General features: G+C 46.8%; 56 protein-coding genes (2 of these 56 only partly in view). 31 read left to right on the top strand and 25 right to left on the bottom strand.

The window, feature by feature from the left end; translation table 11 throughout:
- The 4 genes from J0L70_RS16630 to J0L70_RS16615 form a co-directional block, all read right to left on the bottom strand.
- Positions 1-1,309 carry the 5' portion of a S8 family serine peptidase gene (locus tag J0L70_RS16630; protein WP_287455307.1) on the bottom strand. It extends 518 nt beyond the left edge of the window, so 1,309 of the gene's 1,827 nt are visible here — the first part of the coding sequence; its start codon is at positions 1,307-1,309; its stop codon lies beyond the left edge, outside the window.
- 84 nt (positions 1,310-1,393) lie between these two features.
- Complete coding sequence (locus J0L70_RS16625) at positions 1,394-1,867, bottom strand: molybdenum cofactor biosynthesis protein MoaE (protein WP_287455306.1); 474 nt, start codon at positions 1,865-1,867, stop codon at positions 1,394-1,396.
- A 32-nt stretch (positions 1,868-1,899) separates the two neighbouring features.
- Positions 1,900-2,751 (bottom strand): tRNA pseudouridine(55) synthase TruB, encoded by an 852-nt coding sequence (gene truB / locus J0L70_RS16620; protein ID WP_026148702.1) that lies wholly within the window; start codon positions 2,749-2,751, stop codon positions 1,900-1,902.
- A gap of 7 nt (positions 2,752-2,758) precedes the next feature.
- Positions 2,759-4,405: an alpha/beta hydrolase gene (locus J0L70_RS16615; protein WP_017288701.1), complete on the bottom strand. Its 1,647-nt coding sequence runs from the start codon at positions 4,403-4,405 to the stop codon at positions 2,759-2,761.
- A 439-nt stretch (positions 4,406-4,844) separates the two neighbouring features.
- Here J0L70_RS16615 and J0L70_RS16610 point away from each other — a divergent pair, with 439 nt between their 5' ends.
- On the top strand, positions 4,845-5,105 hold the full coding sequence (locus J0L70_RS16610; RefSeq protein ID WP_190651962.1) for a DUF2949 domain-containing protein: 261 nt from the start codon (positions 4,845-4,847) through the stop codon (positions 5,103-5,105).
- A 12-nt stretch (positions 5,106-5,117) separates the two neighbouring features.
- On the opposite strand, the gene J0L70_RS16605 is transcribed toward J0L70_RS16610, so the two are convergent.
- Positions 5,118-5,681, bottom strand: coding sequence for a DUF3611 family protein (locus J0L70_RS16605; RefSeq protein ID WP_017288703.1), 564 nt, complete (start codon positions 5,679-5,681; stop codon positions 5,118-5,120).
- A 153-nt stretch (positions 5,682-5,834) separates the two neighbouring features.
- Positions 5,835-6,536: a response regulator transcription factor gene (locus tag J0L70_RS16600; protein WP_017288704.1), complete on the bottom strand. Its 702-nt coding sequence runs from the start codon at positions 6,534-6,536 to the stop codon at positions 5,835-5,837.
- A gap of 375 nt (positions 6,537-6,911) precedes the next feature.
- Between J0L70_RS16600 and J0L70_RS16595 the strand changes: the two genes are divergently transcribed.
- The 3 genes from J0L70_RS16595 to J0L70_RS16585 are packed head-to-tail and all read left to right on the top strand — an operon-like array spanning position 6,912 to position 9,238.
- Entirely contained in the window at positions 6,912-7,532 is a 621-nt protein-coding gene (locus J0L70_RS16595; RefSeq protein WP_287455305.1) for a CPP1-like family protein, read from the top strand.
- A gap of 6 nt (positions 7,533-7,538) precedes the next feature.
- Complete coding sequence (locus J0L70_RS16590; RefSeq protein WP_017288706.1) at positions 7,539-8,159, top strand: DUF4129 domain-containing protein; 621 nt, start codon at positions 7,539-7,541, stop codon at positions 8,157-8,159.
- Entirely contained in the window at positions 8,159-9,238 is a 1,080-nt protein-coding gene (locus tag J0L70_RS16585) for a DUF4350 domain-containing protein (protein ID WP_017288707.1), read from the top strand. Before J0L70_RS16590 ends, J0L70_RS16585 begins: the two co-directional genes overlap by 1 nt.
- A 52-nt stretch (positions 9,239-9,290) precedes the next feature.
- On the opposite strand, the gene J0L70_RS16580 is transcribed toward J0L70_RS16585, so the two are convergent.
- Positions 9,291-11,045 (bottom strand): ABC transporter ATP-binding protein, encoded by a 1,755-nt coding sequence (locus tag J0L70_RS16580; RefSeq protein ID WP_017288708.1) that lies wholly within the window; start codon positions 11,043-11,045, stop codon positions 9,291-9,293.
- 194 nt (positions 11,046-11,239) lie between these two features.
- Here J0L70_RS16580 and J0L70_RS16575 point away from each other — a divergent pair, with 194 nt between their 5' ends.
- On the top strand, positions 11,240-12,310 hold the full coding sequence (locus J0L70_RS16575) for a glycosyltransferase family 47 protein (protein ID WP_287455304.1): 1,071 nt from the start codon (positions 11,240-11,242) through the stop codon (positions 12,308-12,310).
- Between the two features lie 81 nt (positions 12,311-12,391).
- Here the strand turns inward: J0L70_RS16575 and J0L70_RS16570 are convergent, their stop codons facing one another.
- Positions 12,392-13,600: a YdcF family protein gene (locus J0L70_RS16570; RefSeq protein ID WP_017288710.1), complete on the bottom strand. Its 1,209-nt coding sequence runs from the start codon at positions 13,598-13,600 to the stop codon at positions 12,392-12,394.
- Positions 13,601-14,204: 604 nt separating this feature from the next.
- On the opposite strand from J0L70_RS16570, the gene galE reads away from it, so the two are divergent.
- Complete coding sequence (galE, locus tag J0L70_RS16565) at positions 14,205-15,203, top strand: UDP-glucose 4-epimerase GalE (RefSeq protein WP_287455303.1); 999 nt, start codon at positions 14,205-14,207, stop codon at positions 15,201-15,203.
- Between the two features lie 136 nt (positions 15,204-15,339).
- On the opposite strand, the gene J0L70_RS16560 is transcribed toward galE, so the two are convergent.
- On the bottom strand, positions 15,340-15,924 hold the full coding sequence (locus tag J0L70_RS16560; RefSeq protein ID WP_353736642.1) for a sugar transferase: 585 nt from the start codon (positions 15,922-15,924) through the stop codon (positions 15,340-15,342).
- 377 nt (positions 15,925-16,301) lie between these two features.
- On the opposite strand from J0L70_RS16560, the gene J0L70_RS16555 reads away from it, so the two are divergent.
- From J0L70_RS16555 to J0L70_RS16545, 3 genes are all read left to right on the top strand, one after another.
- Positions 16,302-16,556 carry a hypothetical protein gene (locus J0L70_RS16555; protein ID WP_017288715.1) on the top strand — a complete coding sequence of 85 codons (255 nt, stop codon included), beginning with the start codon at positions 16,302-16,304 and terminating at the stop codon, positions 16,554-16,556.
- Between the two features lie 158 nt (positions 16,557-16,714).
- Positions 16,715-17,635 (top strand): HetZ-related protein 2, encoded by a 921-nt coding sequence (locus J0L70_RS16550; RefSeq protein WP_190651965.1) that lies wholly within the window; start codon positions 16,715-16,717, stop codon positions 17,633-17,635.
- Between the two features lie 120 nt (positions 17,636-17,755).
- Entirely contained in the window at positions 17,756-19,153 is a 1,398-nt protein-coding gene (locus J0L70_RS16545; RefSeq protein WP_287455301.1) for a Sll1247 family protein, read from the top strand.
- On the opposite strand, the gene J0L70_RS16540 is transcribed toward J0L70_RS16545, so the two are convergent.
- Positions 19,144-20,031, bottom strand: a complete 888-nt coding sequence (locus J0L70_RS16540; protein WP_287455300.1) for a putative bifunctional lysylphosphatidylglycerol flippase/synthetase — start codon at positions 20,029-20,031, stop codon at positions 19,144-19,146. The two genes, J0L70_RS16545 and J0L70_RS16540, sit on opposite strands and share 10 nt — an antisense overlap.
- A 169-nt stretch (positions 20,032-20,200) precedes the next feature.
- On the opposite strand from J0L70_RS16540, the gene J0L70_RS16535 reads away from it, so the two are divergent.
- The 5 genes from J0L70_RS16535 to J0L70_RS16515 all read left to right on the top strand — a co-directional run bounded on the left by J0L70_RS16535 (position 20,201) and on the right by J0L70_RS16515 (position 23,605).
- The gene (locus J0L70_RS16535; RefSeq protein WP_026148706.1) at positions 20,201-20,719 is read left to right on the top strand and encodes a DUF6658 family protein; all 519 of its coding nucleotides are present in this window, start codon (positions 20,201-20,203) and stop codon (positions 20,717-20,719) included.
- A gap of 228 nt (positions 20,720-20,947) precedes the next feature.
- Positions 20,948-21,274, top strand: coding sequence for an NfeD family protein (locus J0L70_RS16530; protein WP_287455299.1), 327 nt, complete (start codon positions 20,948-20,950; stop codon positions 21,272-21,274).
- A gap of 244 nt (positions 21,275-21,518) precedes the next feature.
- A complete protein-coding gene (locus tag J0L70_RS16525) occupies positions 21,519-21,779 on the top strand; it encodes a hypothetical protein (protein ID WP_017288720.1) in 261 nt (86 codons plus the stop codon).
- 164 nt (positions 21,780-21,943) lie between these two features.
- A complete protein-coding gene (locus J0L70_RS16520) occupies positions 21,944-22,252 on the top strand; it encodes a hypothetical protein (protein WP_017288721.1) in 309 nt (102 codons plus the stop codon).
- Positions 22,253-22,639: 387 nt separating this feature from the next.
- Positions 22,640-23,605, top strand: coding sequence for a glutathione S-transferase family protein (locus J0L70_RS16515; protein WP_287455298.1), 966 nt, complete (start codon positions 22,640-22,642; stop codon positions 23,603-23,605).
- A gap of 126 nt (positions 23,606-23,731) precedes the next feature.
- Here the strand turns inward: J0L70_RS16515 and J0L70_RS16510 are convergent, their stop codons facing one another.
- The 4 genes from J0L70_RS16510 to J0L70_RS16495 all read right to left on the bottom strand — a co-directional run bounded on the left by J0L70_RS16510 (position 23,732) and on the right by J0L70_RS16495 (position 27,388).
- Positions 23,732-24,427, bottom strand: a complete 696-nt coding sequence (locus J0L70_RS16510) for a hypothetical protein (RefSeq protein WP_017288723.1) — start codon at positions 24,425-24,427, stop codon at positions 23,732-23,734.
- 99 nt (positions 24,428-24,526) lie between these two features.
- Positions 24,527-25,315: an alpha/beta fold hydrolase gene (locus J0L70_RS16505; RefSeq protein ID WP_017288724.1), complete on the bottom strand. Its 789-nt coding sequence runs from the start codon at positions 25,313-25,315 to the stop codon at positions 24,527-24,529.
- A gap of 205 nt (positions 25,316-25,520) precedes the next feature.
- Positions 25,521-26,687 carry a sensor histidine kinase gene (locus J0L70_RS16500; protein ID WP_287455297.1) on the bottom strand — a complete coding sequence of 389 codons (1,167 nt, stop codon included), beginning with the start codon at positions 26,685-26,687 and terminating at the stop codon, positions 25,521-25,523.
- Positions 26,684-27,388, bottom strand: a complete 705-nt coding sequence (locus J0L70_RS16495) for a response regulator (RefSeq protein WP_017288727.1) — start codon at positions 27,386-27,388, stop codon at positions 26,684-26,686. The genes J0L70_RS16500 and J0L70_RS16495 overlap by 4 nt, the downstream gene beginning before the upstream one ends.
- A 184-nt stretch (positions 27,389-27,572) precedes the next feature.
- Between J0L70_RS16495 and psb30 the strand changes: the two genes are divergently transcribed.
- The gene (psb30, locus tag J0L70_RS16490) at positions 27,573-27,701 is read left to right on the top strand and encodes a photosystem II reaction center protein Ycf12/Psb30 (protein WP_017288728.1); all 129 of its coding nucleotides are present in this window, start codon (positions 27,573-27,575) and stop codon (positions 27,699-27,701) included.
- Positions 27,702-27,865: 164 nt separating this feature from the next.
- Here the strand turns inward: psb30 and J0L70_RS16485 are convergent, their stop codons facing one another.
- From J0L70_RS16485 to J0L70_RS16475, 3 genes are all read right to left on the bottom strand, one after another.
- On the bottom strand, positions 27,866-29,176 hold the full coding sequence (locus J0L70_RS16485; RefSeq protein ID WP_287455296.1) for a cytochrome P450: 1,311 nt from the start codon (positions 29,174-29,176) through the stop codon (positions 27,866-27,868).
- Positions 29,177-29,288: 112 nt separating this feature from the next.
- On the bottom strand, positions 29,289-30,170 hold the full coding sequence (locus J0L70_RS16480; protein WP_287455295.1) for a hypothetical protein: 882 nt from the start codon (positions 30,168-30,170) through the stop codon (positions 29,289-29,291).
- Between the two features lie 11 nt (positions 30,171-30,181).
- Positions 30,182-31,855, bottom strand: coding sequence for an iron uptake porin (locus J0L70_RS16475; protein ID WP_287455294.1), 1,674 nt, complete (start codon positions 31,853-31,855; stop codon positions 30,182-30,184).
- Positions 31,856-31,979: 124 nt separating this feature from the next.
- Here J0L70_RS16475 and J0L70_RS16470 point away from each other — a divergent pair, with 124 nt between their 5' ends.
- The 3 genes from J0L70_RS16470 to J0L70_RS16460 all read left to right on the top strand — a co-directional run bounded on the left by J0L70_RS16470 (position 31,980) and on the right by J0L70_RS16460 (position 37,045).
- Positions 31,980-34,826 carry a glycerol-3-phosphate acyltransferase gene (locus tag J0L70_RS16470; RefSeq protein ID WP_287455293.1) on the top strand — a complete coding sequence of 949 codons (2,847 nt, stop codon included), beginning with the start codon at positions 31,980-31,982 and terminating at the stop codon, positions 34,824-34,826.
- Positions 34,827-34,872: 46 nt separating this feature from the next.
- Positions 34,873-36,567, top strand: a complete 1,695-nt coding sequence (locus J0L70_RS16465) for a hypothetical protein (protein WP_287455292.1) — start codon at positions 34,873-34,875, stop codon at positions 36,565-36,567.
- Positions 36,568-36,667: 100 nt separating this feature from the next.
- Positions 36,668-37,045, top strand: a complete 378-nt coding sequence (locus J0L70_RS16460) for a hypothetical protein (protein ID WP_287455291.1) — start codon at positions 36,668-36,670, stop codon at positions 37,043-37,045.
- 186 nt (positions 37,046-37,231) lie between these two features.
- Here the strand turns inward: J0L70_RS16460 and J0L70_RS16455 are convergent, their stop codons facing one another.
- On the bottom strand, positions 37,232-38,065 hold the full coding sequence (locus tag J0L70_RS16455; RefSeq protein WP_017288735.1) for a class I SAM-dependent methyltransferase: 834 nt from the start codon (positions 38,063-38,065) through the stop codon (positions 37,232-37,234).
- A gap of 30 nt (positions 38,066-38,095) precedes the next feature.
- Positions 38,096-38,860 carry a beta-carotene ketolase CrtW gene (crtW, locus tag J0L70_RS16450; protein WP_017288736.1) on the bottom strand — a complete coding sequence of 255 codons (765 nt, stop codon included), beginning with the start codon at positions 38,858-38,860 and terminating at the stop codon, positions 38,096-38,098.
- Between the two features lie 277 nt (positions 38,861-39,137).
- Between crtW and J0L70_RS16445 the strand changes: the two genes are divergently transcribed.
- Positions 39,138-39,959, top strand: a complete 822-nt coding sequence (locus J0L70_RS16445) for an SDR family NAD(P)-dependent oxidoreductase (RefSeq protein ID WP_287455290.1) — start codon at positions 39,138-39,140, stop codon at positions 39,957-39,959.
- 31 nt (positions 39,960-39,990) lie between these two features.
- Here the strand turns inward: J0L70_RS16445 and J0L70_RS16440 are convergent, their stop codons facing one another.
- Together J0L70_RS16440 and hisB are read right to left on the bottom strand one after the other, a co-directional pair.
- On the bottom strand, positions 39,991-40,542 hold the full coding sequence (locus tag J0L70_RS16440) for a hypothetical protein (protein ID WP_268242341.1): 552 nt from the start codon (positions 40,540-40,542) through the stop codon (positions 39,991-39,993).
- A complete protein-coding gene (gene hisB, locus J0L70_RS16435) occupies positions 40,539-41,171 on the bottom strand; it encodes an imidazoleglycerol-phosphate dehydratase HisB (protein ID WP_017288739.1) in 633 nt (210 codons plus the stop codon). Before hisB ends, J0L70_RS16440 begins: the two co-directional genes overlap by 4 nt.
- Before the next feature lie 94 nt (positions 41,172-41,265).
- On the opposite strand from hisB, the gene J0L70_RS16430 reads away from it, so the two are divergent.
- The 8 genes from J0L70_RS16430 (at position 41,266) to J0L70_RS16395 (ending at position 48,437) form a co-directional block, all read left to right on the top strand.
- On the top strand, positions 41,266-41,970 hold the full coding sequence (locus J0L70_RS16430; RefSeq protein WP_287455289.1) for a HEAT repeat domain-containing protein: 705 nt from the start codon (positions 41,266-41,268) through the stop codon (positions 41,968-41,970).
- Positions 41,971-42,162: 192 nt separating this feature from the next.
- Complete coding sequence (locus J0L70_RS16425; protein WP_017288741.1) at positions 42,163-43,998, top strand: polysaccharide deacetylase family protein; 1,836 nt, start codon at positions 42,163-42,165, stop codon at positions 43,996-43,998.
- Positions 43,999-44,173: 175 nt separating this feature from the next.
- The gene (locus tag J0L70_RS16420; RefSeq protein ID WP_287455288.1) at positions 44,174-44,368 is read left to right on the top strand and encodes a heavy-metal-associated domain-containing protein; all 195 of its coding nucleotides are present in this window, start codon (positions 44,174-44,176) and stop codon (positions 44,366-44,368) included.
- Positions 44,369-44,388: 20 nt separating this feature from the next.
- Positions 44,389-46,650, top strand: a complete 2,262-nt coding sequence (locus tag J0L70_RS16415; protein ID WP_287455287.1) for a heavy metal translocating P-type ATPase — start codon at positions 44,389-44,391, stop codon at positions 46,648-46,650.
- Positions 46,647-46,901, top strand: a complete 255-nt coding sequence (locus J0L70_RS16410) for a hypothetical protein (protein WP_017288744.1) — start codon at positions 46,647-46,649, stop codon at positions 46,899-46,901. Before J0L70_RS16415 ends, J0L70_RS16410 begins: the two co-directional genes overlap by 4 nt.
- Entirely contained in the window at positions 46,901-47,311 is a 411-nt protein-coding gene (locus J0L70_RS16405; RefSeq protein ID WP_017288745.1) for a MerR family DNA-binding protein, read from the top strand. The genes J0L70_RS16410 and J0L70_RS16405 overlap by 1 nt, the downstream gene beginning before the upstream one ends.
- Before the next feature lie 42 nt (positions 47,312-47,353).
- Entirely contained in the window at positions 47,354-47,704 is a 351-nt protein-coding gene (locus J0L70_RS16400; RefSeq protein WP_287455286.1) for a hypothetical protein, read from the top strand.
- A gap of 82 nt (positions 47,705-47,786) precedes the next feature.
- Positions 47,787-48,437 carry an HAD family hydrolase gene (locus J0L70_RS16395; RefSeq protein WP_287455285.1) on the top strand — a complete coding sequence of 217 codons (651 nt, stop codon included), beginning with the start codon at positions 47,787-47,789 and terminating at the stop codon, positions 48,435-48,437.
- On the opposite strand, the gene J0L70_RS16390 is transcribed toward J0L70_RS16395, so the two are convergent.
- On the bottom strand, positions 48,403-48,603 hold the full coding sequence (locus J0L70_RS16390; RefSeq protein WP_190651982.1) for a hypothetical protein: 201 nt from the start codon (positions 48,601-48,603) through the stop codon (positions 48,403-48,405). The two genes, J0L70_RS16395 and J0L70_RS16390, sit on opposite strands and share 35 nt — an antisense overlap.
- A gap of 260 nt (positions 48,604-48,863) precedes the next feature.
- Here J0L70_RS16390 and ligA point away from each other — a divergent pair, with 260 nt between their 5' ends.
- Positions 48,864-50,885: an NAD-dependent DNA ligase LigA gene (gene ligA / locus J0L70_RS16385; RefSeq protein ID WP_287455284.1), complete on the top strand. Its 2,022-nt coding sequence runs from the start codon at positions 48,864-48,866 to the stop codon at positions 50,883-50,885.
- Between the two features lie 212 nt (positions 50,886-51,097).
- Here the strand turns inward: ligA and J0L70_RS16380 are convergent, their stop codons facing one another.
- Positions 51,098-51,460, bottom strand: coding sequence for a hypothetical protein (locus tag J0L70_RS16380; protein WP_287455283.1), 363 nt, complete (start codon positions 51,458-51,460; stop codon positions 51,098-51,100).
- Positions 51,461-51,671: 211 nt separating this feature from the next.
- Here J0L70_RS16380 and J0L70_RS16375 point away from each other — a divergent pair, with 211 nt between their 5' ends.
- The 3 genes from J0L70_RS16375 to J0L70_RS16365 all read left to right on the top strand — a co-directional run bounded on the left by J0L70_RS16375 (position 51,672) and on the right by J0L70_RS16365 (position 53,909).
- Entirely contained in the window at positions 51,672-52,553 is an 882-nt protein-coding gene (locus J0L70_RS16375) for a YwqG family protein (RefSeq protein ID WP_287455282.1), read from the top strand.
- Between the two features lie 472 nt (positions 52,554-53,025).
- Entirely contained in the window at positions 53,026-53,235 is a 210-nt protein-coding gene (locus J0L70_RS16370; protein WP_287455281.1) for a hypothetical protein, read from the top strand.
- A gap of 152 nt (positions 53,236-53,387) precedes the next feature.
- A complete protein-coding gene (locus tag J0L70_RS16365) occupies positions 53,388-53,909 on the top strand; it encodes a TM2 domain-containing protein (protein WP_287455280.1) in 522 nt (173 codons plus the stop codon).
- Here J0L70_RS16365 and recQ read toward each other — a convergent pair.
- Both recQ and cysK read right to left on the bottom strand, forming a co-directional pair.
- On the bottom strand, positions 53,906-56,287 hold the full coding sequence (gene recQ, locus J0L70_RS16360) for a DNA helicase RecQ (protein WP_287455279.1): 2,382 nt from the start codon (positions 56,285-56,287) through the stop codon (positions 53,906-53,908). The genes J0L70_RS16365 and recQ overlap by 4 nt on opposite strands.
- A 150-nt stretch (positions 56,288-56,437) precedes the next feature.
- On the bottom strand, positions 56,438-57,284 hold the 3' portion of the coding sequence (gene cysK, locus J0L70_RS16355; RefSeq protein ID WP_017288755.1) for a cysteine synthase A. Its footprint extends 119 nt past the window's final position; only the last 847 of its 966 coding nucleotides appear in the window; the start codon falls outside the window, past its right edge; its stop codon occupies positions 56,438-56,440.

The following is a 57,284-nucleotide window of genomic DNA, read 5'->3' as shown; positions in this document are numbered from 1 at the left end:
CACTGTAAGCAACTCCTGTGATGCCAACATTGTTTTGAGCCGCAGCAATCACTCCACTTACCGCAGTTCCATGAGCACTCGAAGGTGAAATATCGTTGTTGTTTAAGCTAAAGTTCCAGCCATTTACGTCATCAATAAAGCCATTGCGATCGTCATCAATGCCATTGTTAGGAATTTCACCTGGATTCGTCCAGATATTAGACTTGAGATCAGAATGAGTGATATCAATACCAGAATCAATCACAGCGATCGTAATTCCCTGGCCCGTATAGCCACGCGCCCAAACTTCTGGAATATTCAGCATATCTATGCTCCAAGACGTTGCTGGAACTGAAGTCATAGGAGCTTGTTTCACAGCAGTAGCAACTGCGATCGCGGCATTCACAAGCCCATAACCAAAACTTGCACTATAGCTTGGGCTTGGAGCATAACTTTGCTCAAAGGATTGAATGCGGAAATTTCCGAAGTCTAGAAGTGTGACTGTCTGAAATTGAAGCTGATTGATGCCCCAGTAGCCGGCTGCACCTGTCGTTGATTGCTGCCATAAAATATCCGTTGTTCCATCTTGGTTGTAGTCACTCAAGCCTTTGATATCCCAAGAAAAATCAGGCGCGATCGACAAGTTAGACTTTTTGCTGACGCTCATGCCCTTGATTTGCCAGATCTGAACTTGTCCCGATTGCCCATTGCGCCAAAGCAGATCGAATTGTCGATCTCCATTAAAGTCACCGCTGCCTTCCAATGTCCAACCTGCAACAGAGTCGATGTAGATACTGCGTTCTAAGGTTGTGCCATTCATCTGCCAGAACGCGTTTTCATGAGTTCGATCGTTGCGCCAAAACAGATCTAAATCGCCATCATTGTCATAGTCCTGAACATCTGTAATCTGCCATGCTAAGTCACTGATGGTCGTCGTAATTTGGCTCGATTCGAGGGACATGCCATTCAAGCGCCAGAATGCGACTTCTCCAGAACGTTGATTACGCCAAAGAATATCGCGATCGCGGTCGCCATCAAAGTCTCCGACTCGCTCAATCTGCCAGTTCAAGTCACTAACGGTGTAAAGATCGACTCGTTGTCCATTCGTTAGGAAGGAGTAGCTTTGACGATCGCGCCAGAGTAAATCAGTCTTGCCATCGCGATCGTAGTCATAGATATCAATGACTTGCGTATTGCGATCGAGAATATAAGAAGCCCGATTGACCGCGCGATTTTCAGCGATCGAGAACCAAGACAATTCATTGGAGTTCGTAGCAATCAGATCACTGGGATTGGCGATCGCACTCCAAGCAGGCTTGTCGAAAGACATAGTGACGAATTAAGGCAGGAACGACTTTCCCAGAGTTCCCGCTTCAATTCGTCAAATCTTTATAACACTGGTGATCCTAATCACCTAGCAACAGTTGACCCAGCTAGAGCGAATCTCGCCATCTTCACCGTAGTAAAACTCTTTTTTCCAAATCGGGGCGCGATGTTTCAGCGTATCGATCGCGTATTTACAAGCCTCAAATGCTTCCGTACGATGCGGGCATCCAACGGCAATTAATACACTGATTTCCCCAATCTCTAATCGTCCAACGCGGTGATGAATCACGACATGAGTGACATCCTTCCAAGTTTGTCGAATCTCAGATGCAATTTCTTTGAAAACCGCGATCGCCATCGGTTCATATGCTTGATACTCCAGATGCAGCACTGAAAATCCATCAGTATTGTTCCGAACCATACCGCTCATCAGCACGATCGCGCCATTGGCTGCGTCATCTGCTTGGCTGTAGACTTCTTCGATCGAAAGCGGCGCGATCGTAATCGTGAAACGATCGCCGGGATGCGTGGGAACGGGCTTTGGCGGAGTCGATGAAATCATAGAAGAACGCAGCAAATCAATGTTCTCTCATTCTAAGCAATCGGTTCGTATACCATCTTCGGAACTAGCACCCCATCTTCTCGAACCTCCCCAATTCCTAAAAAGCGATCGCACTTCACCCGCACAATTCCTGCCGCAAGTCCCAAGGCAATTTTTTGTCCCTGACACCAGCGCCGCGCAATGATTTCGTCTACCTCGACTTCTGGCAAATGCAAAACTGCATGTTCAGAATTCATCAAAGGCGCAGGCAAGTCTTCAAGCCTCAAACTATCTGCGAGCAAAAAACCATTACTCTCGGTTCTGAGCAACTTCGCCAAAGTCGCACCTGTGCCAAGTTCTGCGCCTAAATCGCGAGCAATCGATCGAATATAAGTCCCACTCCCACAAGCGATTTCCAGATCCAACTCCGGAAACTCGCCCGCTCTCCAATCCAGCACCTTTAGGCTGTAAATTTCTACAGTTCGAGCCGGAACCTCGATCGTTTTGCCTGCCCGAGCCAAGTCATACAATCGCTTGCCATCGATTTGAATCGCACTGTAATTTGGCGGAATCTGCTCAATCACTCCTTGAAACAAAGAGAGCTTCTCTTGCACATTCTCTAAGCTCAGATTCGCAACCGCTTCTTGCGTCAGAATTTCGCCTTCCAAATCATCGGTTGTGGTCGTTACCCCAAATCGAATCGTCGCATGATAAGCCTTATCGTGATGCAGATATTGCAGCAATCGAGTCGCCCGACCGATCGCGATCGGTAAAACGCCCGTCGCTGCCGGATCAAGCGTTCCCGCATGTCCCACTTTCTTCGTCCCCAGAATCCTCCGCACCTTCGCCACACAATCATGTGACGTAAATCCAAACGGCTTATTGAGATTCAAAAACCCATCCACAAGCAAATCACCTACCCAACTGCGAGAGCGTTAACGATTGCACCAGACTTAACCGTAACGGATCTTGGGAGATTGCACGGGCATAGGTTGCAGAAATATAGGGTCGGAAGCTCGATTGATTGTTAATGTAGGTCTGAAAAAATGCCAAACTCAGGGCATTCATGTAGCGTCGCGCGATCGCGGGATTCGCTCCAATCACTTCCGGCGGCACCGGAACCCCTTCATCATTCCCCTGTCCTAATGCTGAGAAGTGCGTTCCTTGCTCAATCACCGCCAAATATCGTTCATTCGTTTGTAACCACGTAAACGGCTGAATCTGCTCTGGCAAAGCAGGCGCGATCGTATCTGCATTGCCTCCTACCATCAAAATCGGTGTTTTAATCTGACTCACAGATGCCTGTCCGAACACACTACTGGTGATCGGATTAATCGCAACGATCGCTTTCACCCGTGGATCGCTCAAATTGTAGTTAATCGGCGGTAAAGCAGCCGCACGGCATTGCAGCAAGAGAGAAAGATTCAAGGTTCGATCAATCTCATCTGGACGACAGGATTGCTGAAGCTGTGCAAAATTGATCGGCGCACCCGCTAATGCCATCACCGTATAGCCGCCAAAAGACTGCCCCAACAGTCCAACTTGCTTGACATTCAAACGACTGTATTGAGGATCAGACTTGGCTCTACGCTCCAGTTCATCCAGTACATACTTAATATCGAGCGGGCGATCGACAAACTCACTCGGACTCGTGACCTCATTGGCGATGCCATCGACTAAAGCTTGTAGCTGTTTAGCATTACTGCCGGGATGTTCTGGAACGGCAACCGCAAATCCATGAGACGCGAGGTGTTCTGCTAAATATCGGAACGTTCCGCGATCGGAACCCAGTCCATGCGAAATCACAATCACGGGAATCGATGTTGGCAAAGCTTGACGGCGCGCGATCGGCAAATAGACATCCACCGGAAATACGCGCTCTCGCCCTAAAGCTTGCACAAATCCGCGCGTTCGATCGACTAATCTCCAAGAGTCTCGCCGAAATCCATATGCGCCTCGCGCTGTTAAATCAGGAATGTTCCCCGGTAGAGGTGTAGAATCTTGGCTCGCAAGTTGAGCGACTACATCAGTAGCTTGCTTCGTGCGTCCAATCAAATCTCCAAAATCATCCACAATCTGGAGGCTTCGCTGCAAATCAATCCGAATCCCTCGCGTCGGAAACCTCCGAAATACATTCAGCAACGTCAACCCTTCTGGATCAGCCGATGCCAAAATCAATGCCGCTCGAATCGCGAAAAATCCTGTATCGCGAGATTCCGGCTGAATCACTTCTCCCAAACGGCGTAACAAAATCTCTCCCTGCTGTGTATACAGGAATTGCGAAACCGCAACAGGACTAAGGTCTGCCTTTGCAACCAACACCTTACGCAATGTCGCCAATTGCGTTGCATCGACATATTGCGAATACACGTAAAGGTCACTATCAAGTACTCCCTGACGCGCATACGCTTCCAGCGCCGACACAGAAACCGATCGCTCTAAAATGCCATACGACAGAAAAATCCGCTCAGCACTCCGGGCTGGGGAACTCATAGCGAGAACAGAAATCAGTCCTGCGATCGCGGAGAAGAAAAATTTGGCGACTTTCGACTGTTGCATATCTTCGGACGGAATCCTAACGACCTGAACCTAGACTGGCTCATTTTGACGCACCTACAGAAAAAGCGGCAACTTCCAAAGAAATAAAAAGAATTCCTTCTATACAAAAATTAAGCCAAGCTGAAATTTTGATCATTAGCTTGAAGTCTAATTTGCAACTCCGGGCACTTTGGATAGAGTGTGACAGATGAGTTTGATTGATTTCTGCTACTAGTAGCGTGTCTCATATTTAACGAGCACCCTTACCAAGTTCAGACTTTCGATCGACATAATTTCCTCAACTTAGTCGTATAACATCTGGTACGGCAATTCTAAATTTCAGATTCTCCCCCTGAAGTCACAGTTAAAGCAGCACAAGGACGAATTTTTAGTGATAGGATGATGTCCCTGCGCTCCGACAGCCTAAAAAAACATCTACTTCAATATGACGAGGATTTCGATGGCGGTTCTACCCCCCGACACCATTCAACAAAGTTCAGAGGTTGCACTCCAACAGATCGATTGGGTAGCACCTGCTGAATCCACAGAGATTGAACTCATTGACTATCTAAAAGACGAATTGGCAGTTTCAGACGACTCGATCGACCTTGCTCTGCGTCACTGCCAACAAGAACGAGGCACGTTGCCAATGGTGCTTTGGCGCTACGGATTTGTCTCGATTGATCAGTTGAATCAGATTTTTGATTGGATGGCTCGCTAGTACTTGCTTGAGTTATTGCTTGCTCATTTTGTTGAGTAGCCACAGCGATGTCGAAATCGCAGCAAACTGAGCCAAAATCACGTTAATACTAGCTTGCACCACCAAAATATCGATCGGTTGAATAAACTTCGCTGGATCAACGTTCACGAACCCTGCAAATCCTTGATTCACAGCTTTTCCAAACAGTAATCCGACGATCGCTTCTGCCCCCAATAGCGCCAGCAACGTCCCCACCAAACTTGCCATCAGTCCGATCCGAATCGTCTGAATCGCCTCTGCCTTTTTCGGACGTGCTGCTGGATTCTCTGATCTCAGCTGCCGCCCAATCGGAACATATTTCATTAACGACCAATACATATTGAATCCCAGCACCAAGATTCCACAGACGGTCAGCACAACTCCAATCCCTGTGGTTGGATTCGTTCCTTGAGGATTGCGATTTGAAACGGCGGCAAATAACAAAATTGCGCCAGAGATCACAGTTAAAACTAACTGAAACCAAAAGCTAAACCATCCCGCGAATCGAAATGTGTTTGCAATTTCTCTCAAGGTCGGAGAAGAGTCAGATCTTGCCATAGGAATTCACACAGAAGCTAGTTCCAGCTTAAAACAAGATGCAGTCGGAAGTCGGACTTGCAATTAAAAATGATGATGAAACTCGCGATCGCGCCCAAATACAACAAAGCCGGGACGAATTTCATCCCGGCACACTCAGACTCAAATGCTGCTCTAACTGACCACCGCAGGCGATTCAAACTTATAACCTACGCCCCGCACCGTCTGAATCAAAGCAGGCTGACTCGTATCGATTTCAATCTTTTTGCGGATTTGTCCGATATGCACGTCCACCACACGTTGGTCACCGACATATTCATAATCCCAAACTTCTTGAATCAACTCAGCCCGTCGCCAAACTCGCCCGGGATGTGCTGCGAGGAAATGCAACAAATCAAACTCTAATGCCGTCAACGGCACAATTTCCTCATTCAACTTGACCTCACGCCGAACCGGATCAATCATTAATCCACCAAACGTGAGACACTGCTGTTCTGCGGTGGTCACAATTCGCTGACGTTTGAGAATTGCCCCCACTCGTCCACCTAATTCCACCAAACTGAAGGGCTTCGTAATGTAATCATCTGCACCTTGAGCAAAGCCCCGAACTTTGTCCGCCTCATCCGTGCGGCTTGTCAGCATCAAGACAAATACATTTGTCCGGCTCTGCATTTCTTGGCACAGCGAGTAGCCATTTGCATCCGGTAAATTCACATCTAAAATCACCAAATCAGGATTAAACTGCTCAAACACCTGCATCGCAGACTTTCCATCTTCAGCAGATTCCATTTGATAATTTTGCTTAGTCAAGAAACGATGAACCAAATTGCGAATCGCTGGATCATCATCAACGACGAGTATCTTGGCTGGAGCCATGACCATAACCTTGCGCTAAAAAATAAATTGAGAAGGGCAGATGACAGTACCTAGAGCAAATTGAGATCGGAGCCAACAGAAAAATCCCTGATTCTGCTTACACAGAAGAATCTTGTCATCAGCATTAGTATGCCTCAGCTTTTGAATAGAATATCCCGATTTGTCCGAGTTTCCGCAAAATCACGGTCGCCGTTCTATTCGATGTGGAAATTGCGAACACTCCAAGTCACGAAGTTCTCGCAGTGTACGGATATCGCAGGGCGTAAATTTTCTGAAGGCAAAATATCTCAAGTCTGTATTCTATCGTCTACACTCTAGTTGTAATCCCGACCATCGCTAGGTTACTTTAGTAGGTGAAGGTGGAGTAACAAGCCCATGAGCGCGCAAAGTCCCTATGAAAAGTTAGGCGTTTCCGAAGGTGCGACGTTTGAAGAGATTCAAACGGCACGAACTCGTTTGGTTGAAGAATTAGCTGGTGATCAGCGAAAAATTTCGGAAATTGAGGCAGCATATGATTCTGTGCTGATGGAACGGCTACGGTTGCGGCAAGAAGGCAAGATCAAAGTGCCTGATCGAATTCGCTTCCCTGAAAAGTTGGCGACCCCGGCTCCTGTTGAAACGCCTGCACCTGCAAATCAGTCGGCTCAATGGTTGAAAAGTTTGATCGATCAGCCGAGTGCCAGAGATATTGTCATTCCAGGAATGACAATGGCAGCGCTAGGGACGTTAGTGTATTTCTCTCCAACGAATGCTGTCCTTCAGATGGCGATGGCGCTCGCAACAGGCAGCACGTTGTATTTTCTTTACCGTAAGGAGCGAAAATTAGGTCGCTCAGTTTTATTAGGCGTAGTTGGGTTGCTGTTGGGATTTGCGATCGGGGGCGTGGCTTACACATTTTTAGCACCTTATTTGGGTACGTTGGTGCTGACGAATGAAGTTTTGATCAGTTTGGTGACTTTTCTGGTTTTATGGTTGGTCAGTAGCTTTACCAAATAAATCCAGATGGCGGCGGATCAATTTCAGAAAAGTGATATTAGTTGGCAAATTCAGCAATTTTTCCGGCAGGCGGGTGAATGGCTTGAGTTGAGGTTCGCTGGATTGCAACCGCCTGGGGTTCCCGATATGCCGAATTGGTCGTTTCCGGCTTGGTGGTGGGAAGCAGCATTTTGGCTGATCATTGTTGGCGCGGGGGGCTGGCTGTTGTGGCAAATTTATCTGTGGCTGCGTCCGCTGTTAGAAGCTAATCAATCGCAGTTCGGCAAATTTCTCGATCGCAGATCCACGCAACCCGAAAAAGAACGCTCGATCGCGGCTTGGGTCAGATCGGCTCAGGAGTTTCAACAGCAGGGAAATTACCGAGAGGCTTCGCGTGCGCTCTATATGGCAATGTTGCAGCGGTTAAGTGAGACAAAATTGATTCCAACGGATCAAAGCCGCACAGATCGAGAATATTTGCGCTTGGTTCAGCTTCTACCAGACTCTGAGTCCTATCAGATGGTGTTAGAGACGCATGAGCTGCTTTGTTTCAGTAATGCGCCGATTTCTGCCGAAATGTTTGAGCGGGTTCAGCGAGCTTATGGCAACATTGAACGCGCGACCCTCGATATGGCAAAAATGGCGTGATGAAAAAACTCGATCGACGTTGGGTATTTGGGCTGATTGCAGTCGCGGTGCTGATTGTCCTCACGTTATTTGTTGCGCCCAGAAGCAATCGCTTGATGAGCGGTTCGACGTTTAGCCGTTCGCCGGATGGCTACGGGGCTTGGTACGCTTATATGCAGCGTCAAGGCACCCCTGTGCAACGCTGGCGCAAGAGTACTTCGGAAGTCGATCGCTCGATCACTGGAACGGGCAATACGATGATTCAGATCGATCCGACGCAATCGAGAGCAAACGACGTAGAAAACTGGGTAGAACGTGGAAATACTTGGATCATTCTGGGACGAGAGTTACCCGCAACCGAGGCAGGATTTTCGACACAGCATCAGAGCGATCAGGGGACAGTAAAAATTGAAACATCTCGGCGATTGCTGAAATCTGGTGCAATGGAGATTTTAGGCGATCGATTCGGCTCGATCGTCTGGGAAGTCAAGAAAGGAAAAGGACGCGTCATTTTCGTGGTAACGCCTTTCATTGCAGCCAATGCATATCAAGATGAGCCTGGAAATTTTCCATTTTTCGCTCAGCTTGCTACTCGATACGGGCAGAAGATTTGGGTTGATGAGTATCTTCATGGCTACCAAGACAAATCCGAAGAATCAGGAGCAGACCAAGCACGGAACTGGGGCGATTATTTGATGAGAACGCCACTCGCTGTGGTGTTGCTCCAGACAGGTGTAGTGATCTTGGTATTAATTTGGGCAAAGAATCGCCGATTTGGGCAACCGCAACCGTTGGAAAGTCCTAAGACAAATGATAGTCAGGCGTATACGCAGGCGCTAGCAGGCGTGCTGTACAAAGCGAGACGAAGCGAGTTTGTGGTGGATGTTGTCGGGCGAGAGGAGCGGTTGCAGATTCAGCGATCGTTAGGCATCGGGGGAGCGTTGCTCGATCGAGAAGCGCTGATGAGCGCCTGGGTCGAACAAACGGGTCGGACTGCTTCAGAATTGGAGCCGCTTTTTGCGAATCGGCGCTTGAGTGAGACAGAGTTACGCAAATGGTTAACTCAAGTCCGCGAAATTAAACAGCATCTTCCAAGGTGATTTTCGCCACCATCAAATTGCAAACCGTAGGCGTTTTGGCTGCGAACTACACCTACTTCAAAGCCTCTTCTAACTGGTTTTGCTCCCAGAGCGATCGATAAAGCCCTGGTTGCTCAATCAAATCACCGTGAGTGCCCATCTGTACAATTCGCCCCTGATCCATGACAAAAATTCGATCTGCTAAGGCTGCCGCAGAAAGTTGGTGCGAAATAAACACAACCGTTTTCCGAACCGTGCCTTCTGACAAATTCTTCAAAATTCGAGTTGCCGTTTGATTGTCTACACTCGACAACGCATCATCTAGAATCAAAATCGGGCTATCGACTAACAAAGCTCGGGCTAATGCAGTCCGTTGCCGTTGTCCACCCGATAAGGTAATTCCTCGCTCTCCAACGATCGTGTCGTAATGCTGCGGGAAATTCAGCACCTCGCCATGAATCTGAGCAATTTTTGCAGCCAGTTCCACGTCAGATTGATCCGCCATGGGGTTGCCATAGCGAATATTATTGCGAATTGTTGTACTAAATAAGAAGCTTTCTTGAGGCACATAAGCGATCGCACCTCGCAAATCGGTTAATCGCAAATCTGTAATGTCATACCCATCCACAAATAGCTGATTCGGTGAGATATCGAGCAATCGCGGCAAAGCATTTGCCAACGTCGATTTTCCCGATCCAATGGCACCGACGATCGCAACTGTTTCACCCGGATCGATCACAAAATCAATCTGATTCAATGCAGGCTCAGTTGCACCGGGATAGCGAAATGTCAAATTCTGAGCACTCAGCTTGCCTCTAACTTGCGCTAACGGCAGCGGAATCGAGTCAGGCGTATCTTGAATTTTCGGCTCGACGGTCAGAATCGATTCAATGCGATCGATACTCACCTCACCGCGTTGATAAGCCGTAATCGTGAATCCAAGTAATGCCGTCGGAAATGCTAATCGTTCGACGAAAATCAGCAGCGCGATAAAGTCACCGACTGTAATTTCTCCCCGCGCGATCGATCCACCTCCAAACCACAGCAAAATCAATGCACTTCCGTAAGCGACACCCTGCAAAATCGGAAACAGAATATTTCGGGTCAAGGCGAGCTTGAGATTAGCATTTAGTAGCGATCGGTTCAGACCTCGAAACGCATTCCGCTCATTTTGCTCTTGCGCATAGATCTTGATCAGCGCAATGCCGCTCATATCTTCTTGAACCAGTTCACTCAAAGTTGAGAGTTCTTCTTGAACGGTTAACTGTTGCGATCGCAGTTTATTACTGAACAAACTGACCAAAATCAGCATAAATGGATAAACCGAAAGCGCGAGCAGGCTCAGCCTCGCATCGATCGCAATCATCGCAGGCAACGTCAACGCATAAGCAAACAGAGTATTCGCTAAACTCAAGACTGCAAATCCCAAGAGGCGACGAATATTATCCACATCACTCGTCGCCCGATTGATCAAATCTCCGACCGTATTCGCAGCAAAATAGGCAGGCTCTAAGGTCAGCAAGTGATTGAAAATTTTCTGTTTTAAATCAAATTCAACCTGCCGCCCTACCCCAAACAGCAAAATTCGCGAAGTCATTCTCACGACTAGCATCACAGATGCAAGTGCCAAAATTAACAGCGCATAAGAGAAAATTTGTTGGACACTAAATGTCACACTCAGCGTATCAACCGCATTGCGGATTTGCAGCGGAATATAAATGCCGATCGCATTCACCACTAACAACGCCGAAACCCCGAGAGTTGCATCTCGCCAATGCGGACGAAGATAAGTTCCCAGCTTTTGAAGTTGTCCCTGCGATCGCGCCATAACTCTGCCTACTATCGAAACTTTCCTATAGTAGCGTGCTTGAAAAAGCAAATTTCAATTAAATAAAGAGAAATACGGATGCAACTTAACCAACTTTTCACGCAAAGTTCACAAGATCACTAAGGGGATTTACGGAATCGATAAGCGACTTGTTGGACAATAGAAAGTATCAAATTTATCTGGCGCTTCTAACGATGCAAACCACGCAGAGGCTGGCAAACCAGTACTATATCTATGTCGATCCAACCCTTCCCCCGGAACCTTGGGATATCTACGACCCAAATCCTCAGAACCGCGGGTTTGTTGCCTACTTTGGTCAGGTCTTGCAAAAGGTTGAGGAAAATCTAGGAAGAAGCGGGCTGGTTTTCTATGTCACGCTGAGTGATATGCGGACGTTGCCCTCTTATGGTGACAATGTTATCGTCTTAATCATCGGCGATGAACACTATCGAATTCCTCAATACATTCACAAAGTTGGGGCAGTCTTTAAGTCCTATGGCATTACTCAGGAAATGCAATGGAAGAATTTCTTGAAGCCTTCCTATCGAGATTTCATTACGCTAATTCAGTATTTTAGCAATCTATCGTTACGGCTACCGTTACTGATTAACTACGAATTTCAAAAGCTCAGATCGCTTATCTTAAAAAACGTAAGAGTTGCGCCTATCTTTGATCTACCCGGCGGATATTACAATTCTGAAAACTTGCCTATTAAAGCAATAGAAGATCGTACCTATGATGTGTTCTTCGATGGCAGTGTTCAGAACAATATTTATTCCAAGTGGTCAACTAAAAACTGGCTCAAAACACCAAAGATTGTGGCGCGATCGCAGATGCTGGAAAATCTCGATCGCTTTCACCAAAACCATCCTCAATATCGGGTGCAATTAGCCATTCAACAGGCGTTTGGAGTCGTCAGCGAAGAATCGGCATGGAGTTACAGCGAGAACTTAATGAACGCCAAAGTGTGTTTAGTGCCCCGAGGAACCACCCTTGAGTCTTTTCGGATTTGTGAAGCCATGCGCTATGGCTGCGTGATTGTCGTTGAAGATTTACCAAACCGTGAGTTCTATCGAAATGCTCCAGTCGTGCGTGTGAAAAACTGGAAAAATCTTGAACCTGTTCTTGCAGCACTACTGAGCGATCAACGGCAAATGCGGGAAATTCACGAGCAAACTCTGGCATGGTGGGAAACGCAAATGGCAGAACCCGTCATTGGCAAACAGATTGCAGCAGCGTTGAATCAACTCCCTCATATTCCCTAATCCCGCGGGGCTGTCCGAAGAAAAAGGGTAGAGACGGACCATCTCTACCCTTTTTCAATACAAACTCAATGCAAATGCGTTCTAGAGCGTCCGAATCGGTCGAATCCATCCTCGTAAGAAGTAATAGATCGAAGCGATGTATTCATTAAGCACTTTAGAACTCAGAGACAACGCATCAATACTAGGCAGGAGATCCGAGAGTTGAAAATTGCGCTCCACCACATCTCGTCCTTGTGCCCTGCCTCGCAGTGACTCTCTGGGCGGCAACGTGTAAAAGTTCGTCGGACGCGAAATTACGCTCAGCGGAACATTATTCAGATTAAACTCGCGAGTGAACGTGAGTGTCGCCCGATTCATCTCGATCGCAGAAGCGACCAAAATCAACTGATTGCCAAAATTCACGCCACGTCGTCGTAACTCTTCGCGAGCATTTCTTGCGCTATCAATGATCGTCGGGCTATTAGAATCGCCGATAATATCCTCTGCTGGAATTCCTAATCGCTGTAAAAATCTCCGCGCATCTGCGGCTTCAGACACCTCATCCCGAGTTTCTCCCTGCTTGCGATTCCGCTCAGGTCGAGTGCCTGCACTTACCAATACCAGGGGAGCCGTTCCCCGTGCTCGTTCGTCCTGATAAAGCTGATTGGTATAGGTGAGAATATCTCCTCGCTCTGTTAGCTGAATCGGTTGCTCTGCTAACACCGTAAATGCTCCAGGCGGAATCGGAGCCGGCGGCTGAATGAGTTGATTGGTCGGAGGCGCAGGGGGCGCAGGAATCGGTTGCGTGAGCGGTCTTAACTGTAATTGAGTCGTATCCTGTGCCAAAGCCACAATCACTCGCCTTGCCCCCGCCGGAAGCGCTTCGGTCGCGATCGGACGAGTAATCGAGATCGCTTCCGCCTCTGCTCGCTGTGCTAAGAAGTACGATACCGCAGGAATACTGAGAATCAGTAACGCCGGAATCGCAATTCGGAGCAGCAGTAATCCAGTCTTGGACAACTTCCCGCCCCGAACCAACTCAGTAAAGGCAATCAGCAGCAAGACCAAGATAATCCCAAGCGGGGTAAATGGAATCGCAATTACTCGAAACAGATCACCAATCAGCCCTTCTTGAGGCGATCCGCGATAGAACGTAAATGCAGCTACCCCTAATAGTAGTAAAAGAACTAATCCACCCAGGAATGCTCTCGGAAGTGCGCGCAGCAAGACATACCAGGCAAACAGACCCACTACCACCCAGAGCAACACCTGAGTCAATAGCACAAATACATCAGTTACTAATAAAACCATCTAACAATCCCTTGCATTGTTGAAATGTTCCTCACCACCGAAAGCACTCCTTCAACGATTAAATTGAAGATAAAACTTCATCGCTTCAAGATTACCCGTAGGTATCCAATTTGCAAACGTAACTCGTTCGTAAAAAATGAATCACCTAATGATGACGATCGAACTCCATTAATTTAGACTTGCACTAAAAAATAAACGGTTTCAAGACTAGGATTGTACCGAAATTTCTTAGTTCGTAGGGCGTTTCTTGAACCGAATTGCAGATTTTTTTCAAAAACATCGTAGCGGAAACACTTTTTTGGAAAATCTACGGATTTTGAGTGTCAGAACGGATCAAAAATCAGGCAAAATTCAAGATTGATGGCTTGAATCTTCCAATCAATTTTGCAAAAGTGGCAAACAGACTAAGGGTGTACAGGAGGAAAATTCAGTGGAACTGATTTTAGCGGGTATCGTATTTGCAGTGATCTTATTCTTGTTAACGCGCGATATTTTCAAGTAACTCCCGCGTCATGAAAACTTAAATAAGTTCGCCGCTTTCTCCTGAATGTGAAAGCGCGTTCCTGAAGTGGGAATAGTCCTAGAACTTGGGTGAGGATTTATTGTGTCATCTGAAAAGCCGATCGTATTAGTGACAGGTGGAGCCGGATATATCGGTTCTCACGCGGTGCTTGCTTTGCAAAATGCGGGCTATGAAGTGGTGGTCTTTGACAATCTCGTTTACGGACACCGCGATATTGTTGAGAATGTGCTGAAGGTCGAGTTAATCGAAGGAGATACGAACGATCGCGAATTGCTCGATCGTGTGTTTGCTGCTCGTCCCTTTAGCGCGGTGATGCACTTTGCTGCTTATGCCTATGTCGGTGAATCAGTCGCCTACCCAGATAAGTACTACCGCAATAATGTGATTGGAACGTTGACTTTGTTAGAAGCAATGGTCGCGGCTGGGATTAAATCTTTTGTCTTCTCCTCGACTTGCGCGACGTATGGCGTTCCGAAAATAGTCCCCATTCCTGAAGATCATCCTCAAGATCCGATCAACCCGTATGGTGCGACGAAGCTGATGGTTGAGCGCATCTTAGCCGATTTCGATCAAGCCTACGATTTCAAATCTGTGGCGTTTCGTTACTTTAATGCTGCGGGAGCTGATCCCCAGGGGCGGCTCGGTGAAGATCACCAGCCTGAAACTCACTTAATTCCGTTAGTGTTGATGGCGGCTCTAGGGAAGCGAGATGCCATCTCAATTCTCGGAACAGATTATCCAACTCCTGACGGAACCTGTATTCGGGATTATATTCACGTCAGCGATCTGGCTGAAGCGCATGTGCTTGGGCTGAATTACTTGCTGCAAGGGGGTAATTCTCAGCGATTTAACTTGGGCAATGGCAACGGATTCTCGGTTAGAGAAGTGATCGAGATGGCGCGTAAGGTGACGGGTCGATCGATTAACGCGATCGAGTGCGATCGTCGACCGGGCGATCCGCCTGCGCTGGTTGGCAGTGCAGAAAAAGCTCGCTCACTGCTCGGTTGGAATCCGCAATATGCGGATTTAGAGCAGATTCTTAGCCACGCTTGGCAATGGCATCAGAAACGCCACGCTTAGACGAAAATTTTCGGAAGGTGGAGTTTTACAAGACTCCGCCTTCTTGCCTCATGCAAAATGACACAATCCCCAATTCATGCCAAAAGCTCTGAGTTTCTCAAAACTCAGAGCTTTTGTTTGCAATGATTCGAGTGATCTAAAACGCTCCAACCCTGGCAAAGATGACATAAATCGTTCTCACAATCAGAACAATGTCATAAAACGGTGTCCACAGCGCTTGATACCGCAGATCTAACTGAACGATTTCTTCAAAATCCTTCACCATCGATCGCCCATTCACCTGCCATTCGCCCGTAATACCAGGCTTTACATTTAAGCGCTGCCAGTGATGTTCGCTGTACTGAGCGACCTCATCGGGAGTCGGTGGACGAGTCCCAACGAGACTCATTTCGCCCCGCAATACGTTCCAAAACTGGGGCAACTCATCGAGGCTCGTTTTCCGAAGGAAACGCCCAACCCGAGTAATGCGCGGATCTTGTTGATTTTTGAAAATTAAGCCTTCTGCTTCATTCTCAACCTGGGATTTTAGATGCTCGGCTCCATCGACCATGGATCGGAACTTGTACATCCGAAACGGTTTGCCTAACAAACCATGCCGTTCTTGCCCATAGAAAATTGGCCCTGGGCTATCTAACCGAATCGCGATCGCCAAAGGGACGAATAATATCGCTACGATCAAGAGTCCGGCTACGCTACCAATAATGTCGATGGCGCGCTTCAAGAAAGAAGTAGTAGATCGATGGGGCACTTGAAAATTGGTTGATGCAATCTGAGAATCGGTGAATGACGAGGCAAGAGTAGGATTAAACATAGTTCGGGCAAATGCTTGAAACCGTGGTATCACTGAAGTCAGGTCTCATACTTTCATGTAAAGCCTAACGAAAGCCCAAATTTACTAATAGCCCTCACTCAGATATTTCCTCAAAACTTTTTACTCTTGTCCGCATTTTTGGTTTTTATGAAGATTCCGTGAAGAGTAACCTGAGTAGTTTTACGCTTGACGCAATTAATTACAGCGCAGGGAATGAGAAAGCTCGATTAAAATAGGGTTCAGCCGTTGCCCTATCAAATTTCAGCTGATGAGGAGGACATTGAATTTTGGAATCACAACAACTTGCGGCGATCGTGCACGATCTTGCCGAGACGACGATCGCGGCGGCTGAAACGATCGAGCAACTCTCTGATCGACTCGACACGATTACGACACAAGTCGATCAGCAAGGCAAGCAACTCTCCGCCTTAACGAACGCTTTACAGACCTTGACCGAAAATCAATCGACGTTGGTCAATCATATTGTTCATCTCACTGAAACTCTAGATCGGATTGCCACGTCACTCGACTCCAAGAGCTAGAAGATTTTAAGAGTCATCGAGCGACTTTTGAGAAACGATTTATACTGAAGCCTCGGATATAAGTGAGTGCGGTGTTTACTAGTCTTACCCATTCGGGTAAGTGATTTTGTGAGCGACTCTGCGGCACACTCTATATCAGGGCATTGAGGACGGCAACCATGACATATGTAGAACAGATCGCCGAGGACTGGCGATCGCGGCTTAAAACTGAACTTCCCCGTAGCAGCGAGACCACGAGAGAAAGTATCGTTCAATGGTTATTAGGAGACGATCTTGATCGCTTTGAAACCTACACCGCAGAACGGCTCGACATCGAAGTCCAAGCGATGGATTACCGCTATCGCATTCTGGTTCAACGGTATTTTGAGACTCCTCCCCAACGCGCTTACAAGAATCTGATGCAGCGTTTGGGAAGTATGTTTGTCATTCGTAACAAAATTAACACCTGGATTGCGCTGTCACGCGATCGGCAAACGACGGTTGTCGATGTCTTACAAGAAGTGATCCAGGACTTGCTGCAAAATGACAACTATATGCAGCAACAAGTGAAGTGGATCGCTGAATGCACCAGTGATCCCCGATTACGCAATGCCATCGTGCTAACCGCAACCGAAGAGTACTGTCTCCGCCCGATTCGCAACCAGCCGTTGCTAGTTTATCGATTCGTCAATTTTCAAAAGCGCACTCAGCGGGGCGGCATGACTCAAGTGCCCGCGGCTGATTTTATTCGGCTCGTCTCTGAAGAGATTACCTCGGATGATGCAGAAGGCACAGTCAGTTTGCTAGATGGAGAAGCGATCGCGCAATTCCAAGAAGCAGAAGCGCAACAACAGCAGCAAGAACTGCGAGGCGCAATCGCGCGGCAGTTTGAAGACTATCTGACCGAGAAGGTTGGAGAAGATGCCGCCCAGTGGTTACGGTTTTATTTACAAGGTAAAACGCAAGAAGCGATCGCGCAGATGTTAGATATGCCAATCAAGCAGGTGTATCGACTGCGTGAGAAAGTGAATTATCATGCAGTCCGTGTGTTTGCTCAAAAGAGCCAGCCTGAACTCGTTACAGAATGGTTAGGACGTTAACTTGTTCGTTTGAGAGTCACGAGTGGGCACACTGAATCAGAGTGGTAGTGTCCGTAAGATTACTGAACTCGTTTCATGAGGTTTAGGTCAACTCCCTCGTTTGTTCTCTGGGAATGAATTATGAGTACAACGTCAGACCAACAGCCGCAAGATCTGCGATCAAATGCTTCAGAAACTGAAGCCCAGATTGCCGTCGATGAAGTCGATGTTGCTGCTTTGGAGCCGTCGCGTACTGAATGGGTTGAGCCATCGATTCACCAAGCTCAAGAAACCCTGTATCGGTTTCTCCTCGAAGTTGTGAAACAATGGCCGCCCGAAGAGGTGCTGCTGGAATTTAAGCGTTTGTTTTTCTATCTAGGGGATACAGCAACTTCTGGCGCGGCTCAGGCTGTGCATCAGCTTGTCATCAGTAATAATCAAGTTGCATTTAAAAATACGCTGAAACGGGCTTGCTATATTCTTGTTAATAATTGGGATGCAGCCAGACAGTACAAATCAATTCAAGAATTAGTGCGATCGTTTCAAGAAATTGCGATCGCAGCCCCATCTATTTCTCCTTCTGCAAACCGTCTCAAAGCTTGGATTGAAGATTTCAGAAATAGCCAAGATTATACTGATTTAAAACTTTTTACTGCACGCTACGAGGAACAGCCCAAAGAGAAATGGGTGAGTCGATATACTTCTTATTTACTGGTTCCTCAGTATGTCGATACCAGGAATCCGATTGAGCAACGAGAAGCAGCACGGGCACTGTCTCGCCAGCTCAAAGACCGATTTAAGTTTGATCTAGCGATGTATATTGCAAAATCGCAGTCTGCAACATCCGCTGAAAAAATGCCAAAGAATCCGACTGCTTTAGGCGATAACGTTTTGATGTTAATTAAAGCGATCGTGGCAAGGCGTGGACAATATAGCTATGCTAATTTAGCGCATATTTTTATTAATCAAATTCAGACTTTGAACTATCAACAATTCAAACAAAGTCTGCAAAAGTATCTGATTTTCTCGGTTGATCATCACAGTCAGTTCGCAGCCGAATTTGAGGCGAGACTGGTTGAGAAATTAGAAGCACTCTATCCAGATTATGAGCAGAGGGCGCTGAGTGATGCTTTGGTGTTGAGAACCTGTAATCGCCTGATTGAAGCGTTGACGACTGAAAATCGCAAAGATCCATCGCCGCTGTTTGTGCTACTTCTGGCACAGGGTAACCCGATGACTTTGGTGATTGTCTTGCTCAAACTGGTGCTGATTTGTAATGCTTCGCGATCGCATCTTGAGGCTCAAATCGCTGCCCTCATTCGCTATTACGAACAGTTACCCGAGCAAGAGTGCCATTGGGTTGTCAACTTCTTGGAATTCTTTAACGTTACTTTTGCAATTCATGCCGAAAACGTCCAATACAATCTTGTCAAAATGCAAGAAACTCCTCCAACTCAGACGACGCTGGATCACTATCGGATTTTCTCGCAGATGAAGCCAATCATTCGCCCTCAACCTCCAGAAGTCTCTCAATCTTGAGGAAAGAGCCGATCGTCAATCCATGCCAATCCTGCTCCTAAAGTTTCAGCCAGGGTATTGACCAAGCGATACAGAGCCACGATCGCTAAAATTTCACCACTTGGAAACGATCGGCTTAGGAATGCAATTGCGACCGCTTCAAACACACCAATGCCTCCTGGGAGTCCTGGCGTGATCAGTCCGAGGAGCCATGCCCATGAAAATGCGGTGACGAGAAGCGGTAGATCTCCCCAATTCACCGTACGCAGTGCTAAAACGGCAAAGACAAAGCCGATGGATCGCAATCCCAAAAAGCCGATCTCTCCGAGTAATGGCAAAAGCGGATATTTTTCAAGTCGCAGTATTGAAGTTGATGGCTTGAGCTTGCTGATTTGTCGAAGAATCGGGTTGAGAAAGATCGGGTGAATTGCAATCAGGATCGCGATCGCGATGCCAATTTGCAGCCAAGCGATTGACCCTGATCCAATCAGAACAAACAAACAGCCTGCAATTACCATCAAGAGCGGTTCTAAGAGAATGCTTAAAGTTGCCGCTTCCACAGGAATTTTCAGTTTTGTAGCGGCAGAAATGCGCCCATAGAAGTGCCAAATATTTCCAGGCAGGTATTTCGCTAGATTCGTTGTCAGGTAGGTCTTTGCACCCCAAGCGCCAGAAACGCGATAAGACAGAAGTTTCAGAATCCATGCCCAGACGTAGCCTGCAAAGATATGAGCGAAAAGGGTGATTCCGAGTGCGATCGTTAAACAAGCAATTCCAGCCGCATCAATTCGGATTTGAACAACCTCGCGCCAATGATTTGCCAACGTTTTCAGCAGGAAAAACAGCACGGCAGCCAAAATCAGCCCGCGCAAAAAAGGTTTTAACTGCTTGCGATTCACAATCCAAAGCCTCAGCAACGCTTACTCAGCGTAATCGTTCTAGGGACAGAAAGAAATGCTGAAATTTGAAACCTGAGATGCAACTTGCGCTAGAGGGCACGAAATCATGCAGTTCTATATCGTCTAGGTGTCTCGATATGCACAATTTCTAAATTCAATGGAGATTTTTATGAGCAAAATCGCATCGGTTGTCAAAGCACTTCGATTAAAAGAAATCACGATCGCATTCCTTGCTGGAGTCATGTTGTTACTGAACACCGCTTGTAGTGGTGCGGCTCAAGCTAAAATGCCTTCTTTATCGACATCGACTTCTTTAGACAATGATCCGCATCCTGTGAATCAAACCCAGCCTTACAAAGGCGGCATGAACAATTACGATGACACGCCACCAGGACAAATTCCTTCAGAAAAAGCGAAGTCCTTGGTAGATAATGCAAAGCGCAATGTGGATGCGCGTTATGGCAACGCATTAGAGAAGACCTCTGACGAATTGGGTGACACGATGGGAGAACGGGTCAATCGCGTTACAGAAACTGCGAAAAATGCAGTCGGTCGAGGAACTCAAAACATCAAAGACAATGTGAAAGATGCCGCAGATGATGCTGCTTATCAGTCAAAGCGAACCACGAAAACTCTGAGCGATAAGGCTCAAGATGCCATCGACGCAGCAAAAGACACGGTCAAATAATTTCAGCCTCAAATTAACCTCATATGATGACGCTCGGATCAGCCGGGCGTTTTTTTTGAAGTCTTGACACACAAAAAATACACAATATATAATCCAATAAAAGCTGAATTCAAGTGGCTTATTTACTTAAATTTTACTTAGATTCAGCGTGGTGCAGCGAAAGATTATTCTCTGCGAAGTGAGTGAGTGTTATTGAATCTAACCTCAAATCCACAACTGGAGGCAGTCATGAAATGTGTAAGCGGGTTGCAATTCTGGAAATCTTTCTTTTCGATCGCGGATGCCTATCATCAACCTGATCTCGAGATTGCAGAGAAAGTTTATGAATTAGGACAAATTGCCCAAGTCTGTGAGAAATTACGACCTGGACAACTTGGGCAGGTCGAATTTCGGGGCAGTTGGTGGACAGCTTTGTGTCTAGACAACGTTGTATTGCTACCCGGAGCTAGCGTTTGTGTTGTCGATCGGGTGGAACTGATCTTAGTCGTTGAACCGCTCGCTACTCCGCAAGTCCGTGCATTGCGACCTAAGAAACGAGGAGAAATCGCTGCGTAGAAGAACCCTGCCTACGAGAAGTCGATCGTGGGCAAGGTTAAGTATAAAATTCACAGAATAATTACATATCAATTGTTCATAACAAGACCCATGTTCAAAACCAGAAAGGTGTGGATAATGGAGATAGTATGAGTGAGCAAAAGTGTATTCAAAGCAGATTCCATCGGGGTGCAGCTTTTGCTTCAATACTTATGATGAAATGGCTTGCGGAATCGCGTAGTTGCTCGTAGAGGATTAGATAACAATGGTGGAGAATTCTCCTGTGACAGATTCAACTTCAAAAAAATCTGCCACCACCAAACTCAGAAAGAGATTAAATCTAGATTTGTCTCCGGAAGCTTACGACTTATTGCAATCGCTTTCGGATGAGTCAGGCAAGAACATGGCGGAGGTACTCAGAACAGGATTGGCATTGTACGGGATTGCACGCGAAGAGAAGAAGAAAGGTCGGAGTTTGGGTGTGGTCGAAGACGATCGCGTTGTCAAAGAAATCGTCATTCCTTAAAGCTGAGATGTTCCTATCCCCATTGAAAAACTCAGGACGGTGATTCCTCTTCTTCAAACTGGCGTAGATTGTGCTCAAACTTTTCAACGAAGTTTTGAACTGTCCTGTGTGGAGAGGAGTGATCGTTCTGAGGTTTAGTGTGTACCTGGAGGATCAAGGGGATTATGGAGCGGATTTCATCAGATGACTATCTCAGTCGGCGAGGTGTGGATCAAACAGGAATCAGAATTACGAGTATGCTCTGGTTTTCGAGGTGGTCGAAGCAGCGGCGGAAAGTGCGATCGTCACCAAATTTTGCTGCAACTCAGGTCACTAAGCAGAATCGATTTTGGATATGGATTGCGATCGCAATGAGTCAGATTTTGTTTGCAACCTGGTTAAGTTTGCCAGCAAAAGCACAATGTCAGGATGAAGTCTCTCAAAACTGGCTACAGTTCTCGATGGAATTAATCACGGAGTCATTAAAACTTTAGTGTTCTTCTAACAAGAATTGCTTGGTTAAATACGCTACAAATTGAGTCTGCTTCTCAACCAAATGATCAATAAAATTAACAAGAAAAACCGGAGATCTCCTTACTCAACGGGTAAGTTCCCTATGGCAGATGTTGAATGAAACCTTTATTGTTATGACTGATAGTGGGGAGACATTAGCCTCGTAATTTAATTTGTCTCTATTCAAAAATAAGGTTAACGCTATGCCTCTATGTCCTTGCTGCTCAGAAAAGCTTCTTCGTCATGTTCGTCAAGGCAAGGTGTATTGGTTCTGTACACATTGTTGGCAAGAGATGCCGGACTTAGAAACTGTCATACATTCTAGTGATAAGGAAACAGTACTTGTTGAAAAACAGTAGGGGTTAAGTATGGCATTGGGAATGATGGTCGATGGAAAGTGGACGACTGATTGGAATGAACGAGATCAAAGCGGAAAATTCAACCGATCGCCAACGAAATTTCGCGATCGCATTACGGCTGATGGTTCTAGCGGATTTCCAGCCGCCTCAGGGCGCTATCATCTTTATGTGTCGCTAGCTTGTCCTTGGGCACATCGCACGTTAATGATGCGATCGCTCAAAGGATTAGAGGCAGTCATTGGGCTTTCAATTGTTGATGCAGTGTTAAGTGAGAAAGGCTGGTATTTCTCTGAAAATCCGGGGGCGATTCCGGATTCGGTCAATCAGGCTGAATATCTGCAAGAGATCTATGTCAAAGCGGATGCAAAGTATACGGGGCGAGTTACAGTTCCGGTGCTGTGGGATAAAGAGAAAAGTACGATCGTCAATAATGAATCTCGCGAAATTATTCGCATGTTCGATACAGAATTTGCAGAATTTGCAACGCGAACGAATGATCTTTATCCACAGGATCTCCAACAGCAGATCGATGACACGATCGATAAAATCTACATGCCAGTTAACAATGGTGTATATCGAGCGGGATTTGCCACCACGCAAGAAGCGTATGAAGAAGCAGTGACCGAACTTTTCCAGAATTTGGACTACTGGGAGGCTGTATTAGCAAAGCAAAGATATCTGTGTGGCGATCGCTTAACAGAAGCAGATATCTGCATGTTCTCCACATTGTTACGGTTTGATTCGGTTTATCACGGTCATTTTAAGTGTAATTTGCGTCGAATTTTGGACTATCCAAATCTGTGGAACTATCTCAAAGAACTGTACCAACATCCACAGATTCAGCCGACTTGCAATCTAGACCACATTAAACGCCATTACTACATGAGTCAGACTCAGATTAATCCGAATCGGATTGTGCCAATTGGGCCACAGATCGATTGTGATGAAAAGCACGATCGCGATCGATTCAGTTAGAAAACGGTATTGCTCTCTAAGTTCGATATTATCGACTCGCTGTGTTATACACCCGCCCCGAAATGGAATTCGGGGTGGGGCAGAATCAGAGTGAGTGGACTGAGTGAGTGGACTTGTCGAAATGATTTAATCAAACCAACCGACATCCGGATCTGAACTCTTCACGGGTGCAAAATTATTTGGGAAAACTGGATGGGCAAGCGTTACAGCTTGGCGTTTTTTCAAAATGTCCTGATGGCTTCTCAGATCCGCCTCAGCTTGAGCAGTTGCTAATGCAGATTTTTGCTCAGTGGCTTGATTTTCTTGCAAGGTTTTGTTTTCAGCAATTAGAGCTTGATTCGATTCTGCAAGCTTCAAAGCTGCTTGTTGCGCTTTTTCGAGTTCAGATTGCAGATGATCGATTTTCCCAGCACTGGTTCTCAGTTGCTTGTTCTCTTCAATCAACGTTTGATTCGATTCTGCAAGCTTCAAAGCAGTATGTTGAGCTTCTTCGACATTTGCTTGGAGATGTTTGACGATCGCATCGTGATCTTCAACTTGCGCTTTTAATTGGGTGATCGACTCTTGTAATGATTTTTCGGTTTGCTGGGTTTGTTCTAACTGTTTGACGATCGCATCATGATCTTCGACTTGCGCTTTTAATTGGGTGATCGACTCTTGTAATGATTTTTCGGTTTGCTGGGCTTGTTCTAAAGCAGCCTTTAATTCATGAACCTCAGTCTTCTCTGAGTCTTGATTTTCGGGCTGTACAGTTTCTGCTTCAATGGTGAGGGTTTTGTGATTTGAGGTGATGTTTTTTTGCGATCGTCGTTGCGTTGCCATAGTCTCAACCCCTAAGTTCCTATCTCAACATTAAAAGAGACTCAGGCGGAGATCGATTAATCTTTGTGTCGTATTTGTTGCAGAAAGTTAGAGCTAAAGTTAGAGCCATTTGGTAATAGCATTCTGAACTACCTCTGGAGCTTCTGCCATCACCAAATGTCCAACGTTGGGAACGGTAATATGAGAGCTGTGCTCAGATTGAACATGTAAAAGATTCGCTAACCATTCATGACCCATCGCGGGCGGAAACATGGGATCATCGCCACCTGTAATCACGGTAACTGGGCAAGAAATCGGATGGTGCTGAGCGTCATAGCCCCAAAAGCCCTCGATCGCTTCAAAAGGATGAGCATCCGTCGGAATCGAATTGCGGCTGTAAAACTCTGCGAGCTGCTCATTTGAAATCGATTGCAATAAGGCTTGGACAAACTGCCAGCGATAGAGATGATGTCCGCCCAGCGCAAAAAATTTAATCACCGGAATTTCCCACCAAGGCGTAAGATTATGCGTTCCGCCGCCGATGGCGATCAGCGCTCTAGCGTGATGCCGCTTCGCCCACTCTAAACCAATGGGAACCCCATAACTATGGCAGCATAGAATCGGCTGATGAATTTTGAAGTGATGCAGCAAACGATTGAGATCCCGCTGGTGTCTCCCCACTGAGTAGCGTCGGTAGCGTCCAGACTCACCATGTCCAGCTAGATCATAGGCAAGCATTTCTTGCCCTAGCGCTTGAAAATAATCCCACTGTAAACACCAATTTGTCCGACTGCCTAAGCCTCCGTGAATAAACACGATCGCAGGAGATTTGCCAGGTGAATGAGCGACTTTCAGCGCTACTTTATTGAAGCGAATGAGCGTGCCATCTAAACTAGCAGGTGTAGCCATTAAGGTTTGCGATTCGAGTAGGAGCGATGGCTCTGAGGGAACAAATAACGCATTGAGGCAAGCCCACCTAAGGTGATTGCTCCAATGATCAACACGACAAGAGCTACAGGAAGCATAACAAAACGATGCGGAATTGATAACCTTGTCATTGTAGTTATCCAGTTTGACAAGTTCATGTCGAAGACATGACAGCGAATTTTGAATCTTAGAGTTTGGATTTGGGATAAGCCGATTCGGGAGATTCGCGATCGCGCAACGAAGACAAAAGTTTGGGTCTTTCCACTAAAATCGGTAACGAGAATCGGAACGTACTGCCTTGACCGACTTCGCTTTCAGCCTCGATCGTGCCTTTTTGTAATTCGACCAGTCGTCGAGAAATCGCAAGTCCAATGCCTGTTCCGCCTGAATGGCGATCGCGCGAGCGATCCGATCGCCAAAATCGCTCAAATACATGGGGCAAATCTTCCGCAGCAATGCCTTTGCCTGTATCTTCCACTGCAATCCAGACTCGCTCTTGTTCTGCCCAGGCGCGTAGCGTAATGCTGCCTTCGGGCGTGTAGCGGAGCGCATTTCCGACCAAATTGATCAGCACTTGTTCGACTCGTTCGGGATCGGCTAAAGCTTGAGGAAGATTGTCTGGACAGTCTACTTTTAATGTTGGACTCTCTTCGAGCAGTTGGTCAGAAAATTTTTGCACGATCGCCACTAAGAGCGGTCGAATTTGCACAGGTTGAAGCTGAATCGGTAAATAGCCTGCTTCTGCTTTGGACAGTTCTTGCAGATCATTGACTAATCGCCGTAATCGTACCGTTTCTTTGGCAAGACGTTGATAGATATCCGAAGAAGGCTCGATCGTGCCATCTGCCAATCCTTCTAAATAGCCTTCAATTACGGTTAAGGGTGTCCGTAACTCATGCGTCAAGTCCCCGACTAAATCTCGTCTGCGTTGTTCAACGCCTTCGAGATCGTGTGCCATCCGATTGAAGCTATCTGCCAGTCGGTTCAGTTCTGGAATTTCATTCTCTGGAACTCGTTCTTGTAAATGTCCTGCGGCAAAGCGTTGGGTAATCTGTTCCATTTGAATCAAAGGCTGCATAATGCGCTTTGACACCCAGTAACTTAATCCGATCGCTGTCGTTCCCCCAACCACCACTGACCAAAACGCACCTCGACTCCAAGCCGACTCGAATCCATCGACCAGTTGTCGCTTGACGCGAATCACGTTAAAGCCACTGCCCTGCAATTGTTCTAAATGCAGCACAAACAATCGGGGCGTGTAAACTTTACCCACGGTTATTAAGGTGCTTAGCCCCACAACCATGACGATCATGTGCGACAAAAATAGACGGGTGCGGAGATTGGGCTTTGTCATGGGGTAGTGTCCTCAAACTTGTAGCCGACTCCGATCACCGTTTTGACAAAGGTCGGATTTGCAGGGTCCGGTTCGATTTTCTTTCTCAATCTTGCGACATGGGTATCGACGACGCGTTCATCTCCGAAGAAGTTACTGCCCCAAAGCTTGTCGATCAGTTGCGTCCGGTTCCAGACTCGACCGGGATAGCTCATAAACGTAGAGAGTAAATCAAATTCGAGCGTTGTTAGATCAAGCGGTTCGGCTTGATCATTGATCTGACGAGATGCCGATCGCTGATCCACATCTAAAACAAAATTTTGGGTGCGATAGACCTGAGATTGTCCACCTTGGCGCATGGTTCGCCGCAATAATGCCCGCACTCGCGCGACCAGTTCTTTCGGACTAAAGGGTTTGACCATGTAATCGTCTGCGCCTGTGGACAGTCCGATAATGCGATCGATTTCTTCACCCTTTGCGGTCAACATTAGGATAAAGGGATCTTTTGTACCCGGTTTCTGACGAACCCGCGCACAGACCTCCAATCCATCTAATCCAGGGATCATCAAATCTAGGATGATCAGATCAGGTTTTTGTTCTTGGAAGATTTGTAACGCGCTGAGTCCGTCGCGGCAGGTGCGACAGGAAAACCCCTCTTTTTCCAAATAAAGTTGGATCAGTTGAGCAATTTCAGCTTCGTCTTCGACAATCAGAATTTCCATATCAACCGGGCAAAAAAGGGACGAAAAGACTTGCCTTGAGTTTAGCAATGAATTTTCGTGATGCTGCCTTCGGATTCTTATTGAGTTTTGTAAAGTTCTTTAAGATTGGGGAGCGCGTACCGATAAAATAGCTCGTATTGCAGCTTTGTGACTTTCCTATATTAAAGGCTTGTTGGGGGGACAGATGGAGTTTTTGAGCTTTCTGAACGATATTAACCTTACAGGAATCGTTCAATTGGCATTGATTGCCATGATTATGCTGGCGGGGCCAGTGGTGATCTTCTTGCTAGCGCTCCGGGGTGGAGATCTGTAAGTCGATTCCTCAAGGTGACATCAAAAAGTTTTTTCAGGTTTAAGAGAGAGTAGCTCCATAGCTCGATCGTTTCGATGATCGAGCTTTTTCATGTCGTATTTGTCGATGAACAGATTAAATTCTGGCTCTCTTCAAATTGCTTCTCCTAGAGTGCAGGCAGCAAACTAGCTAGCTCTTCGTCGGAACTTCACTTGGAGTCCATCTTTCGGTTGCGGTGTTGGAATCATTTGCAAGTCAAGATTCTGTCCAGGGAGTAACTCCCATTCATAATTGCGAATGAGTAGTGCCGCAAAAATTCTCATCTCTAATCGGGCAAACTCTTTCCCCAAACACTCGCGGATTCCACCACCAAAGGGCACGTGACTAAAAGGCTCAAGCTTTTGCTCTGGATTGAAGCGCTCTGGATCAAACTGTTTCGGATTCGGATAAAGGGTACTATCTTGATGGGTTTGACCAATCTCGTATAGGACTTGTGAGCCTTTAGGAATCTTATAGCCGTCAAACTCACACTCTTGAATGACTTCTCGAAATCCTCCACCTACAGGAGATACGACTCGCAGCACTTCTTTCAAGACTTGATCGAGAAATTCCATCTGCTTTAAGTCTTCGAGTGTGAGTAAGTCGTCGTTCTTAAACTGCGATTGTTCGGCTCGAAGCCGCTCTAAGATCGCTGGATGTTGCGCCGTCAAGAGACAGAAAGACGCGATCTCTGAAGTCAAGGTTTCATGTCCCGCAAACAATAGGGTCAATACTTGATCTTTGAGTTCATCAATACTCAAGCGATTTCCCTCTTCGTCTTTCGCATTGAGTAAAAGACTGAGCGAATCTGATTCTATGTTTTCTTGCGATTGGCGAGCTTTGACAACGCGTTCAATCTCATCTAGCAACAACTGACGGCTTTTTAAGGCTTGACTAAACTTAGTTCCTGGCAACTTTAGAGGCACAGAAAATAACCCTTTTACCCAGATCTCAAACAATTCTCCAAACCGAGTTTGCGAACCAGATGAAATACCCACAATGAGCTGACAGGCAATGTCGAGTGTGTAATTCCGCAGTTCTGGATACCAACGGATCGTCTCTTTCTGCGCCCAACGATCGAGATAGTTTTGGGTGATGCTCGTCATTGTCGGAATATAGCTAGCTAGTGCTCTTGGCTGAAACGCTTGAACTAATAGCTTACGGCGCTGTTGATGAAGGCTCCCTTGCTGAACCGGGACTGAGGCAGATCCTAGTAATGTCTTTACGCTGGGGGGCCAACTGATAACAAAGTATTGATTCTCGTTGAGCAGCACAAAGCGAACTGCATCGACTCCTGATAGAACAATCGTCGATCGACCAAAGAGATTGGTTCTAAAAACGTTGCCAAACTGTTTGTGTCGTTTAGTAGAAAAGTCAGGATCGTTCAGAAAACCGAATGTTTCACCGATAACGGGTAATCCTGAGGAACCGGGGGGCAAAGGGAGGGAACTGGACATGCTGCTAGGGATGGTAAATGTCAACTCTTAGAGTTTAATCTCTATGTTGCCAAAAGTAAGTTCACGATCGTCCATTCCGTGGCTTAAAACACCCTCTAAAACTTACGAAAAATCAGCGAAGTAAAATCCGGCTTCTTGGACCAATCTGAACATCAGAACTTTTTGAACCTTCGAGGATAACGCGGCTAACGTCTTGCAACGGGTTATTGCTAAGCATACCTCCAAAGCTCGGGGCACTGTCGATCGTAGAGGATGCACTCGGCGTTGAAATCGGATTGCTAGTCGGATTGCTCGTTGGATTTGTAATTGGAGTGGGAGTTGTGCTGAATGGAGCTAAGCCTGCGGGAATGATGACGCGCAGTTGAACTGGCATCGCAGTGATTTGGAAAGATGAAACAGTCGGACGTGGAGGAATTTGTGGATTAGCGGAAAAATTGTAGTGCGATCGAAAATCGAAAACGGTCGGGCTTGTGCCGCCATTGCGATCGCTGTAACGCGGTCCTTGTCCAGTGATATCGAAGACTCCTTGATATTGCAATCCCGTATTCGGATCGGTGGCAATACCTTCGTATCTTCCTCGTACGACTAATTCGTCTTGAATTGTGCCGTGGAAGCGAGTTGGGGCGTTGTGATTACGGCGAATGGGTTGGAGTTGACCGTTTGAAAGCACCGGAGAAGTGAGTGTGCCATCGGTTGAAACGATTGGAATTCCTCGGAAGTCTACAAAGTAGCGTCCTTGACTATCGACTTGGACTAAATTTGGATCAAAGTCCTGTGCAGAATAGACCAATTGTCCATTTCGGAAATAGCGACCTTGGCTATCTGTCGTGACTCTGGTTGTGCCTTGGTTGAAATTTGGATTTTGACTTGGGGGCACGACTGTACCAGTGACGACACCAGTACTACGGATTGTGATTTGAGCAGAAGCGATCGTACTATGACAGCTAAGAGTCGCGATCGCAAGTGAAAAAGTAACCCAGAATTTCGAGAGCATGGTCATTGTTCCTAGAATCTAAAAGTTGCCCGAACTGCCCCGACGACAACTGGATCATTTGCTTTGTTGTGATTGGGGTTGAAAATAACAATTACGCCAGGTGTCACCTCCAAGGCTGGATTGACTCTAGCTCGGTAGAACAGTTCTAAATGTAAGGCTGTGTCTGGCTGACCGCCTTTGCTCCCTGTATCGCTAAATCGAGGAAAGTTGTACTCTTCGGGTAGATTGCTGCTCGTAATTTTAGGCGGTTGTCCGAAGAGGATGCCACCGAGATTTCCCGGCACAAACAGATCCGGCAAGGCAGAAAAGACCATCCAATTTGTCGTCTGTACTGAACCCACAACGCTGAGCGCTCTAGAAGATGTCCAACCGCCCCAACCGCCGATCGTGAATTTCCGATTCACCCGCCAGGTTAAAGTCGCGCCGACGGCATGAGTCGTAAAAGCTGTGCGGGTTGGGGCAAACGGTGAAAGGAGTTGAGAATCCCCGATTCCTGTGCCCAAAAAGCCATCTGGGCTGCGAGAGAATAGGTAATGAATGCCGAGATCGATGTTGCGAGTCGGCGCGATCGTCAATTGTGCCCCTGCTGCATATCGACCTCCAATCAATCCACCGACATCCGCATTTCCAGGAAATCCAGGAATTTCCGCGCTGTAAACGCCTTGCAAACTCACGCGCCGATTAATTTGCCAATCGAAGCCGATGCCGCCTGTGCCATTGCCGATCGCTAAAATCGGATTGCGCTGTCCAAGCAGAGAAAGTGCTCCTTCTCCAGAGCCTTCGAGTGGATTGATCCCTCGAAACGTATTCGAGGGAGTGACCCCAGATGCGCCGACTAAAACACCGAAGTTTTTACTTACTGGGAAACGGTAAGAGAGATCGCTGACTACAAGTTGATTGTCTTGCTCAGACTCATAGGATAAGCGTCCCATATTCGTTAATAAATTTGGGGCAGACGATCGCAAATTTCCGGTTTGTAAGGTTGTCAGTAGTAAATCTCTACCTGTGAATGAAGTGGCGAGCGAGAGTTGAAGATTGCTAGCAAGCGTTGTTTGCAGCTTGCCTTGGCGTTCTGGAACACCATCTCTGGGAAAGAGATCAATATTGGCTCGATTGCTCGTTTGAACTGAAGCGATCGCTTGTCCGAACAATCGCGTTGTCGTGGAAAATTGCTGTTTTTCGATCGTTGTAGTTCGAGCTTCTAAGCGATCGATGTGACCTTTGAGTGCAGCTAAGTCTGTTGCGAATTCTATTTGCAGCTTTTGAGCAATTTCTAAGTCTTGACGGGTGATGATGTTAGTCGTTTGGGAAGCAATTAGGTCTTGAATGCGATCGAGACAAGCATTCAGTCCGGCTGCAAATTCAGATCGAGTTAAAGCACGATCGCCGCGAAAGGTTTGATCCGGATAGCCTGCAATACAACCGTAGCGTTCGACTAGAGTTTGAAGTGCCTGAAATGCCCAATCGGTTGGGCGAACGTCGGAGAGTTGTGAAACAGAAGTCACTTGCTCCATGCTGTCTGAGCTAGGCAGTTTGCTAAACTCTGGCGATCGAATTGCTTCTGGATGAGCAACTTTTGCTTTGGCTGGCAAACCAGTAGATTTCGTTTTTTGAATCGTTTTGCGCGCCACCACAAAAGACGGTGGCGTTTTCGGGGGATGAGCGATCGTATCGAGTTCAGACATCGGGGGTTGAATCTGAGTGCGGCTCCCCCCTTATACCCAATATCTTGTATAAAAACGCACTTACTTTCTCGGTGCAGAGTGAATTCGGTAGACTTTCAGAGAGAAGTTCTGGTTCGATCGCGCTATGACCTTGATGCATGTTTGGGGCGCTCTGCTGATTTTCGGACTCTGTCCGATTCTGGGCGGATTGCCATTGATTCGGTGGATAACGACCCGTCTGACCGGGAAGCGGTTGCAGCAGCTTGGAACGGGGAATGTGAGCGTCTCGGCGGCGTTTTATCACGGGGGTAAATGGGTTGGGGTGCTGGCGGTGCTCTCGGAGGCATTGAAGGGCATTGCGGCGGTTTTACTCGCGCGATCGTTCTTTCCAGATCGTCCAGAGTGGGAAATTTTTTCCCTGATTGCGCTGGTTTATGGGCGATACTTCATTGGAAAAGGAGCGGGGACGACCAATGTAGTTTGGGGATATGTCGTTCATGATCCACTCACCTCGTTTCTGGTGTTTCTGATTGGGGGAATTGGATTTACGATTTTGCGGGAGCGGCAAGCGGGAAAATTTGGGGTTTTGATTTTGTTTCCGCTGATTACCGCATTGAGACATCCACAGGAAACACCGCTGATTGTGGGGTCAGTGGGACTGGCAGCGTTTTTGTGGTGGATCTATAACCAGATTCCAGATGATTTGGATCTCAGATCTGATACGGCACAGAGAGGATCAAAAGCAATGTTTCAATTTCTTCGCGAAGATCGATCGCTGATTTCGCTCGATCAAGCGTTAAAAGCAGACAAAGTTGGACAAAAGGCAGCAACGCTCTCCGAGTTAAAGCGATCGGGTTATCCTGTGCCGGAGGGTTGGGTGCTTTTGCCAGGAGATGATCCGCAGCCGTTGATTCAGGCGATGCGGCCGAGTCGAGAGCAGCCCTTGATTGTTCGATCCTCTGCGATCGGAGAAGATTCAGAATCAGCGTCGGCAGCGGGGCAGTACGAATCGATTGCAAATGTGACCCATCGAGAGTTACTGTTGCCTGCGATTATGCGCTGTTTAGACTCGTATGAGCAAGAATCAGCAGTTCAGTATCGACGCGATCGCGCCATTCCAGATGCTTCGATGATTGTGCTCGTTCAGAATCAGATTCGAGGTGTGTTTTCGGGAGTAGCGTTTAGTCGCGATCCGATTTCGAGGCAAGGCGATGCAGTTTTGATTGAAGCTTTGCCTGGAAATGCTGATCAAGTTGTGTCAGGACAGGTGACTCCAGAGAGCTACATTGTGAATGTTCGCGAAGTGGGTCAAGATTGGGCTTTACCAAAAGAGCAGATGCTAGAAGTGTCGGGACAAGGGACAGTTCCGAACAGATTGATTCAGCAAGTTGCTTACTTAGCTCGACATTTAGAAGAATATTTTCATGGCGTGCCGCAAGATATCGAGTGGAGCTATGACGGAGAAAAGCTCTGGTTACTACAAGCTCGATCGATTACAACATTAGCTCCAATTTGGACGAGAAAGATTGCCGCAGAAGTGATTCCAGGAGCGATTCGACCGCTAACTTGGTCAATTAATCGACCGTTGACTTGTGGAGTTTGGGGAAAGATCTTTACGATCGTACTGGGAACACGCGCTCAAGGTCTGAACTTTGAGGAAACGGCTACGCTGCATTATTCTCATGCTTATTTTAATGCGACATTACTCGGGCAGATTTTTAGACGCATGGGGCTGCCTGCTGAGAGCTTGGAATTTCTGACTAGAGGCGCGAAGTTTAGTCGTCCTCCTTTAAAATCGACGATGGCAAATTCGCCTGGACTCATGCGATTACTCAAGCGAGAAATGAGATTAGAGCAGGATTTCGCGAGAGATGAGCCGCGCTTTCTAGCAGCTTTGGAGCCGAGGTATGCAGAACTGTCTGAATTGTCGATCGAGGAACTAACAGAGCAAATTCAGCAAATTCTTGAGTTACTAGAACGTGCAACTTACTACAGCATCCTCGCTCCCTTAAGTGCTGCTTTGAGAAAAGCAATGTTTCGAGTCCAAGATGACGAGGTCGATAATCAGGATACGCCAGAAGTTGCTGCGATGAGAGCCTTGTCGAATCTTGCTAGCTCTGCTCGATCGCTGTTAGAAAACTCCGAAGATGTCTTTACTCAACTTGAAAAAACGGCTCAAGGGCAAGCGATTTTGCATCAGTTTGATCAGATTCTCGATCGCTACGGCTATCTCAGTGAAGTTGGGACAGACATTGCGATTCCGACGTGGCGAGAGCAACCTGAACCAATTCGAGATTTATTTCGGCAATTCTGCTTAAATCCGGTTTCCAAACCGACTGCACCAAGAATCAAGAATAAAGGCGTGCAGCGTCGCATTGCTTTGAAAGGCAAAGTCACCGAAATTTATAGTCGATTCCTGGCTGAACTCCGCTGGCGATTTCTTGCGATCGAACAACAGTGGCTTGCTTCCGGCATTCTCCATCAGCCGGGCGATATCTTTTTTCTGACGTATGCGGAGATTCGGCAAGGTAAAACCTCACAGTTTTCAGAACTTATTCAACATCGTCGCGCCCAGTTTGATCACGATCGTCAACTTTCTCCAATTCCGCAATTAGTTTACGGAGACGATCCCCCAACTCCTGCTCTTCCCACTTGGCAAGCTTCTAATCGGCTGCAAGGCATCGGAGCAAGCGCGGGACAGGTGGCGGGAACAATTCGAGTCATGCGATCGCTCAATGGATTAGGCACCGTCGATCGCGACACCATTCTCGTTGTTCCTTACACAGATTCCGGCTGGATGCCTGTTTTGGCACGAGTCGGAGGACTGATTGCAGAAGTCGGAGGACGGCTCTCTCATGGCGCGATCGTGGCACGAGAATATCGAATTCCAGCCGTCATGGATGTGCAACATGCCACTGAAATTTTGCGAGATGGGCAAAAAGTTCGGATTGACGGACAGCTCGGAATTGTTGAGATCTTAGACGAGGGCTAACAAGGTTGTGATAAAAACGCTAATCTCTAGAACACATCAATTTCTGATGGCTAAGCCAACAACAGCAAGCGATCGAACTTCAAGCCGGCTTTGGTTCGGGTTAAGTCTTGGCTTTGCTCTTTACTATGGTAGTCTCGCACTTCAGAAAGCATTTCAAGCTGAATATGTGGTGCAAGACGATGCTAGAGAATATGTGTTCTGGATGCAGCGATTTCTCGACCCCACTCTTTTACCCAATGATTTGATTGCACAATATTTCAAATCGATTACTCCGCCAGGATATGCTGCTTTCTATCATGGAATGGCAATCCTCGGAGTACAGCCGCTTTGGGTCAGCAAAGTTCTGCCTGTCGGTCTAGGACTGATCACAACTTTTTACAGCTTTGCACTCTGCTTAAGGCTGTTTCCGTTTCCGATCACCGGATTTATTACAACGCTACTGCTCAATCAAAGCGTATGGTCTAGAGATGATTTAGGTTCTGCTACTCCTAGAGCTTTCGTAACGCCGTTATTTCTAGCCTTTCTATACTATCTACTTCGTCATCAGCGGCTTGGTATTCTGATCGTTCTAGTTCTACAAGCATTGATTTATCCGCCTTTAGTGTTTATCACGATCGCGCTTTTATGCTGCACGCTTTGGGATGGGAATACAAGAAGACTAAATTTCAATCAATTAAAATTTGTTGGCATCTGTGTTGGTTTTACCGCGATCGCGCTGCTTCCATATGGACTCGCTTCGAGCCAATTCGCTCCTGTGATCACGCGTGATCAAGCTTGGACAATGCCAGAACTTCATCCTGGTGGAAGACATCCCTTTTTTAATCCGAATCCCTGGGCATTCTGGCTGATTGGTGAACATAGTGGAATCATTCCACCGTTGATGCCACCCTTGATTTGGCTTGGTGTGTTGCTGCCGATTTTGATGCGATATCCGGTACGATTTCCGCTAGTCCAGCAGATCAATCACCGAATCGCAATTCTCCCGAAAATGATTTGGGTTTCTTTAGGCTTATTTGCTGCGGCTCATTTATTGTTACTAAGACTGTTCTTCCCAACGCGATATACGACTCACACGTTCCGGATTGTCTTAGCGATCGCGGCTGGAATTGTACTCACGATTCTGCTGGATACTCTACTGCGAGGCTGCAAAACTCTCGTAGCACAACGCCGCTGGATAACTTTAGGAACGAGGCTGACATTGATGACCATGACAATGCTCGTATTCTTCACTTATCCACAAGTTTCCCAGGATTTTCCCAGGATCAATGTTCGGGTGATAAAAGATCCATCCCTCTATCAATTCTTAAAAACTCAGCCGAAAGATACTTTAGTCGCAACCCTATCTGATGAAGCCAATAATATATCGACTCTTGCTCAACGCTCTGTTTTATTTAGTAAAGAACACTCGCTTCCGTTTCATTTGGGATACTATCGCCCAATTCGCCAACGTATTTTAGACGTGATGCAAGCGCAGTATAGTTCAGATCTTAGAGCCGCAAAACAAACGATCGACAAATATCAGATTAAACTTTGGTTGCTGGATCAACCCGCATTTACGCCTTTGTATCTCACGAATTCGACTTGGTTGAGCAGTTTCGAGCCTGAGTTTACGATCGCATTAACGAATCTCCAGCAAGGAAAAATTCCGGCACTCACAAAGCTTACTCATTGCTCGGTTTTTAATACACCTCAACTTATGCTTCTAGATGCAGCTTGTATCAAGACTGCTGCCGAAGGGTGATGCTTGGTACAGTTTGCTACAGTGGTTGACAGCTTGCCTTAAGGCGGGTTGTTTCGTGTGGATTGAGACAGAGAGTAGAGATTAGTCTAGGTAGACCAATATGAGTGGATCGAATGAATGGCAGAAAATCTTGAGAGGGATTCTGTTACTGATTGCATTGCATGGGATTGCCTTCGTCATCGCAGTTGCGATCGGCTTATTGATTTATGCTCTCATCACGATCGTGCCAAGTCGCTCAGACACTCAAGCGCTGTTTATCTTGCTGAATGGGTATACATCGCTTGCCTTTATGGTGATTGGGATTGGGATTTCCCAGATGTTTTATGTGATTCCAGTCATCTTTGTTTTGCTGCTCGATCGACGCTACGCAACAATTAAAGGCATCATCATTGGGGCAGTACTCACTTTACTTTTCAATATTGCTGGAGTGACCCTATTCTTCTCATGGACGCTTCCGAGCCTACAAGTAGGAAGGTGAAATGAATTGGAAGATCGTTGCTCTCGTTTGTATCTCGCCCTGAACTGGAAGTTTGGGCTAACTGTGCGAAGTGGGTTTCAACCCACTGAAGAAGGGTTTTTATGGGCTGTTAGTCCCAGAGCGGACTTCGTACCGTTAGCGCCGAATTCATTCCGGGGCGGGTGATCAACGAAGCGAGAGAAAGTACTAACCCTCAATCTTCCGCGCAACTTGAACTGCTGCTAAGTTAGACAGTAGAATTTCACCGTTTAGTTTTTCCTCGATCGTCGTTCTCAATCCTGACAATAAAGCTTCTTTGACCTGTGGATCTAAAGAAACGTAGGGTGAATAGCTACTCAAAAGATCGAGATAGCGATCAACCTCATAGGTTCTTTCGCAAGGCATCAATTCTGTGACGGGAGCCTCAAATAATCCGGAATCACTCACGAGTTTCCCTAATCCGCTCAAGATTTCAACTTGCTTATCTCGCCCTTCATACGCAGGTGCGATCGCAGGTGCATGAGCCTGATAGACTTCATTCAGGATTTGATAAATTTCATAGTTCGGTTCAAGCGACATATTCCAAAGCAACACTAGAGAACCTCCAGCCCGCAATGTTTTTGCTGCTTTCACATACTTAATATCCGATGCAATCCAGTGCCACGCATTAGCAGCCAGCACAATCTGATAGGTTTCCGGCTGAACTTGCCACTCCTCAAAAGATTGAGGATAAAGCTTGACCTGCGGAAACTCGGCAAAATTTCGCTGAGCCACTCGACAGAATTCTGGATTGGGTTCGACCGCATCGATCGCATAGCCTAACTTGGCAAAATCAACCGTTGCCGTCCCCGAACCACAGCCCACTTCAAGAATTTTCGAGTCGGGGGCAAGATTGGCAAGTTCAATCGATCGCTGAATGAGCATTTCAGGATAGCTCGGTCTTCCGCGATCGTAGGCTTCCACAACCGGAGAATACCAAATCTTCCGCTGTTCTAAATCCTTGTTTGAATACTCATTGAGAAGCTTGACCCAATCTGCCATAACATCATTCCGCAATCGTCATTCTCAAGCTTAGCCTTCTTCTTGAAGTTTGCGTTGATGTAATTCAGGAAGTTGCCACCAAGCGAGATCAGGGCGTTCATGATGTTCTAAATGATAGCCAAAGTGGTAGCAGCTAATAAATGACCAGAAGGGTGACCAGCGAGTACTGGTCGCACGATTTTCGTTTTGATAGCCGCCTGCTGGCTCACGATGCGGTAGAAATGTCCCAAAGAAGAACAATTGAACGGAGCTGAGAATCGAAGGCACGACCCAAAACCAAGTTAAATTCGCTTCAGGAACGTGAAAGAGTCGATGCACAATGTGAAAGATGGCAATCAAAGAGATAATTCGCGTCCAACTCCAATAGCGCACCATGAAGTAGGAATACCATCCTAAAAGGCTTTTATTCTTGCCGTTGTGAAAGTCTGGATCGAGATCAGAAGCTGGATGTGCATGATGCTCCCAATGCGTTTTGATCATTGATTTCAATGAAAATAAAGCATAGGCGCGCAATGCAATTGAGCCAATCAAGTCGTTGAGTTTACGATTACTCGGCGAAACAGCGCCATGCATCGCATCGTGTGCGGTAATAAATAGTCCAGTGTATAGAAATGTTTGTAGTAAAAGCCCTGCAATTCTAAATGGGATTGATAATTGTGTAATATCAATACTGAGCAGTGTGAACAAGCTCACTGCCCAAATTCCTAAAATCGTGAGTGCAACCCATACACCTCGATCGATTTGAATTTTAGAATCTTGACCCAATTGAGTTGGCGCTGAACGGAAGGAAACCACAAGAAAACTCCAGGAAAGATCGAGGTTGAAAAACCATCTTTACAAACTTTAACATTCATTATTGAGATTGAGGAACGCGATCGAAAACGCTTTCTGCTTCTCAATTTCTGAGTCGAGTTTATAAATTGCCTTGGATAACGCTATCTCCCTATGGGGCGAACCTTGTCTCTGTCGTAAAGACGGTAATATTGATTGCAAAATCCTCAGATCTGACAAAAGTGGGACGTATTTGTACCCATTCCCATCACACTAAAAATAGTTCTCATGTTTAAGGTTTATGGCTTCTACTGTTCTGATTACTGGCGCATCTCAAGGCATTGGTAAAGCAACTGCCCTTCAGTTTGCTCGAAATGGCTACAGCGTAATTATGGCTGCTCGAAATATCGATCGCTTAAACGCAGCGGCTGAAGAAGTCAAGGCGATTGGTCAGAGCGTTACTGCGATTCCAACTGATACTCGCAATCCAGAACAAGTTCAGAAGCTCATTGATCAGTCGATCGCGCAGTACGGCACGATCGATGTCCTCGTCAACAATGCGGGTGTGTATAGTTCAGGTCCAGCCGATAGTTTCTCACTAGAAGATTGGCATACAGTGATTGATACAAATCTTTGGGGGTATATTCACACAATTCAAGCTCTACTGCCGCACATGCTGGCTCAAGGTCGCGGCATGATTGTGAATGTTGCATCCGTGAGTGGGAAGGTTCCTATTCCCTATCTTGTGCCTTATTCGACGAGTAAATTTGCCGTGACTGGGCTGACTCAGAGTTTACAGTCTGAGCTTTCGCCGAAAGGGATTACTGTCTGTGGCATTTATCCGAGTCTGATCAAAAGTGATCTGATGGAGCGAGCGATTTTTCGCGGCAAGGATGAGGAAGATGCGATCGCACGCCGTAAGCAGTTAGAGCAGGTTTTGAGTGTTCCTGTGGTTGAGAAGCCAGAAGACGTAGCAAAGGCGATTTGGACAGCGGTCAAACATCGGAAAACGGATGTCATGGTCGGTTCTGCAAATATGTCACTGCTCTCAAGCCGCTTGTTCCCAGGCTTTTTACAATGGGCGATGCGGCGAACCTTTAAGAACAGTGACAAAGATTACTAAAGAACAATCCTGAGCAAGAGAGATTGAAATCCTAATTCGGCTGCTTTGGCGGGGTTCCGATCAGTTGAAACGAATTGAGAAAGACATTAATGCTCGTTGCAAGTCCTCGCTGCTGATTTTCCTGTGTCGTGGTGACATTGATAAAGTAAGCACGACGATCGACGAGATAAACCCGCCATTTTGCCACCATATTATCTGGCAGCTTAAAGTTCATTTCCCGTCCTGGGAACTCACCCAGTTTAATCGTGCGAAATGATAAGAGTTCGGCTTGTCCACGCGCTGCTCCTCGACGAATCCCTTCATAGACTTCGTTTTGCAGCTTTTTGTCCTCTCCGGGAGCAGCAGGTAAATTGAGAACTCCTACGGCATACCGTACCGATTCTGCATCTCGAATCAGTTCAAATTGGGTCAGTCCACTTTGTTTGCGCTCAGTCGGTGTACCGGGCATGACAATAGAAAAGCCATGACTCTTGGATGTGAATCGTTTCCAGATGCTCTCTTGAGCGCTGACCGATCGCATTTCGACGATAGGCGATCCCAACACCAGCGCCAATCCCACTCCTACTTGCCAGCCTCGCATCACAGCACACCCTTTGAACTGGGAATTTCATGTGCCCGTCGTGGATCGATTTCTACTGCCATTCGCAGCGATCGCGCAAATGCCTTAAACGTCGCTTCAATAATGTGATGCGAATTGATTCCATCAAGTTGGCGAAGGTGCAGCGTCATTTGAGCATGATTGATTACTGCCACAAAAAACTCTCGCACAAGCTGCGTATCATAGGTTCCCACCCGTTGCGTTGGAATCTCTAAGCCATAGCTCAAATGCGGACGGCCTGAAAAATCAAGTGCAACTTGGATCAGTGCTTCGTCCAAAGGCGCAACGAAATGCCCAAACCGAACAATGCCTTTCCGATCGCCTAACGCTTTCGCGATCGCCATCCCCAACGTAATCCCGACATCCTCATTTGTATGGTGATCATCGATTTCGATATCGCCCGTTGCTTGCACATCGAGATCAATCAATCCATGCGATGAGATTTGGTGCAGCATATGATCGAGAAACGGAATCCCTGTTTTGGCAACGCATTTTCCGGTGCCATCGAGATTGACGGTCACTTGCACATCAGTTTCACCCGTCTTACGAGAGACAGAAGCAATCCGGGCAACCGAAAACGTCGAAGAAAGGGAGGGTCGATCGCTAGTCTGCATAGTGGCAATCCAAAACGTAAAGCAAATCCCATTATAGATTTGTTCGGGAAGCCTCCCTTCATAGAGGCGGCACAGAACTCGGAATTCTGTCACAATGAAAATGCAATTTTTAAGTTTTGTAAAAAATATGAGTCTCAGCCTCAACCAAATCGCTCAGCAACTCGACAGTGACAGTACCCGCGATCGCATGGTAGCGCTTGCCAATCTGCGAGATATTCCGGCTGAGGACGCTGTGCCCTTGATTAAAAAAGTCTTGAATGATCAGAGTTTACAAATTCGATCGATGGCTGTGTTTGCGTTAGGAATTAAGCAAACCGATGAAAGTTTTCCGATCCTCCTCAATATTCTCGAAACCGAATCGGACTACGGGATTCGCGCAGATGCGGCTGGAGCATTGGGCTATTTAGAAGACATCAGAGCCTTTGAGCCATTGGTGCGACTGTTTTATGAAGATACCGACTGGCTTGTGAGATTTAGTGCAGCCGTTGCCTTGGGGAATTTGAAAGATGCACGGGCGAAACAAGTGCTGATGGAGGCATTAGACAGCGAAGAAATTGTCGTGCAGCAAGCTGCGATCGCGGCTTTGGGAGAGATTAAAGCCGTCGATGCGGTCAACGCAATTTTGCGCTTCGCTCAATCTGAAGATTGGTTGATTCGTCAACGATTGGCAGAGGCGTTGGGAAATATGCCCAGCGAGAAGAGTCTGTCTGCTTTGAAATATTTGGAAAAAGACGGTAATCCGAATGTGGCAGCAGCGGCTCGTGTCGCGCTAGAGCGTTTGAGTACTGAAGATATTTGAGTACTGAAAATATTTGCGATCGTGTCTCAGTGAATTCTATACAAGTTGTTCAAGGCAGAGATTTTTCACCGGATTGGGAGAGACTAGCAGGGAAATGATTGACAAGCATCCCTCTCGTTGTGTAATTTGCATGACTTAGGGATGCAAGTCAAATCGAGTATATAGTTCAAGTGACCTTCCCCTGACCTCACCATGAAAAAATCCCCTTGGACTCGTTTGTTGGGCTTCTCGAAACAGATCGCTCCCAAAGCTGGCTGGCAATTTCTAGCCGTTGGGAGTTTACCGCTTCTGGTTGGGGCAGGTGCGATCGTTGCTTCAGGGAATCGCTGGCTGCCAACTGAAGTGGCTCCCCAGATTTCATCGCTAACTCCCACGTTCTTAGCCAACGAGCCGCCGCAACTCAACTCTAGTTTGAGTGTCGCCATTGCTCCCGTTTGTGCCCAGGGGACGCAATTGGGATATCAAGCATCCACATCGATTCCCACTGATTTCAAACCAACGACATTCAGAGCCAAATCATCTGAATTTGCGAAAGATTGGCAAGCAAAACTCGCAGAAGCACCGTTTCCGCAAATCAATCCAAGAGCGCGATTGGCGAAAGTTCCGATCCTGATGTATCACGACATCGTAGCGGAGAAAGAAGTCTTTTTTGATGTGACTCCTCAAGAGTTTGAGGCACATCTAAAATTGATTCAACAAAATGGGTTGACTCCGATTAGCTTGGATCAACTCGTCGAACATTTGAAAACTGGGATTCCTTTGCCTGCTAAGCCAGTCGTTCTCACCTTTGATGATGGTTACTTAGGACATTATAAATATGTCTATCCTTTATTGAAGAAGTACGGGTATCCGGGTGCGTTTTCGATTTATCCTGCCAAAATTGACAAGCCTAGAGGCCGTCCGGGGATGAATTGGGCGCAGATTCAGGAGATGGCGGCTGATCCGTTAATCACGATCGCATCGCACAGTGTCAATCATCCAGCGGATTTACGCGAGATTAAGGATGATGCAAAGTTAGCGTTTGAGATGACCGAATCGAAACGGATGCTCGAAGCCAAGCTAGGAATTCCGATTCGATATTTTGTCTATCCAGAAGGCAAGAACGACGAGCGAGTTCAACAAGCTGCGATCGCGGCGGGGTATCAAGCGGCTTGGACAATGAGCGACGAGGCAAACTTGTTTGCAGCGGAGTCTGAGAACTTATTCAATATTTCACGGATTGGACAGTCCCAAACTGAGAAAGTGATCGCCGAAGCCAACGGCGGACCTGCCATGACTTTCTTCAAAAATGGTCTGAATTTCAGCGCACCTGTGGAGTTGACTAAGACCACTGTGAATAAAGTGCCCTTGATTTTGGCAGCCGGTGGAAAACCGACGACGATTCATGCGAAAACTCGGGCGCAGGTTGTAGAAATTAAGCAGGGAACGCCTGCGATCGCGGCAGTTGATGGGGGCTTTTTCTCGCTGGAATTTCTCGATTCTAATAAGATGATTGGACCTGTGATGAGTTCTGCAACTGGCGAATTCGTTGCGGCTCCTCAAGGATCACTCTCTAAGTTAGAAGGGCGACCGCTCGTGTTAATTAACGATCAAACGATTCGATATATCCCGTTTGATCCGTTGAAACACAACACGCGTGAGGGAGTCGAGGCAGAATTGCTTGGGGTGAAAGATGCATTTGTAGCAGGAGCTTGGTTAGTCAAAGATGGCAAACCTCAGTCGGCAGAGACATTTAGAGGATTGTTTGGCTTTGATGCAGAGCGCGATCGCGCGTTCTGGGGAATTGATCAAGCTGATCGTCCGGTTGTCGGAGTTTCGGGTGATTATGTCAACTCCGTGAATCTCGGTGAAGCGCTAGCAAAAGCAGGATTGCGAGAAGCCGTAATGCTCGATTCGGGAGCCAGTGCCGCGCTGGCATTCAAAGGGGAGTCAATGATGAGCTATACGCCCCGCCCAGTCCCTCATATTGTGGCATTGATGCCGCCTGTACAAACAGATTCGGCTTGTCAAACGGCTGCAAAGCCCTAGGGTTAGAAAGTAGTGCATCAAATTGAAAAGAAGGCTGTTGTTCTGAATTCCAGAATGGCAGCCTTCTTTCTCATGCTTCAGACAGAATCTAAAAAAATAACTTGACTCTCCAGCCCACTAGAGATTTCAGAATGATCATATAAAGATTCCAAATTTCAGTTCAGGAGTTTGATTCATGTCCTTACAACTTACGGTTCCGAATATGGCGTGTTCTGCTTGTAGCGATACGATTACCAGCGCGATCAAATCGATCGATCCAACTGCGATCGTGACCGCTGATACCAAAACTAAACTTGTCCAAATCGAGACACAGGCTTCAGAAACTGCTGTAAAACAAGCGATTACGGATGCAGGTTACACGGTTGCTTAGTTCTTTTCCTAATTTGTCTTATGGAAACCACCACGCTCAAACTTCAAGGCATGAGTTGTGCCGCCTGCACGAAGAATATTGAAGATGCGATTCGCTCAGTCGAGGGTGTCAATGAGTGCAGCGTCAATTTTGGCGCAGAGCAAGCCACGATCGCTTACGATTCTCGCAAAACCAATCTAGCTGAGATTCAGCAAGCTGTTGATGACGCAGGTTATTCTGCTCAGCCGATGCAAGAGAATGTGCTAGCGGATGAAGAGGATGCAGACCAGCGAGAACGACAAGTTCAAAATCGCAAGTTGCGCCGCAAAGTCTGGGTCGCTTGCATCATCAGCGCTGTGTTGGTGATCGGGTCGCTTCCTGCCATGCTCGGACTGCCGATTCCCTGGATTCCGATGGAGTTGCATGATCCACTGACTCAGTTGATATTGACAACGCCTGTGCTGTTTTGGTGTGGTGCGTCTTTTTTTATCCATGCCTGGAAAGCTCTGAAGCGACACACTGCGACGATGGATACCTTAGTTGCGATCGGGACGGGTTCTGCTTACCTATATTCTCTATTTCCAACGTTTTTTCCACAGTGGTTTATCGCTCAAGGGCTTGCTCCAGACGTTTACTTTGAAGCGGCATGTGTGATTATTGCGCTGCTTTTACTAGGTCGGTTGTTAGAACATCGTGCTAAAGGACGCACTTCTGAGGCGATTCGTAAACTGATTGGGTTGCAGGCAAGAACAGCGCGCGTGATTCGCCAAGGACAGGAGATGGATGTCCCGATCGCGGAAGTGACGGTCGGAGATCTCGTGATTGTGCGTCCTGGTGAAAAGATTCCGGTCGATGGGGAGATTATTGAAGGTCGATCGACGATCGAGGAATCGATGGTTACAGGTGAAAGTGTGCCTGTGAGTAAACAAGTTGGCGATGAGGTGATTGGAGCGACTTTAAATAAAACAGGTCGCTTTATCTTCAGAGCAACACGAGTGGGCAAAGATACTTTTCTCGCTCAGATTGTGAAACTGGTGCAGCAAGCACAAGGCTCAAAAGCTCCGATTCAACGCTTGGCAGACCAAGTGACCGGATGGTTCGTTCCGGTGGTGATAGCCATTGCGATCGCAACGTTTATTCTCTGGTACAACGTCATGGGCAATGTGACGATGGCGTTGATTCCGACAGTTGGCGTGCTTATTATTGCCTGTCCCTGTGCATTAGGTTTAGCAACTCCGACCTCGATTATGGTCGGTACGGGTAAAGGTGCAGAGAATGGCATCTTAATCAAAGGAGCAGAGAGTTTAGAACTGGCGCATAAACTACAAACAATCGTTCTCGACAAAACTGGAACAATTACCCAAGGGAAACCAACGGTCACGGATTTTGTTACGGTTCGAGGGACTGCGAATCGTAATGAATTAAATCTGCTCCGTTTAGCTGCTGCGATCGAGCAAAACTCAGAACATCCCTTAGCAGAAGCAGTCGTGCACTATGCACAAGCTCAAACTGTCGAACTCACGAGCGCTCAAGACTTTGAAGCGATCGCGGGAAGTGGAGTTCAAGGTTATGTCGCGGATCAACTGATTCAGATTGGCACACATCGCTGGATGACAGAATTAGGCATTGAGACGAGCATTTTGCGATCGCAGTGGGATCGACTCGAATCACTGGGCAAAACGGTTGTCTGGATTGCGGTCGATCGCCAAGTTGAAGCAATTATGGGGATCGCAGATGCGGTAAAACCTTCGTCGATTTCTGCAATTCGTGCTTTACAAAAGCTCGGCTTAGAAGTCGTCATGCTGACGGGAGACAATCGCCGGACTGCTGATGTGATTGCACGCGAGGTGAATATTCAGCGGGTGTTTGCAGAAGTCCGCCCTGATGAAAAAGCTGCAACTGTTGAAACTTTGCAATCTGAAGGCAAAATTGTTGCGATGGTGGGTGATGGCATCAATGATGCGCCTGCTCTTGCACAAGCAGATGTGGGAATCGCGATCGGAACCGGAACCGATGTTGCGATCGCGGCGAGTGATATCACTCTAATTTCTGGGGACTTACAAGGCATTGTGACTGCCATTCAACTCAGTCGTGCCACGATTCGCAACATTCGGCAAAATCTGTTCTTTGCGTTTATCTATAACGTCGCAGGCATTCCGATCGCGGCTGGCATTCTTTACCCGTTCTTTGGTTGGTTACTCAATCCAATTATTGCAGGAGCAGCGATGGCATTTAGCTCTGTTTCTGTTGTTACGAACGCGCTCCGACTTCGCAATTTTCAACCCAAGCCCTTTGGAAGATGAAAAACACACTCATTGCTATTTTAGGATTACTTTTGATGAATCGTGCAGTGGCTCAAACTCCTCACAACATGGAAATGCAGCCTGCTCAAACTGGACAGTTCCATCGCATCGAACAGCCACTTGAGAATAAAGCGATCGTCACTTTAGGCGGGATAGGATTAATCAGTCTAGAACTGTGGTGGTTCCTATCGAGCAAACCTAAACGTCGCAAGGGTTCGCCTCAAAGCGAAATTCAAACAGGAGAGAACTAATGTTGGTTCAAGAAGACGCAAAACTGATTGGTACAGTTGCAAGAGAAAGCGGAATTCCGATTAAAACAATCCGCTACTACGAGGAGCTAGGCTTACTCAAAACTGTAGGCAGAACAGAAGGCGGATTTCGATTATTTAGCGCGGATGTATTCACTCGTCTAAATTTCATCAAGCGGGCGCAACATTTGGGCATGAGTCTATCGGAGATTCATGAGTTTTTAGAAGTACACGATCAAGGAGATCTGCCATGTGAGCGGGTTCAGCAGGCGCTCAAAGGTAAATTGAGTGACATCGATCGCCAAATTCAGCAACTCCAAATACTCAAGCAGGAATTAGAAGAATTACTCGCACAGCAAGCCACAAATTCTGCTGCAACCATTTGTCCAATCATTGAAAGTGAATCGAATTGATCAACTTAAGCTAAGCTTGTTTGTAGCGCAATTTCATTTCCGATGAGCCTTCAGGAACAAATTCAACAACAGCGAGTAAAACACATCATCAGTAGCTATCAGTTAGATAGCGAAAACATTGAGCTGTGCCAAGACTGTTTGACCGAATTGTTACAACTGTATCCGCCTGCCTTGATCGAACTGGCACTGGTCGAAATTCTGGTGCAAAACTGGGTGAAAGTTCCCATGACCCGAGGAATTGAGTTTTTTCAGCAAGTTCAAGCGTTATTGCACCATTGGCAGGCGGACCAGATCGCGATCTCGTTTACGCCAACTGAATTTCAACAAGTTACTGGCTTAGATGCCACTCCAATTTTCGGTGTCCCTTCAACGCGATCGATCGCTCAGTGCTAAGCCAAAAAATATCCGCTGAATAGATGGCTAGTTGTGCCGATTCACGCTATCCTTAGCCGTGAAGTTTTGTGAAGGTACGATCGTGCAATCGCTAAAGGCTATTCTCTACGACTTGGATGGAACGATCGCAGACACTGACCCGATTCATTTTATTGCCTGGCAGGACTGTCTCAAAGAATTCGGCATTGAGATCACCGAAACCTTCTATAAGCAGGAAATGAGCGGTAGTACGAACCCGCGCTTGATCGCAAAATTCTTACCTCAGTTAAGTGCTGCTGAGGGTGAAGCACTTTCAGAACAAAAAGAAGCCCGGTTTCGTGCGCTTGCGCAGCAATTACTGCTCACTCCCGGCTTGATAGATCTGATCGACTGGGCAAAACAGCGGCATATCCAGCAAGCAGTGGTGACGAATGCACCTCGTAAGAATGCTCAGTTTATGCTGAAGGCTTTGCAATTAGATGATGTGTTCGATCGCGTCATTCTGGCGGAAGAAGTCGGCATCGGCAAGCCTGATCCCGCACCCTATACTTATGCATTGAAACAATTTGGACTCGAACCCGATCAAGCGATCGCGTTTGAGGATTCACCTCTAGGGATTCAATCTGCGATCGCTGCCGGAATTTTGACCGTTGGTATCGCATCGACTCAAACCCCAAAGGATTTAAAACACATGGGAACCACGCTGGCGATTCAGGACTTTACTGCTCCAGAACTTTGGGCGCTGCTTGATTAGGGGTGTTTGGGATTCCCCACTGATCTGCGATCGCATCTGACCACGTTACGTCAGGAGCAATCTCTTCTAAACTCACAAATGCATCAAACATGCCACCAGCTTCTGAAATAGGGGTTTCTTCGGATTCAGGTTTGGGGGCGCGTGGAATTTCGGATGGGGGGTTCATACACATTTTCCAGAACGAATCGGGACCTTAACAACGTTCTTTGCTCAATCTGGTATCACCCTTCTGTAATCGTACTGAGACAGAGTACATGCGTCAATCCTGTCTCAGTCTTATTTTTTCATCCTCAAATTTTCAGCTTGCTTGAGCTTAATCAACGAAAATAGTACTAAAATACTGAAGCTTTTGACATCATTTTCCTGGTAGAGGAGTGATTTTAGCAAGTAAACTATGCTCTGATTGAGATTGGCAGAGGAAAAGGCATGGATTCAGTCGCACAGTTGACCCCGGAAACTCAGCAGCGTGTCCAAGAACTTAGACGCTTGTTACAGCAGGCAAGTTATGACTATTACGTGCTAGATGCGCCGACGATCGAAGATTCGGTCTACGATCAGCTTTACCGTGAACTACAAACGATCGAGTCGCACTACCCAGAACTAATTACCCCAGACAGTCCGACGCAACGAGTCGGAGAACGTCCTGCTAGCCACTTTACTTCAGTCAAGCACAATATTCCACTCTACAGCTTAGAAAATGCCTTCGGAAATGCCGACTTGGCGACTTGGGAACAGCGTTGGCGGAAAGTTGCGCCCGATGTGACTGAATTTGAGTATGTCTGCGAACTGAAAATTGATGGCAATGCCTTGGCGCTGACGTATGAAAATGGGGTGCTGGTGCGGGGTGCAACCCGTGGAGATGGAATGACCGGAGAAGAAATTACTCAGAATGTGCGGGCGATTCGGTCTGTGCCGCTGCGCCTGAATTTAGAAAATCCGCCGCCTGTGGTCGAAGTTCGAGGCGAGGCATTTCTTTCTCTCGACTCGTTCGAGCAGATTAACCGCGATCGCGAAAAAGCCGGAGAATCACTTTTCGCCAATCCCCGCAATGCGGCTGCCGGAACCTTACGCCAGCTTGATTCTAAAATCGTCGCCCAGCGTCGGCTCGATTTCTTTGCTTACACGCTGCATGTTCTAGGTGAACTAGAAACGCAATGGCAGGCTTTAGAACTCTTACGAGAAATGGGATTCCGAGTCAATCCAGAACGAGAAAAGTGTGCTGATTTACAAGCTGTTCAGGACTATTGCGATCGCTGGTCAGTCGATCGTACTCAACTCCGCTATATGACAGATGGAGTTGTGATCAAACTCAATTCGTTTGCCCTGCAAACTCGACTTGGATTTACCCAGAAATTTCCACGTTGGGCGATCGCGCTGAAATATCCGGCAGAAGAAGCTCCAACGATTTTAGAAAACATTAGTGTCAATGTTGGACGAACAGGCGCAATTACACCTGTTGCCGAACTGAAACCTGTGCAACTAGCAGGCACAACGGTGTCGCGAGCAACTTTGCATAATCGCGATCGCATTGCTGAACTCGATTGTCGAATTGGCGATACTGTGATTGTTCGCAAAGCAGGAGAGATTATTCCTGAAGTTGTGCGAGTGCTGACCGAGTTGCGTCCAGAGAATGCCCGACTGTTTGAAATGCCGACGCATTGTCCGGAGTGTCATGAACCAGTTGTGAAACCCGAAAATGAAGCGGTAACGCGATGTATTAATGCTTCTTGTCCTGCGATCTTACGCGGTGCATTAACGCACTGGGCAAGCCGTGACGCATTAGATATCAACGGCGTAGGCGAGAAATTAGTGGCTCAACTCGTGGATCAAAATCTCGTGAATTCTGTTGCGGGACTGTACGATTTAACGATCGAGAACCTTCTGACGCTAGAGCGCATGGGCAAAAAATCCGCCGAGAAGATTGTCAAAGCAATCCAAGATTCTAAATCTCAGCCCTGGTCACGAGTGTTGTACGGGTTAGGCATTCGGCATGTTGGCAGTGTGAATGCTCAAACTCTAACCCAGGCGTTTCCAAGTGTTGAAGAATTAGCAGCAGCAACACCTGAGCAGATTTCAGCCGTGCCAGGATTTGGATCTGAGATTGCCCAATCGGTCTCGCAGTGGTTTCAGAATCATGGCAACCAGGAACTCATCGATCGCTTACGCCAAGCTGAAATTCAACTCAAAGGCGAAGTTGTACCAGTTGCTCAAGTTGAGACAGCAATTTCAGGAAAAACCTTTGTGATTACTGGAACTTTGCCGACCCTGAAGCGGGATGAAGCACAAGCCTTGATTCAGAAAGCAGGCGGTAAAGTAACGGATTCTGTGAGTAAGAAGACAGATTACTTAGTTGCTGGAGAGAAGGCAGGCTCGAAACTGGAAAAGGCGCAAACGTTAGGAGTCTCAATCCTTTCGGAAGCGGATCTAGTTCAACTCATCCAGGGGTAAGGTCAAAATTAGACTGTTTTCAAAATCGATTTTTATGCGTGGGTCTGATTATGATTCGGTCATGATGTCTCCTGGGGAATCATTGTTTCCTAGCGAATGGAATTCGCGGCTAAACGAACAAAGTGTGCCTTCGCACACTAACAGCCATTTTCCGAATCAGTCCGCGACGGCGGACTTCGTTTGTATAGCCCCGAATTTTATTCGGAAGGCATTCATTGGGGATTCAATTTGAGATAGGCTTTTGCTTTCGCCATGCTGATGACATGCTCTAGATATTCGTATTGTTGCCAGAGGTGCTTTTCTTGAGGAGTCAGCGATTCGGCTTTATGTTTTTCAGAAAGTTGATCGATTTGAGCTTGTAGCGTTTCTGAGGGGCGCAATGCAAGAATCTCTTTGGGAGTCGAAAGATTCGCAAGAAATTCCAGAACTTCTGCAAAACCTGTAAATCCAGTCTGTGGGCTAGCAATCAGTTCATCAAGTCCCACTTCTAGAACTTGAGACAAGCTTTGCTCTTGAGCATTGAGGCGCGTTGGCAGCGCTTCAGGAAGGTCGATCGTGAATTTCATGGAAGTCATGAAATTCAACATTGTGGTAAATGAAGTCACTAAGAATTTCGTCTGCGGTTTGCGAAATCACCCACTTCGGCTAGCAGGCTCTGTACAATGGCTTCCATAGCTATCCATCCGGTGCATTTGTGATTATGTGCACCCTAAGCGATGGGCAGCTTTCTTGTCACAATTCTGTCCAAACTACTATTATATAGTTATATAGTGATAAACTAAAGCTATGACTATGCAATTGATGAAAGAACAAATCAAACGATTGATTGCTGAGCATAATTTAGAGAGAGTCTCTAAACGCATTGAGGAACTACTTGTCCCTGCAATTCACATTTCTAAGTTAAATAGAGGTACTGGTAGTATTGGTACTTCTCGCATCGGTGGTTTGCCAGATGTTCCTCAAGATTTTGAATATCCATATTGCCAGGGGCATCCTCTTGGTTTCTTAGCCCAAATCAATTGCTCTGATTTGATCAATTATGATGTTGGTAGCGCTCTCCCCCATCGTGGAATGCTCTACTTCTTCTACGACATGGTTGAGAAACCTTGGGGATATGATCCGAAGCATCGTGGAGGTTCAGCGGTTGTTCACATTCCTGCAGCTACATCTGAGACACTCAGTAGATATGAGTTACCGCTGGGAAGCAACATTGAGGAGTTATGTCTTCAAGAGTACAATATCGGCTTCAAGGTGATTCCATCGCTACCAAGTCACTATGCATCCACAATTTTTGACCAGGAAGACTTCAATCCAGAAGAAATTGACAACTATTTCAATTTGCTCAATGATCTTAAGCAAGAATGTGTTCAGGATGAACCCTTACATCAGCTTTTGGGGCACTCGAATAATCTTCAGGGGGATATGCAAATAGAGTGCCAATTAGTCTTTCATGGATTATATTGCGGCAATTCTAGCGGTTATCAAGACCCCAGAGCGAAGGTTCTAAAGATTGATGCTTCTGAATGGCGGCTTCTCTTGCAAATTGACTCGGATGATGACATCGGTGCAATGTGGGGGGATGTTGGCTTAATATTTTTCTGGATTCGTAAATTTGACCTTAAAGAGAGACAGTTTAGTAAGACATGGACGATTCTGCAATGCGGATAATAAGCACATTAGAACGCTACAGAATCGGGTCGAGATATCGAGTATCAAATTGAATTCCGTTGTATCAAATTAAATGCCGTGGACAACGGAAAGCCTTAAGCATAAAGGATTTGCATTCCGAACTCAGCGATGCGTGAGGTTGATCGCAGATTAGAACGCAATCCAGATTTCCCGAAATGGGATGTCTTAATTCGACCGCTTAACGGGTAAATTCATTAACGGAAATCGCCTTAAAGGACGAATAGCTTTCTTGTCGAGCCTCTAATTAAAACTGTCCGAAGTATTGGAAATTGTCTCTACGATTATTTTGGCATGATGATTCGGTTTAGATTAAGTGCGATTCGGAATCCTCACCCGCTATACCGAAAACGCAGAACCCAAATGGTATTTCACTGAACTTCAAACGATCGCCTAATCCGCGATCGTGCTGCCTCACCTTAAAATTAAGAGAACCGAGTTCAAACTATGGCTGATGACCATTCAAGAACTAGAACAGCAACTTCTCAACCTTGAGCCTGCTGAAAAACTTCGTCTCATTCAACGTCTCAGCCAGAGCTTAGCTCCTCAGAAATCTAATGCTTCGCTCGTCGATTTTTTCCGTAACTCACCGCTTTGTAAAGTCGCCGATGAAATCGATCTGAACCGCGATCGCAGCCTAATTCCCGATCAAGTTCATTTGTGAAATACTGACGATCATCAATGCTTTCTGGTAAAACGCTCAACCTCGCCATTCCGCATTTCATCCGCGTTGAAAATTCCAGTTAACTCTCAATGTAACCTCGAATAGACCTGAAATTCTCGCTATCATAGCGGCAGTGAAGTGCGATCGACGCTATGAACAAAGTCGGAACAGCCTATGTTCTATGGTTAGGCGGATTAGTGGGTCTCTCTGGACTGCACCGCCTTTACAATGGTCAGACTGCAACAGGATTTCTTTGGCTTGGCACATTTGGGCTGTTCGGCTTTGGGCAGTTATTTGATCTGCTTCTCATTCCCAAAATGGTCGAAGTTCACAATGCTCGGCTTGGAGAACAGTACAGACCGCTATTAGAGCAAAACCCGATCGCACTGAAAATCGAGCAGATCACATTGCAATCTTCCAAGTTTGCAGCGATGCGATCGCCAAAGCTGTTTGATTCGATGGAATCGATGTCTCGGCAGCAAGCGACGATCGAGCTTTTAAAAGCAGCAGAATCCAGAGATGGTAGGCTCTCTGTGACTCAAGGCGTAATGGCAACCGGGCTAAGTTTTCAGCAGGTTGAAACTTTACTGAAAGAAATGCTAAACAGTGGTTATCTTGAAATCGGCAATGATCCAGAAACAGGAATTGTCCTCTACGAATTCAAAGAACTTTAGTGATTCTGAATATTCCACCACGATCGCATTAACCGAATTTCATCCCAGCCGTAAGTATCGCCTAAGCGATCGCGCAGTTTAGACAGCGAGAAATCATCCGCTTGCTGAATCGCTTCGAGAATTTTTGCTTGGCGATCGCGCGCAACTAAGCGATCGAGATCCACCGGATAGTTCATCTCAATCAAATCTGCCAAATGCGTCATCACCGTGCTTAAACGAATTTTGCGCTCCTCTGCAATCTCTGAAGGCTTCATGCCCTGCTGGAAGAGTTCCAGCGTATAAAGCTGCGTATAAGTTGCTTCATTCGCAGCAGGCGGAACTGGAGCAGAATCGAGCTTTGTCACATGGTTCTCTAATTTTGTAATCTTGGCTTCTGAAGTCGGCTCGATCTCGATCGGCAACCCATTATCTACTCGAAACTCTCGAATCTCTGCTAAAAAGACATCTCCATACTGTGCCAGCTTGCGCGTTCCCACCCCAGAAATATTGAGAAAATGCTGGCGCGTCTGCGGTTGTTGCTGTGCCATGAGCCGCAAACTTGCATTCGAGAAAACCACATACGGCGGCACAGATTGTTCGTCTGCTAGACGTTTGCGGAGTTTTTGCAAGCGCTCAAAGAGTTCTTCGGATTCAGGCGTATCAACTGCAACAGTTTGAGCAATCGTCAGCGCAGGTTTAGCTTTATCGATCGCGATGTGAACCTTTCTCTCTGATCGCAACACTTCCCAACTTAAATCATTGAGTTTTAGCACAGAGTAACCATCCGTTGATTCGTCTACTAGACGTTGATGAATCAGCGATCGACCTAACATCTTCCAATCATCAGCACTGATATCTTTCCCAATCCCGTAAGTGCTGAGTGTATCGTGCTTATTCTCAAGAACCCGCTTACTTTTAGAACCGCGCAGCACATCAATCGTATGTACCATGCCAAACGTGCGCCCTCGTTGAGCAAATCGCGCGATACAAGAAAGGAATTTCTGCGCTTCAACTGTCCAATCTTCAACAGGTTTCGGGAACTTACAGTTATCACAGTTATCGCACTGACCTGCAAAGGCTTCACCAAAGTAAGAAAGCTGAATCGTTCGGCGACAGTCGGTTGCTTCTGCATAGTTAATGACGCGCCGTAATTGTTGAGTCGCAATGCGTTGTTCATCTTCGAGAGCTTCACCTGTGTTGGGGTCTACTTTCTGGGAAATGATGTATTCAATCGTTTTTACATCGGCATAGCTATAAAACAAGGTGCAAGTCGAAGGTTCTCCATCCCGTCCAGCTCGCCCTGATTCTTGATAGTAACCTTCAATGTTTTTGGGAATGTCGTAGTGAATTACAAATCGCACATCCGGCTTATTAATGCCCATCCCAAATGCGATCGTCGCGACCATCACTCTCACATCATCTCGAATGAAACGAGTTTGATTATCTTGGCGCGTTTCCGCATTGAGTCCAGCATGATAAGGCAGTGCTGCAATGCCATCTTGCTTTAACCGAGCTGCAATCTCTTCGACTCGTTTCCGACTTAAACAATAAATAATTCCGGCTCCGGGCGTTTCTTTGATCTGCTGAACAACCTCGGCATAAGCCGTTTTCGTCTTTGGGCGAACTTCATAGTACAAGTTACTACGATTAAAGCTCGAAACATTCACTCGCGGCTGATGTAAGTTCAACTGCTGCACAATGTCATCTCGGACTCGATGCGTTGCAGTCGCAGTTAAAGCAATGATGGGAATGTTCGGATAGCGCGATCGCAACGTACTCAGTTGCCGATACTCCGGTCGAAAGTCATGCCCCCACTCTGAAACACAGTGCGCTTCATCGATCGCAAAGGCTGAAATCCCCACTCGCTCAACGATGTGCGGCATGACTCCTTGAAGAAAATCCTCACTCAGCAACCGCTCCGGTGCAACATACAGCAGTTTAATTCTGCCTTCCATCACCGCTCGACCTCTCGATCGCCGCTCCTCTGCTGACAAACTACTATTCAGAAATGTTGCTGAAATCCCATTGTCTCGTAAGAGTTCAACTTGATCCTGCATCAATGCAATCAGCGGCGAAACAACAATCATCAATCCTGGTTTGAGCAAGGCTGGCAGTTGAAAACAAATCGACTTCCCGCCGCCTGTTGGCATAATCACCAACTGATCTCGATTTGCCAAAACATGTTCAATGATCTCGCGCTGACCCGGACGAAAACTGTCATACCCAAAGTAATGTTTTAGCGCCTCTTCTAACGAAGGCGAATCGAGCGAAATCGATAAAGACGTAGACATGACTTTGAGAAGAGAGAACAGGATTGCCAAAATGCCCCAAACGCCGAAGCGCTGCAACTGCAACAGAATAGCAGTACTAATCCAGCTTAACAAGAGATACGATCGCATCTCTTCTGATCGCTAGTAGTACAAGATATTTCCTTCCAGCAAAGTAGATAGTCGCAACATGTGTAGAACGCAATCAATTACGTTTCTATGCATGTTGCGACCATTGGTAAATCTCTTGCATCGGCTACGATTGGGTCGAGCCGAAAACCCTTATCCATTCAACATGGACGGCATCGTCAACTCTGGATCTTGGAATAGCGCTGTACTTAAATATCGCTCTCCAAAACTCGGCTGAATCATCACGATCAGCTTGCCATCATTCTCCGGGCGCTTCCCGATCTCGATTGCGGCTTTTAAAGCGGCTCCACTGGAAATTCCTGACAGTAATCCTTCTTCTCTTGCCAACCGCCGACTATACGCGATCGCATCTTCATCTGAAACTGAAATCACTTCATCAATCAGATTCACATTCAGTACAGGTGGAATAAACCCTGCCCCAATCCCTTGAATTTTATGCGGCCCTGGACGACCACCGGAGAGTACAGGACTATTAGAAGGTTCAACTGCGATCGCTTTAAAACTTGGCTTGCGTTGCTTAATCACCTCAGCAACTCCCGTAATCGTTCCGCCTGTTCCAATTCCCGCTACAACAAAATCAACCTCGCCTTCTGTGTCTTCCCAAATCTCCGAAGCCGTCGTCTCACGGTGGATTTGAGGATTCGCAGGGTTGCGAAACTGCTGCAACATATAAGCATGAGGCGTCGTATCGACAATCTGCTGCGCGCGTTGGATACAACCTGCCATCCCTTCGATTCCCGGAGTCAACTCTAACTCCGCACCATAGGCTCTCAACATGGCTCGCCGCTCCGAACTCATCGTTTCCGGCATCGTCAAAATTAGTCGGTAGCCTTTTGCAGCCGCAGCCATCGCCAACGCAATTCCTGTATTTCCCGAAGTCGGCTCGACTAAAACTGTTTTGCCTGGCGAAATCAATCCTTCTCGTTCCGCCGCCAAAATCATATTAATTCCGATCCGATCTTTGACTGAAGCCGAAGGA

This window comes from Leptolyngbya sp. UWPOB_LEPTO1, from assembly GCF_017302695.1.
Lineage (GTDB): Bacteria > Cyanobacteriota > Cyanobacteriia > Leptolyngbyales > Leptolyngbyaceae > Leptolyngbya > Leptolyngbya boryana.
Note: the sequence above shows the minus strand (reverse complement) of the source record. Positions and strands in the feature narration are given on the sequence as shown.

What these genes read in the sequence shown, in the direction of transcription:
- J0L70_RS16505 (WP_017288724.1), bottom strand. Translation starts at nt 25,315, where the DNA reads ATGGCTACACCTGCTAGTTTAGATGGCACGCTCATTCGCTTCAATAAA.
- J0L70_RS16390 (WP_190651982.1), bottom strand. Translation starts at nt 48,603, where the DNA reads ATGAACCCCCCATCCGAAATTCCACGCGCCCCCAAACCTGAATCCGAA.
- J0L70_RS16575 (WP_287455304.1), top strand. Translation starts at nt 11,240, where the DNA reads ATGCAAACCACGCAGAGGCTGGCAAACCAGTACTATATCTATGTCGAT.
- J0L70_RS16610 (WP_190651962.1), top strand. Translation starts at nt 4,845, where the DNA reads ATGGCGGTTCTACCCCCCGACACCATTCAACAAAGTTCAGAGGTTGCA.
- J0L70_RS16615 (WP_017288701.1), bottom strand. Translation starts at nt 4,405, where the DNA reads ATGCAACAGTCGAAAGTCGCCAAATTTTTCTTCTCCGCGATCGCAGGA.
- ligA (WP_287455284.1), top strand. Translation starts at nt 48,864, where the DNA reads ATGGATTCAGTCGCACAGTTGACCCCGGAAACTCAGCAGCGTGTCCAA.
- J0L70_RS16405 (WP_017288745.1), top strand. Translation starts at nt 46,901, where the DNA reads ATGTTGGTTCAAGAAGACGCAAAACTGATTGGTACAGTTGCAAGAGAA.
- J0L70_RS16410 (WP_017288744.1), top strand. Translation starts at nt 46,647, where the DNA reads ATGAAAAACACACTCATTGCTATTTTAGGATTACTTTTGATGAATCGT.
- J0L70_RS16530 (WP_287455299.1), top strand. Translation starts at nt 20,948, where the DNA reads ATGAAATGTGTAAGCGGGTTGCAATTCTGGAAATCTTTCTTTTCGATC.
- J0L70_RS16420 (WP_287455288.1), top strand. Translation starts at nt 44,174, where the DNA reads ATGTCCTTACAACTTACGGTTCCGAATATGGCGTGTTCTGCTTGTAGC.
- J0L70_RS16365 (WP_287455280.1), top strand. Translation starts at nt 53,388, where the DNA reads ATGAACAAAGTCGGAACAGCCTATGTTCTATGGTTAGGCGGATTAGTG.
- J0L70_RS16585 (WP_017288707.1), top strand. Translation starts at nt 8,159, where the DNA reads ATGAAAAAACTCGATCGACGTTGGGTATTTGGGCTGATTGCAGTCGCG.
- J0L70_RS16550 (WP_190651965.1), top strand. Translation starts at nt 16,715, where the DNA reads ATGACATATGTAGAACAGATCGCCGAGGACTGGCGATCGCGGCTTAAA.
- J0L70_RS16525 (WP_017288720.1), top strand. Translation starts at nt 21,519, where the DNA reads ATGGTGGAGAATTCTCCTGTGACAGATTCAACTTCAAAAAAATCTGCC.
- J0L70_RS16430 (WP_287455289.1), top strand. Translation starts at nt 41,266, where the DNA reads ATGAAAATGCAATTTTTAAGTTTTGTAAAAAATATGAGTCTCAGCCTC.
- hisB (WP_017288739.1), bottom strand. Translation starts at nt 41,171, where the DNA reads ATGCAGACTAGCGATCGACCCTCCCTTTCTTCGACGTTTTCGGTTGCC.
- J0L70_RS16595 (WP_287455305.1), top strand. Translation starts at nt 6,912, where the DNA reads ATGAGCGCGCAAAGTCCCTATGAAAAGTTAGGCGTTTCCGAAGGTGCG.
- recQ (WP_287455279.1), bottom strand. Translation starts at nt 56,287, where the DNA reads ATGCGATCGTATCTCTTGTTAAGCTGGATTAGTACTGCTATTCTGTTG.
- J0L70_RS16600 (WP_017288704.1), bottom strand. Translation starts at nt 6,536, where the DNA reads ATGGCTCCAGCCAAGATACTCGTCGTTGATGATGATCCAGCGATTCGC.
- J0L70_RS16495 (WP_017288727.1), bottom strand. Translation starts at nt 27,388, where the DNA reads ATGGAAATTCTGATTGTCGAAGACGAAGCTGAAATTGCTCAACTGATC.
- J0L70_RS16625 (WP_287455306.1), bottom strand. Translation starts at nt 1,867, where the DNA reads ATGATTTCATCGACTCCGCCAAAGCCCGTTCCCACGCATCCCGGCGAT.
- J0L70_RS16545 (WP_287455301.1), top strand. Translation starts at nt 17,756, where the DNA reads ATGAGTACAACGTCAGACCAACAGCCGCAAGATCTGCGATCAAATGCT.
- J0L70_RS16460 (WP_287455291.1), top strand. Translation starts at nt 36,668, where the DNA reads ATGAGTGGATCGAATGAATGGCAGAAAATCTTGAGAGGGATTCTGTTA.
- J0L70_RS16380 (WP_287455283.1), bottom strand. Translation starts at nt 51,460, where the DNA reads ATGACTTCCATGAAATTCACGATCGACCTTCCTGAAGCGCTGCCAACG.
- J0L70_RS16455 (WP_017288735.1), bottom strand. Translation starts at nt 38,065, where the DNA reads ATGGCAGATTGGGTCAAGCTTCTCAATGAGTATTCAAACAAGGATTTA.
- J0L70_RS16470 (WP_287455293.1), top strand. Translation starts at nt 31,980, where the DNA reads ATGACCTTGATGCATGTTTGGGGCGCTCTGCTGATTTTCGGACTCTGT.
- J0L70_RS16425 (WP_017288741.1), top strand. Translation starts at nt 42,163, where the DNA reads ATGAAAAAATCCCCTTGGACTCGTTTGTTGGGCTTCTCGAAACAGATC.
- J0L70_RS16605 (WP_017288703.1), bottom strand. Translation starts at nt 5,681, where the DNA reads ATGGCAAGATCTGACTCTTCTCCGACCTTGAGAGAAATTGCAAACACA.
- J0L70_RS16510 (WP_017288723.1), bottom strand. Translation starts at nt 24,427, where the DNA reads ATGGCAACGCAACGACGATCGCAAAAAAACATCACCTCAAATCACAAA.
- J0L70_RS16445 (WP_287455290.1), top strand. Translation starts at nt 39,138, where the DNA reads ATGGCTTCTACTGTTCTGATTACTGGCGCATCTCAAGGCATTGGTAAA.
- psb30 (WP_017288728.1), top strand. Translation starts at nt 27,573, where the DNA reads ATGGAGTTTTTGAGCTTTCTGAACGATATTAACCTTACAGGAATCGTT.
- J0L70_RS16370 (WP_287455281.1), top strand. Translation starts at nt 53,026, where the DNA reads ATGACCATTCAAGAACTAGAACAGCAACTTCTCAACCTTGAGCCTGCT.
- J0L70_RS16500 (WP_287455297.1), bottom strand. Translation starts at nt 26,687, where the DNA reads ATGACAAAGCCCAATCTCCGCACCCGTCTATTTTTGTCGCACATGATC.
- J0L70_RS16515 (WP_287455298.1), top strand. Translation starts at nt 22,640, where the DNA reads ATGGCATTGGGAATGATGGTCGATGGAAAGTGGACGACTGATTGGAAT.
- J0L70_RS16400 (WP_287455286.1), top strand. Translation starts at nt 47,354, where the DNA reads ATGAGCCTTCAGGAACAAATTCAACAACAGCGAGTAAAACACATCATC.
- J0L70_RS16590 (WP_017288706.1), top strand. Translation starts at nt 7,539, where the DNA reads ATGGCGGCGGATCAATTTCAGAAAAGTGATATTAGTTGGCAAATTCAG.
- J0L70_RS16480 (WP_287455295.1), bottom strand. Translation starts at nt 30,170, where the DNA reads ATGCTCTCGAAATTCTGGGTTACTTTTTCACTTGCGATCGCGACTCTT.
- J0L70_RS16475 (WP_287455294.1), bottom strand. Translation starts at nt 31,855, where the DNA reads ATGTCTGAACTCGATACGATCGCTCATCCCCCGAAAACGCCACCGTCT.
- J0L70_RS16485 (WP_287455296.1), bottom strand. Translation starts at nt 29,176, where the DNA reads ATGTCCAGTTCCCTCCCTTTGCCCCCCGGTTCCTCAGGATTACCCGTT.
- J0L70_RS16465 (WP_287455292.1), top strand. Translation starts at nt 34,873, where the DNA reads ATGGCTAAGCCAACAACAGCAAGCGATCGAACTTCAAGCCGGCTTTGG.
- J0L70_RS16415 (WP_287455287.1), top strand. Translation starts at nt 44,389, where the DNA reads ATGGAAACCACCACGCTCAAACTTCAAGGCATGAGTTGTGCCGCCTGC.
- J0L70_RS16375 (WP_287455282.1), top strand. Translation starts at nt 51,672, where the DNA reads ATGACTATGCAATTGATGAAAGAACAAATCAAACGATTGATTGCTGAG.
- J0L70_RS16520 (WP_017288721.1), top strand. Translation starts at nt 21,944, where the DNA reads ATGGAGCGGATTTCATCAGATGACTATCTCAGTCGGCGAGGTGTGGAT.
- J0L70_RS16570 (WP_017288710.1), bottom strand. Translation starts at nt 13,600, where the DNA reads ATGGTTTTATTAGTAACTGATGTATTTGTGCTATTGACTCAGGTGTTG.
- J0L70_RS16580 (WP_017288708.1), bottom strand. Translation starts at nt 11,045, where the DNA reads ATGGCGCGATCGCAGGGACAACTTCAAAAGCTGGGAACTTATCTTCGT.
- J0L70_RS16535 (WP_026148706.1), top strand. Translation starts at nt 20,201, where the DNA reads ATGAGCAAAATCGCATCGGTTGTCAAAGCACTTCGATTAAAAGAAATC.